A 57,671-nucleotide genomic window follows, 5' to 3' on the forward strand; every position below is an offset into this window, starting at 1 on the left:
ATACAACGGCGGCCGGGACCCATGGGGGTGTTGTGTGGGTTATTTGGAGGCGGCTTGGGGCGGGGGCGGGGCGCTCGGCTGGGGGGGGCGGGGGGCCGCCGCTAAGCCACTGCAGCATGGCTTCGCGGAAAACCACGTCTTCTGCCACGGCAATGCGCCAATGACTGCGGTGGGAGTGCTGGCTTCGCGGCTGACGCCGCTCCCACAACACTCCGCTTGCTGCTCAACGCTCCTTGCGCCAGTTCACCGAGCCGCGGTTTTCGACCGTGGACGATTCCACTTCGATGTCGAAACCGCGCCGCAGCAGGTACTTCAAAGTCAGCACCGAGCCGCTGCCAACCAGCGAAACGCCGTAGCCGATGTAGAGCTTGGGCGTGATGTATTTGCCCACGCCGATCACCGAGCCGCCCAGCGCGCGTGATTGGCTTACACCTGCATCATCGAGGCCCAGCTTTGCACCCACCTGTGCGGCAAGCAGGCCGGTACCGGCCGACAGTGCCGCCGAGGCCGCGTTGACCTGCTGCGCCTGATCGCTGCTGGCCATGCTCAGGCTGCGGCCCAACACCAGATAGGCCAGCGATTCGGATTGCGACATCGCCGGATCCGACCACACGTCCACCTTGGGCTGCTGTGCGCGGCCGGTGACGTGGATGCCGGCGGTGACATCACCGATCGCACGTTCGGCCTTGATGTTAATGCGCGGGTCCGAGACCACGCCGTAGTTCCACAACAACTGGCCGTCGGTGATGGTCAAATCCTGGCCGTAGGCCTTGTAACGGCCGCTGACTTCCAGGCCGCCGTTGGCGGTCATCTCGCGGCCCGGACGCGCACGCACCTGCATCTTGCCGGTCAGTGCGCCCTTCAAGCCGAAGCCACTCATCTTGACCTTGTCGCCGAGGCTGACGGTCAGGTCCATGTCCAGCGGCGAGGACGGGCCTTCTTCCGGATCGACCGGGTCCAGCACCACGATGTCTTCCGATGCCGAGGTGCCGCGGTCCAGGCGCTCAAGATCCAGATCGGCCTCGGGCACATGCACGCTGCCGCGCAGTTCCATCGCGGTGCCGGCCAAGGTGAAGTCCAGATCCGGATTGGCCACCACCCGCAGTTCGCTGGTATTGGCCAGCAGCACCTTGTCGCCATGGATATGCAGCTGCAGCGGCTGCGCATCGCCGAACCAGGACAGACCACCGTCCACCTGCAGCGTGCCTTCGCCACCGGTCTTGGTCGATGCGCTGATGCGCGCCGAGCCGTCCGGCTGGGCGATGAAACTGCCCTTGCCTTCGCTCAAGGTCAGGCCCAGCGCCGGGAACTCACCGGTGAAGTTGCTGAGCTTGGCCTCGCCACCCAGGGTCGGCTGCGAGCGCGTGCCACGCAAGCTGACGTGGCCTTCGATCAGACCTTGCGGGCGCACCAGATCGGGCGAGAACAACTCCAGCCAGTACAGCCGCGCGATGTTCATGTACAGCTCGCCGGTGAGCGCCGCGTTGGGCTCCCAACCGGTCTGCACCTTGGCATCGATGAAGCCGTCGCCCTTGAAGCCGACGCCGAGATAGCCCTTGATGCTGTTGGGCAGCATGTCGACGTTGAGCGAGAAGTTGTCGTAGCGCACCAGCTCGCCACGGGCGTTGTCGCCGAGGCGGATGCCGCCTTCGGCCGAGGCTACCTTGAAGGCACCCTCCCAGGCATTGCCACGCGGGCGGATGTTGCCGTCCAGGGTGAGCTCACCGCGCAGGTACATGCGGCGGCCTTCGTTGGGCGGCAGCCATGGCTGCACCAACGCCAGCGGCAAGGCATCACCGCGCAGCTGCAAGCCTTCGCGCGGCCAGTTGGCGGCGATGCACAGGGCGCCGCCGGTATCCGAGCCCAGGCAGGCATCGGACAGGGTGAAGTTGCTGCCCTGCGCACTGAAAGCCGCCGGCTGGCGCAGCTGCCAAGGCGCGCCCTTGACCGGCGCGATCCGCAGCGAGGCAAGCTCGCCGCGCCAGGCCTGGCCCTGCTGACGCACGCTGCCGCTGAGCGCGACCGCACCCAACTCGTTGCGGGTGTCGGCCTCCAGCTGCAGGTTCTGCACGCTGCCACGCGCATTGATGTTGACCTGGTCCAGCAGCATGCCGACTTCGACCGCACTGCCGTGGATCTGCAGCGCGCCGTTGTTGCCCTGCCATGGCAGGCGACCGTTGACGCTGATCTGCTGCGCCTTCCAGTCGTCCCATTGCAAGCCATTGCCGCGCAGGTCGGCAGTGATATCAGGCTGACTCGGCGTGCCGCGCAGCTGCAAGGTACCGGCGAGGCTGCCAGTGCCGCCGGGCAGCAGGTCGGACAAGTGCAAGGGCTCCAGCCGCGCATCCACGTCCAGACGATCACCGACCTTGCCCTTGGCTTCGATCTGGCTGTCGCCCATCACCAACCGCACATTGCCTTCGCCCTGCATACCTTGCAGCGCAAGCTTGGCGCGTGCATCGACACGACGGCCGCGCAGCGTGCCGTTGATCTGCGGCACGTCCAGCGTCGCCTCGAAGCGCATATCGCTGCTACCGGCCACCGCCGGCAGCTGCTTGCCCTTGGAGGCCAGCGAGCCGGACAGATTGCCTTCCCAGCCCGGTGCGAAATAGCCGGGATCAAATTTGGACAGCGTCGCATCCACATCCCAGGCCAGCGTCGGTGCCCATGCTGCCGAGCCCTTCAGCTCCAGCGCGCCACCCGGCGTGGTCGCCTTGAGGTGTTCGATATGCGCCTGCTGGTCGTTGCCACGCAGGTCGAAATCGAGGTTGGCGTCCTGTGCTTCGCGCGCCACTTCGGCTTTGCCAACGGCGGCCCAGTTCTTCAGATTGCCCGCCACACCCAGCCGCGCTTCTTTCAGGTGCAGCGGCACCGGCGTGCTGTCCGGCGAACTCGGGTCCGGCTCAGGCGTGTAGGTCATTTGATTGGCCACCACTGCGAAGCGGAAGCCCGGATTCTGTGCATCGGTGAAATCAGCGGTGCCCTGCAGACGCACACTGCCGCCGAAGGCTTCGGCAACCAGCGGCGCGACCGTCAGCACCTGTTTGTCGATGGCGACATTGGACGGTGCCAGCACCAGTTCGTTCTCGCCCTGGCGTACCCGGCCCTGCAGCCGCGCCTGACCGCCGCGACCACGCGCGGTGAAATCCAGGGCCAGCGGTGCCGGTGCCTCGGCGAGGAACTGCGCCGGTACCACTTGGCCGATATCCAGCTGTTCACTGCGCGCGGCCACATTCCACACCGGATCAGTGCGGCCATCCAGAATGAAACTGACATGCAGTGGCTTGGGCGCGTAGCCGGCTACTGCAACTTCCATATGGGCGAGATTGCCACGCGCGACCAGACCCAGCCGGGCGGCGGGTTGGCCCGGACGTGGTGGCATCAGCGCGCGCACGGTCAGGTCGGTGGCGTAGTCTTCGCGCGGCAGGTAATGGCCATCGATGCGGAAATCGCCGAGGTTGCTGTTGACCTTGATCTGGGTGGCAGTGAATTCGCCATCGGCGGCTTCAAGCCCGCCGCGGACTTTGGTGATGTCGATGATCGGCTGCTGCAGCTGGGTGATGCGCAGGCCATCGATGACGATGGTGTCGGCCTGCAAGGCCAGCGGCAACTCGATGGCCGGCAACACATCCGGCCAGTTCGGCAGCTCGAAAGGCTTGTCTTCCGACGGCCCCAGCTCCAACGAGGCATCGGTGATGCGCAACGCATCCAGGCGCAGCTTGCGGCCGAGCAGCGGGCGGATATCCGGGTCCAGATAGGCCTTGCCGGCAGTGAAGTGCAGTTCGTCGTAGCGGAAATCCAGGTCGTACAGGATCAGCGGGCCGGCCAGCGGACCTTCGGCCTTGCTCCAGGTCAGCGATGAACCGGCAGGCAGACGTGCCACCACCTGCGCCAGCAGCACCTCGCGGCCAGCCACGGTCTGCAGCAGCCAATACAGCGCGAACAGGCCCAGCAGTACCAGCACGGTGATGGCAATGCCGCTGCGTACCGCCAGCGTGCGCAGGCGCGCCTTGCGCTTGGCGCGCAGCTCGGCGATGCGCGCTTCGCGTTCTTCCGGGCTCACCTCGTCGGGCCGGCGGCTCATAGATCAGCTCCGATGTTGAGGTAGAGCTGGAACTGCGAATCGGGGCTGTTCAACCCGTGTGCGATATCAATGCGCACCGGGCCAACCGGCGATTTCCAGCGCACGCCAAAGCCGACGCCGGTATGCAGGTCTATGTTGTTGTCGAAGGCGCTGCCGGTATCCACGAACACCGCACCGCCCCAAGGGCCGCCACCAAAGTAATGCTCGTACTCGACCGAACCAACTGCCAGATTCTTCGCGCCCAGCGCGAACTTGTCCGGTGCCGGCGTGCGCGGGCCGACTTCACGGAAGGCATAGCCGCGGATGGAGCGGTCACCACCGGCGAAGTAGCGCAGGCTCGGTGGCATCGATACCAGATCGCTGGTCCAGGTGGTGCCAGCCTGCCCGCGCAGGATCAATCGGTCCGCATCACCCACCGGGATGTACCAACGCACGGTGGCATCGGCCTGGACGAAACTGGTATCCGAACCGGCGCCTTCGATGCCGCCACGCATGGTGGCGTTGCCGCTGATGCCGCGACGCGGGAAGCTTTTGTCGTCAACGTTGACGTAGTCGGCGGTGAGCTGTGGGTAGACCAGCGTCGAATAGTTGTAGACAGCCGCATTGAACTGGTTGCCGGAGCTGTAGCCCCAGCGCTCGCGCAGTGCATTCATCGAGACGATGGCGGTCAGGTTCTCATTGATTTCACCGCTGCGGCTGGCGATCAGCTTGACGTTGCGCAGGTCGATGTAATCGGTCTGCTCGTCATAGGCGCTGACCGCGAAGCTGTACCAGCCGTCCAGCCAGCGGAAGCCGGGCACGCGGTAGCTGGTGATGAAGCTCTTGCGCCGCTGCGCGTAGTCCAACTGGGTGCTGAGCTTGTGCCCGCGGCGATTGACGTAGCGGCGATCGACGCCACCGCGCACACCAGGACCACTTTCGCTACCGTAACTCAGACCGGCGGTATAGATGGTGCGCTTGGCGCGGGTCAGCTTGACGTTGACCGGCACCTCGCCGTTGTCATCGGCCTGCTCCGGGTGCGGCTGGATGTCGATGACACTGAAGTAATCCAGCTTGGTCAGCGACTCGCGCAGGCGATCAAGCTTGCCTTCATGCCAGTAGCTGCCTTGTTCCCAATAAACCAGCGGCTCGAACAGACCCGGACGGAAGTAATCCTGCTCGAAGGTGATCTGCCCCATGTTGTAGCGGCGGCCGCTGTCCCAGGTGAGGAAGATGTCGGCGGCGTTCTCGGCACGGGTCACTTCCACCTTGCGCTGGGTGAAGTCTGCATCGAAGTAACCACGCTCGGCCAGGCGCCGGGTGATGGTGATCTTGCTGGCCTCATAGCTGACCGAATCGAAGACCTCGCCGGTCTTGGGGTGGAAGGCTTCGATGTCTTCCTGCAGGTACTTGTCACGCGAAGCCGGGCCGGTGATGTCCAGCTCCTGGGTGCGAACCTTGACCTGCTCCCCCTTGTCGACCTGGATCAGCACCTGCAGGGTATCGCCGGTGCGTGGTGCCTCCACGGTGATCTTGGGGTTGTAGAAGCCGAATGGCTCCAGCGCCGTACGGGTCTGCCGCTCGGCCTGCGACAGCAGGTAATCCAGCCGCGACTCGCCCTGCACCTTGCCGATGGCGTCGTAAACCGACAGCGACACCTCGATGTTTTCAATGATCTCGGCGTCGTCACCCTTGTCCAGACCTTTGATCTGGACTTTTTCGATGGTGCCGCGGGCATGGGCAAGGGGAGCTGCTGCCAGCGATGCCAGTAACAGAAGGAGCGGGGTGATTCGAGATAGCTGCATGCGCGTCAGCATACCGGTCTGAACATGACCGGCAAAATCACAGCATCATCATGCCGCCACCGGCGGTAGTGTCGAGCCATGCTCGGCAGGGGCTCCACCAGCAATGCCTCTGTAGTGCCGAGCCATGCTCGGCAGGGGCTCCACCAGCAATGCCTCTGTAGTGCCGAGCCATGCTCGGGAGGGGCTCCACCAGCAATGCCTCTATAGTGCCGAGCCATGCTCGGCAGGGGCTCCACCGGTAATGCCTCTGCCGAGCATGGCTCGGCACTACTTTGGTTTTGTCCGGAGCACGGCAAAGCAATCTACATCGTGCCATCGGGCGCGGCCCCGACTCCTCGACGGCCAACCGCAACGCCGCGCCGCCCACTGCCGCGCCGCCCACTGCCGCGCCACGACAGCGTCCGCCATGCTGACCGGATCATCACGCCAATTTGACGGGCACAGTTAAATTATCGTAAAGCACCCAGCCGCTCCGGTTCCTAGAACACGTGGTGATGCTGTCCCGGATTTTGCGCTCCATGAAGGAGCAGCCGGTTGACTGGGCCCAGGCACTTCCATAAGCCCAGGTACCCACGATGAAACGACAACTCCTGACCACGGCAGTGTGCACCGTCATTGCCGCGTACTCTTCCTTTGCTTTCGCCCAGACACAAAGCGCTGCAGATAAGAAAGACGTTGAAACCCTCGACAAGATCACCGTCACCGGCTCGCTGATCCCGCAGGTGCAGGTCGAGACAGCTACCCCCATCACCTCGATCACCGCCCAGGACATCCAGAAGCAGGGCTTCAAGGATGTCTATGAGGTCCTGCGTTCGCAGCCCCTGGCGACCGGCGCGGTACAGGACAGCCAGTTCTCCGGCGGCTTCACCTCGGCGGCCAAACCCATCAGCCTGCTCGGCCTGGACCCGGGCTTCACCCTGGTGCTGATCGACGGCAGGCCGATGGCCGACTACCCGCTGCTCTACAACGGCCAGAGCAACTTCGTCGACCTGGCCAGTGTTCCCACCGCCATGGTCGAACGCATTGACATCGCGCCGGGCAACCAGTCCTCGATTTACGGCTCCAGCGCGATCGCCGGTGTGGTCAACATCATCCTCAAGAAGCGGCTGGACGGCACCGAGATGAGCTTCCGCATGGGCAGCTACGACGGCGGTGGTGGCGGTAACCAGCGCTTCCAGCTGACCAGTGGTCACAGCTGGGACAAGCTCGACCTGACTGCCGGCCTGCAGCTGAGCAACCAGGACCCGATCTACGGCTTCAACCGCAAGGATTTCGACTCCACCAACGACAACCCCGACGTCGCCGCGCGCTATGGCAGCCGCACCTTCGTGCACAACAGCAGCAGCGGCGCCTACATCGACCCGGGCGCAGCAGCCTGCGCACCGCTGGCCGGCCTGTTCGGGGGTACCACCTTCTACGACACCCGCCCGGGCCGCGGCAACTATTGCGGCAGCCGCTACGAGCCAGGCTATTCGACCATCCTCAACAAGGAGCGCAGCGCCTCCGGCTACGCCAACCTCAATTACGCGCTCAACGACAGCACCGACATCTATGCCACGTTGCTGATGAACCGCACCAAGAACGAGAGCAACTCCGGCTCCCGCTTCTGGCAGCCATCGTTGGATACCAGCGGCTACATTTTCAACAACCTCACCGGCGACCTGGAAAGCTACCAGCGCATCTTCTCGCCGGAGGAAACCGGTGACCTGGACTTCAACAACGAACGCCAGACCGCCGACTCCTACAACGTCGCCATCGGCATCAAGGGCGCGGTGGGACAATCCAACTGGGACTACAACGCCTACTACGCCCGCTCCGAGTACCACATCGACAGCCGCCAGTGGTGGCCGTTGAAGGACAAGATGGAGGACTTCTTCCGCGAACATTTCCTCGGGCCGCAGTTGGGTGACTACTACGGCTATCCGATCTACGAGCCGAACGATGCCGGCTTCTACCAGGCGCTGACGCCCGAGCAATACCGCAGCTTCCAGGGCGAGATCCGCACCAAGTCCAAGACCTGGACGCAGAACGTCAACCTGCAGTTCACCAACACCTCGCTGTTCACCCTGCCCGCCGGTGACGTCGGCTTCGCCGGCGTGCTGCAGGCTGGCCAGCAATCGTGGAGCAACCCCACCGATACGCGCGTGGTCACCGACCAGTTCTGGGGGCTGAGCGGCACCCAGGGCAAGGGCAAGCGCGACAACTGGGCAGCGGCGGTGGAACTGCGCGTGCCGATCTTCAGCAAGCTCACCGCCAGCCTGTCCGGGCGCTATGACGACTACAAGAACGATGGTGGTGGCAGTGATTCCCGCGCCACCTGGAAAGCCGCGTTGGAGTTCCGGCCGATCGACTCGCTGCTGTTCCGCGGCAACTACGCCACCGCATTCAAATCGCCGGACATGTCCTATGTGTTTGCCGGTGACAGCGGCTTTTACACCTTCGTGCCGGACTACTACCGCTGCGCCACTGAACAGCCAGGCGTTCCTATTGCCCAGTGCACGCTCAACGACGAGCAGGTCCGCGGCTCCCGCTCCGGCAATGGTGAGCTGAAGTCGATCACCGCCAAGTCCTGGGGCGGCGGCGTGGTCTGGTCGCCCAACAGCAGCTTCACGGTCAGCGCCGACTATTACCGGATCAAGATCGACAACAAGGTCGCCGACCTCGACCTGGACCTGCTGCTGCGCAATGAGTCGGCGTGCCGCCAGGGCCAGCTGGATCCCAATTCGCCGACCTGCGTCGATGCCCTGCAACGCATCGGCCGCGCCGGAGCGAACGCACCGCAGCCCAACCAGCTCAACACCGTCGCGGTCAACCCGATCAACGTCGCCAAGGAGGATGTCAGCGGCATCACCGCCAATCTGGACTACCGCTGGGCCACCGATAGCTGGGGCAGCTTCATGCTGGGCGCGCGCTACAACGTCACCCTCAAACACGAGAGCCAGCAGTACCCGGAGGACCCGGTGATCGACCTGCTGCGCAATCCCTACTACTCCTCGGAGTTCAAGAACATCTTCAGCGGCACACTGGGCTGGCAGATGGGCGACTGGACCACCACGTTGTATGGCATCCGCTACGGCCGTACGCCCAACTTCGCCGCCCAGGACACCACTGACGGCTATGCGGCCGACGACGCCGGCAAGGTCAAGGCCTGGACCACCTTCAACCTGACCGTGGACTACGCGGTAACCGATGATGTCTCGCTGAGCGTCACCGCCAACAACCTCACCGGCGAGCGGCCGCCGCGTGACCGCACCTACACCAGCTACCCGTACTACAACGTCTTCAATTACAACGGCTACGGCCGCTCGTACATGCTGGAGATGAACTGGCGCTTCGGCCGCAGCCAGTAACAGGCACCGCGCAAAGGCAATGAACAGGAGCGGCCACGGCCGCTCCTGCTTTATCTGCGGCCCTGCAAGCGTTCGCGCAGCGGCGCGAGCTCGGTTGCATAGCGTTGCCATTCGTCGACGTTGCGTGCGTGCACCGGCTCACGGACCTGCACGCTGCTCAGGGTGGCGGTAGCGGCCGCATTGCGGGTCAGGTCACTGCCGCCGCTTTCCGGTACCAGCCCGCAGCGCTGCAGTACCTGCGCCAGTGCCGCATCGGGGTCGCGCACCATCGCTTCGTAGTCGATCTCCAGCACACGCCCGGGCAGATGCTGCTGCCAGGCCTGCATCAGCTGCGTATGTGCTGCGTGGTGCGCAGCCAGGGCGTCAAGCTCATAGCTGTAGCCATAGGAGTCGCCGAACATGGCGCGGTAGTTGGAGAAGCACACCGCCATGGGGTCGCGCCTGACATGGACGATCACCGCTTTCGGCAACGCTCGCGCGATCGGACCTGCCAGCAGGTAATTTGGCGGCAGTTTGTCGATGAAGCGGCGTTGTCCATCCAGGCGCCAACGTGTCTGCCGCAGATAGCCTGTGCCAACGGCAGCGTAATCCAGCGTTGGCAGCGTCTGCAGCAATGCTGGGTCGAGCAGCGCGCGACCGGCCTGGTCGGCAGCCCAGCGCAGTTGCTGTGCGAAGTCGCCGAGTTCGCCGGCAGAGGCGATCTGCGAATGATTGCCGAGCATACGCTCAAGCACGGTGGTGCCAGAACGCGGCATGCCGATGATGAAGATCGGCTGTGCGCCGCCGTCTTCTTCGACCCCAGCCGATCCGAACGTGTCCGCTGCCGCCAGCTGCGCCATCGCCGCGTGCTGCGCCTGGTCGGCCATGCGATCGTGGCGCAGGCGCCGCCACATCGATGCATTGCCTTGCCGCAGTGCATCCCACGCCGCGGGGAAATCGCCCAGGTCTTCCAGTTCCTTGTACAGCGCGAACCACAGCGCGGCGGTGTCCTCGCTGCCCGTTGCCGTGGTTTGCAGCTGCCTGCGCAAGCCGTCGACATGACTGTCATCCGCTTGCCAGCGGCGCAGACGCGCCCGTGTCAGTGCTGCACGGCCATGACCGGGATGCAGTTGCAGACAGCGTGTCAGCGCCTGCTCGGCGGCCTCCAGTTCACCGTTGAACTGCAGTTGCACGCCAAGGAAATAGTGGAAATCGGGACTTTCGAAACCCACCGCCGCCGCGCGTTGCATCAACTGCAGGGCATCGACATGCAGCCCAAGTGATTGCAGCACGTGGGCCAAGGCCGCTAGCGTCGGACTGTCATTGCAGCGGGCCACGCAGGCATTGCGCATCAACCGCGCAACGCCCTCGCTGTCACCTACCCGCAGCAAGGCCTGGGCAACACGCAACAGTAGAGCCGGGTCGCGATAATCCAGACTGGCGGCCTGCTGCAGTTGCTGTACGGCCTCGCGCAGCTGACCCTGCGCCAATACGGTGCCGGCCAGCATCACCCGCGCATAGGCATGGGCAGGTTGCTCGGCAACCACGGCACGCAGCTTCCGTTGCGCCTCCGGGATGTCACGCCGGGCCAGAGCGGCCTGTGCGGACTGCCAGGAGGCGCCGGTATCCATGCTTCAGCTGGACAGGTGTTCGATCGCGGCGACGCTGCCAAGGCGGTCACCCAGCGTGCGCAGCAGCGCCAGCCGGTTGCCACGCAGGGCCAGGTCGTCGGCATTGACCATCACCGCATCGAAGAACGCGTCCACCTGCGGGCGCAGGCGGGCCAGGCGGCCGAGTACGGCCACATAGTCCTTGTGCGACAGCGCGGTGCCGGTGTCGTCGATGGCGGCGGTGACGGCTTCGGCCAGTTCGCTCTCGGCCGGCTCACGCAGCAGCGCCGGGTCGATCATGCCCGGGATCTCGCCATCGGCCTTGCGCAGGATGTTGCGGATGCGCTTGTTGGCAGCGGCCAATGCCTCGGCTTCGGGCAGCTGGGCAAAGGTGCCGATGGCATCGATGCGACGGTCGAAGTCGTATAGCGAAGCCACGCGCAGCTCGGCGACGGCGTTGAAGTGGGTGGCCGGCACGCCCTTGTCGGCGTAATAGCCCTTCAGGCGGTCGATGATGAAGTCGTAGAGCTCGTTTGCATCGGCCTGCACCTTGCGCTCGGCCAGACCCGCATTGGCAGATACCAGCAACGCCTGCAGGTCCAGATCAAAGCCCGACTCGATGATGCTGCGGGCCAGACCCAGCGCATTACGACGCAGCGCGAACGGGTCCTTGTTGCCGGTCGGCTTCAGGCCAGCGGCAAAGCCACCGGCCAGCGTGTCCAGGCGCTCGGCAATGGCCAGCACCTTGCCCAGCGGCGACAACGCGATGTCATCGGCGGCGAAGCGCGGCTGGTAGCTCTCGTCGATGGCCAGCGCCACCGATGGCGATTCGCCACCGACAATCGCGTAATGACGGCCAGCAATGCCCTGCAGTTCCGGGAATTCGTTGACCATTCGCGATTGCAGGTCGTTCTTGGCCAGCTCGGCGGCACGCTTGGCGTGCACCGGGTCGGCACCCACCTGCGGCGCGATGATCTGTGCCAGTGCACTGACCCGCTGCACCTTGTCGGCGACGCTGCCCAGCTTGGCCTGGTAGGTGACGGTCTTCAGGCCATCGCCCATGCCGACCAGACCCTGTTTGAGGTCTTCGTCGAAGAAGAACTTGGCATCGGAGAAGCGTGGACGGATGACGCGCTCGTAGCCCTTGGAAACCTCGGCCACGTCCTTGGATTCGATATTGGCAATACCGATGAACTTCTCGGTCAACTTGCCGCCGCCATCGAGCACCGGGAAGAACTTCTGGTTGATCTCCATCGTTTCGATCAGCGCTTCCTGCGGCACGGCCAGGAATTCGCGCTCGAAGCTGCACAGCACCGCCGCCGGCCATTCAACCAGGTTGACCACCTGCTCCAGGTTGTCGTCGGTGATGCGGGCCACGCCCCCGGCCTGGGCGGCTGCGGCGTTGACCTCGGCGACGATGCGCTCGCGGCGCGCGTCGGCGTCGACCAGCACGTTGGCGGCCTTCAGCGATTCAACGTAGTCGGCCGGGTTGCTCAGCCACACCTGCTTGTCGGCCATGAAGCGGTGGCCACGGCTGAAGCGGTCCGAGCTCAGGCCCAGCAACTCCGCCGGCACGATGTCGTTGCCGTGCAGCACCACCAGCCAATGCACAGGGCGGGCGAAGGCGTATTCGTGGTTGCCCCAGCGCATCGGCTTGGGGATCGGCATGGCGGCGATAGCCTCGCGCAGGATTTCCGGCAGCAGGCTGGCAGTCTGCGCGCCCGGAGTTACCGAACGCAGCACGAAACGCTCACCCTTGGCGTCGGTGGTGCGCTCCAGCGCAGTCCAGTCGATGCCCGCCTTGGCGGCGAAACCCTGCAGCGCCTTGGTCGGCTCGCCATTGGCGTCCAGCGCGATGTTCAGGTACGGGCCGAACACTTCCGAGTGCTGCTCGGGCTGTTCGGTTTCCACGCCCGGCAACAGCACGGCGAGGCGACGCGGGGTCGACAGCGGCTTGGCATCGCCACGCTCAAAGGCCACGCCACGCTTGGCCAGGCCATCGATCACGCCATCAAAGAAGGCCTGCGCCAGGCCCGGCAGCGCCTTGACCGGCAGCTCTTCCACGCCCAGTTCGATCAGCAGCGGTTTCATCTCACTCATATGACGTCCTTGCGCACCGACAACAGGTCGCTGCGCCCAGTTTGGGGGAATATGGAAACTTCAGATGCAGGTGCTGGGCGGCGTTGCAGGAACACCATCACCAGTCCGGCAACCGGGGCGAGCAGCCAGCCAAAGATCAGCCACAGAACCGCGCTGCGGCCGGTGCCACGCGCCCATGCGGCGAGCCCGATACCGGCCAGGAAGTTCACATAGCCAACACTGGCAAGGCCCTCGATCCCGGCAAGGCTCATGCCACGGCGTCCTTCGCCGCGACTGCGTCCAGACGCTTGGCCTCGTACAGCTTGGCCACTGCCTGGGCCAGCGCGCGCACGCGCAGGATGTAACGCTGGCGCTCGGTCACCGAGATGGCGCGGCGCGCATCGAGCAGGTTGAACGAATGCGAGGCCTTGCAGACCTGTTCATAGGCCGGGAGCGGCAGGCCGGCTTCCACCAGCTTCTGCGCTTCCTTCTCGCAGGCGTCGAAGCGATGGAACATTTCTTCCACGTCGGCGTACTCGAAATTGTAGGTGCTCTGCTCTACCTCGTTCTGCAGGTAGACATCGCCGTAGGTGACCGGGGTGCCGTCCGGACCGTAGGTCCAGATCAGGTCGTAGACGTTGTCGCAGTTCTGCAGGTACATGCAGAGCCGCTCCAGGCCATAGGTGATTTCGCCCAGCACCGGCTTGCACTCCAGGCCGCCGGCCTGCTGGAAGTAGGTGAACTGGGTGACCTCCATACCGTTGAGCCAGATTTCCCAGCCCAGGCCCCAGGCGCCCAGGGTCGGCGACTCCCAGTTGTCCTCGACGAAGCGCAGGTCATGCACCAGCGGGTCGATGCCCAGCGCCTTGAGCGAATCCAGGTACAGCTGCTGGATGTTGTCCGGGCTCGGCTTCATCGCCACCTGGTACTGGTAGTAGCGCTGCAGGCGGTTGGGGTTTTCGCCGTAGCGGCCATCGGTGGGACGACGCGAGGGCTGTACGTAGGCGGCATTCCAGCTTTCCGGGCCGATCGAGCGCAGGAAGGTGGCCGGATGGAAGGTGCCGGCACCGACCTCCAGGTCCAGCGGCTGGATCAAGACACAGCCCTGTTTCGCCCAGAAATCATTGAGGGTCTGGATCAGGCCCTGGAAGGTAATCGAAACGGGGGGAGTCGCGGACATGCTGCCTGAGCCGTACGTAAGGGGTGCGTTAGTATAGCGACCGACCGCGCGATGGCCGCGCCAGCAAGGGGTTTGGGGTGGAAAACGCGGCTGTGGAAGGGACTCAGGCACCGTCACCGCAGGTGGCTATCGCCCCGGGAAGGCTGCAGTTTTCCAATGTGGCCAGCGCCCTGCTGGCCGATGGGCTGGTGGCTGCGCACGACCAGGAGCGGATCCGTTTCTCCGCCCAGGGCGCGCGCAACGCCAGCGAAGTGCACCCGCTGGTGCTGCTGGCCAACCTGAAACTGGCCTCGGCCGCAGGGGCTGGCGAGCTTGGCCTGGAGCGCCTGACCGAATGGCTGGCCGCACGCACCCAGACCCGCTACCTGCGCATCGACCCGACCCGCGTGGACGTGGCCGGTGCCACCGCCGTGGTCTCGCATGCCTATGCCCGCCGCCACCGCATCCTGCCGCTGGGCGTGGACAGCGAGCGCGTGCTGGTTGCCACCAGCGAGCCGCTGGCACGCGACTGGGTACCGGACCTGCAGCACTTGACCCGCCGCCGCATCGACATGGTGCTGGTCAACCCGCTGGACCTGCACCGTTATTCGATGGAGTTCTTCGGCGTCACCCGCTCGGTGCGCGGCGCGCGCGGCGACGCCCGTGATGCCGGCAACGGCGTCACGCCACCCAGCTTCGAGCAGCTGGTGGAGCTGGGCAGCGCCGGCGACGTCAACGCCGACGACCACCATGTGGTCAGCATCGTCGATTGGCTGCTGCAGTACGCCTACGAGCAACGCGCCAGCGACATCCACATGGAACCGCGCCGCGACAAGGGCCGCGTACGCTTCCGCATCGACGGCGTGCTGCACAAGGTATTCGAACTGCCGCCGTCGGTGATGACCGCGGTGATCAGCCGGGTCAAGGTGCTGGGCCGCATGGATCTGGCCGAACGCCGACGCCCGCAGGACGGCCGCATCAAGACCCGCTCGCCGGGCGGCCGCGAGGTGGAAATGCGCCTGTCGACCATGCCCACCGCATTCGGCGAGAAGTGCGTGATGCGTATCTTCGACCCGGACTCGGCCTTCAAGAGCATCGAGCAGCTGGGTTTCAGCCCGGAAGAGGCCGCCGGTTGGAACGAGCTGGTGGCGCGCCCGCACGGCATCGTGCTGGTCACCGGCCCGACCGGCTCGGGCAAGACCACCACCCTGTACTCCACGCTCAAGCGCCTGGCCACGCCAGACGTGAACGTGTGCACGGTGGAAGACCCGATCGAAATGATCGCGCCCGAATTCAACCAGATGCAGGTGCAGACCAATATCGATCTGGACTTCGCTTCCGGCGTGCGCACCCTGCTGCGACAGGACCCGGACATCATCATGATCGGCGAAATCCGCGATCTGGAAACCGCACAGATGGCGGTGCAGGCGTCGTTGACCGGTCACTTGGTGCTGTCCACCCTGCATACCAACGACGCGCCCTCGGCGATCACCCGCCTGCTTGATCTTGGCGTGCCGCATTACCTGATCGCCTCCACCGTCAACGGCGTGCTGGCGCAGCGGCTGGTGCGTACCCTGTGCCCGCATTGCAAGACGCCGGACACCCTGAGTGACAGCGATTGGGCGCCATTACGTAATGCCCATGAAGCATTACCAGATGTGGTGACGGCATATGCCCCGGTCGGTTGCCTGGAATGCCGGCGCACCGGTTACATGGGCCGGATCGGCCTGTATGAGTTGCTACCACTGGGTTCGCGGCTGCGCGCCCTGATCACCCGCGACATGGATCTGGCCGGATTCAGCAAGGCCGCGGCGGCCGACGGACTGCGTACGCTGCGCCGCACCGGGCTTGAAAAGGTGGCCGCAGGGCTGACTACAATCGAGGAAGTCCTGTCAGTACTGCCGCCGCCGGAATGAAGTCCCAGCCGTTCTTGATCGTTGAAACCGGGCAACCGTTCCCGACCCTGCGCCGTTACGGCCGCTTTCCGCACTGGATCCGCGTGGCCGCCGGCTTGGAAGAGGCCGACACCGTAGTGGTCAACGTCGAACACGGTGAGCAACTGCCCGAGCGCGGTGATTTTGCCGCCACGATAGTCACCGGTTCGGCTGCCTTCGTCACCGACCGCGCCGACTGGAGCGAACGCAGCGCCGACTGGCTGCGTGACGCTGCCCACGCCGGCATGCCGTTGCTCGGCATCTGCTACGGCCACCAGCTGCTTGCGCATGCGCTGGGCGGGCAGGTCGACTACAACCCGGCCGGGCGCGAGTCCGGCACGATCCAGTTGGAACTGGAAGCCCCGGCCTCGGCCGATCCCCTGTTCGCCGGCCTGCCGGCGAGCTTCCCGGCCCACGCCACCCACCTGCAGACGGTATTGCGCGCGCCCGAAGGCGCCACCGTGCTGGCCCGCTCGGTGCAGGACAACTGCCACGCCTTCCGTTGGGGCGAACAGGCCTGGGGCCTGCAGTTCCACCCAGAATTCGCCACCCACCATATGCGCGGCTACGTCCGCGCCCGCGCCGACTGCATCGCCCGCCACGGCGGCTGCGCCCGCAGCGTGGCCCGCGAGGTCACCGCCGCGCCGCTGGCCCGGCAGCTGCTGCGCCGCTTCGTGCGGCATGTGCGCCGCGAGACGCATTGAGCCCCTGTGCTGTTTTGTGGGAGCGGCGTCAGCCGCGAAGCTGGCAACGCATCCGACCTGTAGTGCCGAGCCATGCTCGGCAGAGGCTTTCCCGGTAACGCTCCTGCCGAGCATGGCTCGGCACTACCGCCAGAAACAAAGCCCCCACCCCACCGTTACTTTGTCCTCATAAACCCGACCCGGGTTTCAGGCGATAATCCGCTCAGCGTCGGCGTGTTGCCCGCGCACTCCCCCGTTTCGGAATTGCAATGAGCGAGATTCGCAAGGTACCGGCCTCCGCCGGTGCGGAATGGCTGCTGACCGGTTTTGGCCTGCTCAAGCGCGCGCCACTGGCGCTGGGTTCGCTGGGCATCCTGTGGGGCGTCGGCACCTCGCTGGTGCTGTCGCTGTCGATGCTGGTACCGGCGCTGGGCACCGTGGTGCAGCTGCTGCTGCTGTTGGCCGGCCCGTTGTTCATGGGCGGCATGTTGTGGGCGATCCGCGAGGTCGACCAGGGCCGAGCTGCCAAGCCTGCGCACCTGCTGCAAGGCGTACAGGAAGGCCGCGCGCCACATCTGCTGGTCGCCCTGCTGCCGCAGCTGTTTGCTGCCCTGCTGCTGGGCACGCTGCTGCTGGTGCTGGTCGGCACCGACGGCCTGCAACAGCTGTCGGTGGTGATGGTCAAGCTCAATGAGCTCAGCCAATCCGGTGCACAACCTGATCCGGCGCAGATCGAGGCACTGGTGGCGACGCTGCCGGCCGGGCGCATCCTGCTGTGGCTGCTGTTGCTGATCGCCAGCTTCGTCGCCGTGACGCTTGCGCTGTTCGTGATGCCGCCGCAGGTGATGTTTGAAGGCTCCGGCGGCATGCACGCGCTGCGCGAAAGCCTGCGCGCCAGCATCCACAACCTGCCGGCGATGCTGGTGTTCTTCGTGTTGGCGTTCATCGCCATCTTCGCGATCTATTTCGCGGTGATCATCGTGGCGCTGTTCATCGGCCTGATCGCCGGCCAGGTCGCTGCCATGGCCATCGCCCAGTTGTTGCTGATGGCGATACTGATGCCGGTCTTTGCCGGTGCCGTGTATGCGGCATGGAAGCAGATACTGGCACCAGCCGATGCGACTGGCCCGACCCCGCCGCCGGTAAGCAACGGTCACGTGTTCGAAGCCTGATCCAGGCCGTCACGTTGCTTGCAGCAAGGCCGCGCAGAGATGCGCGGCCTTATTGTTTCAGACCGTGTCGCGGCTGCGCTTGATCAGGTACATGGCCTGGTCGGCAGCATGCAGCAAGGCATCAACTTCGGCACCGTCCGCTGGGTAGGCGGCCACGCCAATGCTGGCGGCGATCGCCAGGGTGAGTTCTTCGCCATCACGCAGGTTGTGCATCGGTGCCTGCAGCGACTGCGTCACCCGCTCCATCAGACGGTGGGCGTCGTTGATGTCATCAAGCTCTTCCAACACCAGGGCGAACTCATCGCCACCCAAACGGGCCACGGTGTCGTTCTCGCGCAGCGCACCGCGCAGGCGTGCAGACAGCTCGATCAGCACCGCATCACCAGCGCCGTGACCCCAGGTGTCGTTGACCTCCTTGAACCGGTCCACGTCCACATAGACCAGCGCGAACATGCCGCCGTGGCGCTGTGCGCGGTGGTGTGCGCTCTCCAGCCGGTCCATGAACAAGGCGCGGTTGGGCAGCCCGGTGAGCATGTCGTGCATCGCCAGATGGCGCATTTCCTGCTCCATCTGCTTGCGCTGCTCGACTTCGATCTCCAGTTGGCGGTTGCGCTCGGACAGCTCGCTCAGCGCATCACGCAGCGCCACCCGGTGCCGGTACAGTTCCAGGAACACCTGCACCTTGGACAGCAGGATGGTGGCCTCCAGCGGCTTGGCCATGTAGTCCACCGCACCGAAGCCATAGCCCTTGAGCCGGTGCACGTCGTCGGCGTACGTGGCGGTGACGAAGATGATCGGGGTCTGTCGGGTGGTTTCTTCCTGCGACAGGATCTCCGCCACTTCAAAGCCGTTGATGTCCGGCATGTAGACGTCCAGCAGCACCAGCGCGAACTCATCGTCCAGCGTGGCCTTCAGTGCATCGTTGCCGCAGGCCGCCTCGACCACTTCCACGTCGAGCTTGGCCAGCACCCGGCGGATCACCAGCAGGTTGGCGGGGTTGTCATCTACGGCCAGGATTTTGGGGCGTTGCACTGCCGCCGGCTTGGTCACGAGCATAATGCTTCCAGCAAAAAGGGAATTTCGGGGAGAGGCAGGCAATGATCGGCGCCCGCACGCTCCAGTGCAGCGGCCGGCATGATAGCCACTTGTGCCGTTTCCGGGTCCTGAACGATCAGTGTGCCACCGGAGCGTCGTATCCGTGCGCACCCTTCGGCGCCGTCGGAATTTGCCCCGGTCATCAGTACAGCCAACAGCTGTCCGCGCCAGACCTCGGCCGCAGATTCAAACAGAACATCGATGGAAGGGCGTGAAAATGCCACCCGCGGGTCGATGCTCAGGGCAAAACGGCCATTGCGCTCGATCAGCAGGTGGTAGCCGGACGGGGCCACATAGACCCGTCCCGGCTCGGGCCGTTGGCGCTCTTCGGCCTCCTGCACCGGCAAGCCACTGCGGCTGGCAAGCAGCTCGCAGAACACCCGCATGTCCTCCGAACCGCTGTGGCAGACCACCACCATCGGCACCGGCAGCGGCCCGGACAGGCCGCCCAGCAATTGATGCAGGGCGGCAAGCCCGCCCGCCGAGCACCCCACCACAACGGCTTGTGGAGGCTGCCCGGACGCGGTTTTCACAGTAAACCACCGGCGTTGCGGTACAGCCGCAATTCGGCATCCAGCGGCACGAAATCGCGCGCACTGGGGGCGAAGCGGATCGACTCCCGGTTGCCCAGGCACAGGAAACCGCCGCGGCTGAGGCTGCTACGGAACAGGCCCAGCACCCGGTCCTGCAACGTGTCCGAGAAATAGATCAGCACATTGCGGCACAGGATCAGCTGCGCCTCGGTGAACACGCCATCACAGACCAGGTTGTGGTTGGCGAAGGTGACCCGCTCCTTGAGTCGCTCATCCAGTTTCATGAAGTCGTAGCGGGCATGGTAGTAATCGGACAGCGTATGGCGGCCACCGGCGGCCAGGTAGTTCTCCGAATACAGCCGCGCATCGCGGATCGGGAAGATGCCTTCCTGCGCCTTGGCCAAGGCTTCATCGCTGAAGTCGGTGGCGTAGATCTGGCAGCGGTCGTATAGCCCGGCTTCCTTCAGCAGGATGGCCAGCGAATAGACCTCCTGCCCGTGCGCGCAGCCGGCCTGCCAGATATTGATCTGCGGGTAGGAGGCCAGCACCGGGAACACTTCGTCGCGCAGCTTGCGGAACACCGCCGGGTTGCGAAACATCTCCGACACCGGCACCGATAGCTTGGCGATTACCTGCGGCACCATCTCGTCTTCGCGCAGCACGCGCGCGGTCAGCTCGCTGACACTGGGCAGGTTCAGCCCATGCGCCAGCGCCAGTACGCGCCGCTTCAACGAGGACGGCGCGTAACCGGTGAAGTCATAGCCATGCCGCCGCGACATCGCGGTGATGAAAGCATCGACTTCGATGTCGTCGATGTCATCGCGCAACGGCTGCGGAGCGATGGGACCTACTTTTGCAGCCATACACGCATCATCGACAACAGCTTGTCCAGATCCACCGGTTTGGTGAGGTAGTCATTGGCACCTGCATCCAGGCACTTGTCGCGGTCGCCATGCATCGCCTTGGCGGTGACGGCGATGATCGGCAGGTTGCTCCATTGCGGCAGCTTGCGGATCTCGCGGGTGGTTTCGTAGCCGTCCATGCCCGGCATCATGATGTCCATCAGCACCAGCTCGATGGACGGATTCTCCTCCAACTGCTGCAGCGCCTTGTAGCCATCCTGCGCCATCGACACATTCACCCCGCGCGAACGCAGCGACTTGGACAGCGCAAACAGGTTGCGCATGTCGTCATCGACCAGCAGCACCTGGCGGCCGCCCAGATTATTGTCATCGGACGGTGTGGCGTTGGCCCCACGCGAGCCGATGCTGTGCAGGAACAGGCTCACTTCATCGAGCAGGCGCTCAGGCGAACGCTGGCCCTTGATCACGATGCTGTCGGTGTACTGGCGCAGCTTGAGGCTATCTTCGCGGCTCAGGTCCTGGCCGGAATAGATCACCACCGGTGGCACTGCAACCAGGGTTGCCGCCTTCTCCAGGAACTCGATGCCGGAGATGCCGCCCAGGTTGAGATCCAGCACGATGCAGTCGTAGCTATGGGTGGCGATGCGCTCCAGCGCTTCTTCGCCGGAGGCAACCTGGTCAATCTCCACATTGTCTGCCTGCAGCAGGCGGGTCAGCGCCAAGCGCGAATCCGGATCGTCATCGACCAGCAACAGCTTGCGCACGATCTTGCCGGCCACATCCAGCAGATGGTCGAAGGCGGCAACCAGCGCCTTGCGATCCACCGGCTTGGTCAGGTAGCCGACCGCGCCCAGCGCAACACCGCGCGCGGCTTCATCAACGGCGGAAATGAAGTGCACCGGGATCGCCGCAGTAACCGGATCATGCTTGAGGTGCTGCAATACCGACCAACCGTCCATGCCCGGCAACATCACATCCAGCAGGATGCCGGTGGGACGATAGCGCCGCGCCAGCTCCAGGCCGCTTTCGCCATCGGCAGCAGCAAGTGCACGGTGGCCCTTGCGGCGGATCAGGTCGACCAGGATGCGGGCGAAGGCCGGATCATCTTCCACCGTCAGGATCACGGTTTCGCCCGCCGCAATGGCGTGGCGATCATCAGGGATCCAATCAATCAGCTGCGCGGTAGCGACGCGCGCCGGGCCCGGCGTGGGCGCAGGCCGCTGCTCGCTGCTGGCCTGACTCGCAGCCACGGCGCTGTTGATGCCGGCCGACAACAGCGGCAGCACCAGGCTGAAACTGCTGCCCTTGTCCTGCTCGCTGTCGACGACCAGCTGCCCGCCCAGCAACTGTGCCAGACGCCGCGCGATCGCCAACCCCAAACCGCTGCCGCCGTAATGACGGCTGGTGCTGGAATCGACCTGTTCGAAGGCCTCGAAGATCGAGTCCAGGCGATCTTCGGGAATACCAATGCCGGTATCACGCACCGTCAGCGCCACATGCTGGTCGTCGGCGGCCGCGCCAATGCGGGTCAGCATGACGCTGCTGGCCAGCGCCATATGCAGGGTCACCGAGCCTTCGCGGGTGAACTTGAAGGCATTGCCGAGCAGGTTGTTGAGCACCTGCTGCAGCTTGGAGCGATCTGTGACCAAGGCGTCTGGCATCGATGGGTCAACGTCGATGGCGAATTCCAGGCGGTTTTCCATCGCCATGTGGCGGAAGTGGCGCGTCACCTCGCGGGTGATGGCATCGATCTTCACTTCCTCGCGATGCACGTCCATCTTGCCGGCCTCGATCTTGGACAGATCGAGGATGTCGTTGATCAGCCGCAGCAGGTTGGAGCCGGAGTCGTGGATGACCGCAGCAGCCTCCACCTCCTCCACGTCCAGATGCCCGCTCTCGTTCTCGGCCAGCTCCTTGGACAGGATCAGCAGGCTGTTGAGCGGCGTGCGCAGCTCATGCGACATGTTTGCCAGGAAGTCGGTCTTGTACTGGCTGGCACGTGCCAGCTCCTGCGCCTTGAATTCGGTTTCGCGCTGCAATACCTGCAGCACGTCCTTCTGTTCGTTGAGCACTTCGGTCTTCTGCCGCAGTTCCTCGTTGGAGGCCTGCAGCTCCTCGGCCTGCACGCGCAGCTCCTCTTCGGAAGCGGACAGGCGCTGGGCCTGCTCTTCCAGCTCCACGGTCTTGCCCTGCAACTCTTCGTTGGTGGCGCGCAGCTCTTCTTCCTGCGCCTGCAGGGCCAGCTGCGACACCTGCAGCTCTTCGGCCTGGGCGCGGGTGTGGTCCAGCAGCAGCTGGGTCTCGTCGGCGCGGCAGATATTGTCCAGGCCCAGCGCCACGGTAGGCAGCACCGAGTCGATGAAGGCTTCCTGGGTGGCGTTGAAGTGGCCGAACGTGCCGAACTCGAACACGCCCAGCAGGCGGTCCTTCAACAGCAGTGGCACCGCTACCAGATGACGCGGCTGCGCCTCGCCCAGCGCCGAATGCACGCCGAAGAAATCGTCAGGCACCTGCTGCACGCTGATACGCTTGCGCTCCAATGCCGCCTGCCCGATCAGGCCATCGCCAAGCCCGTATTGCAGGCCGAGGTGTTTACGCCGCTGGAAACCGTAGCTGCCCTGCAGGCGCAGCTGCTTTTCTGCTTCATTCCAGGCAAAGAACACACCGATCGGCGCATCGATACGCGGTGCGATCTGCGACACCAATGCCTGCGCGTAGTCATCCGGGGTCTGTGCGGTCTGCAGCTCGGCGCCAACTTCGCCGACGCTGAGCTTGACCCAGTTGGCATCACGCGACTCCAGCGAATTGCGCCGGAACACCTCCAGCGCGCGCGCGATCTCGCCGATCTCGTCGCCGCGATTCAGGCCATTGATCTCCACGTCCAGATCACCGTTGGACAGGCGTGTCATCTTGTCGGTCAGGCGGTTGATCGGATTCACCACCAGCCGCGAAATCATCCACAACGCCAGGATGATGATGACGAAGCCGAGCACCAGCAACACCAGCGAAATCGTGTGCGCGCGGGCGATCCACTGGCTCATCTGGCCACGGTCGCTGAGCAGCTGGGTCATCTCCGCGTCGTAGATCTCATCCAGCGCATCGGCCAGTGCATTGCCCTGCCCGCCGGCACTGAGTGCGTCCAGCTGCTGCACCTCGGTAAGCTGCGCGGCACCGGCGGCCGGACGCAGCACAGCCATCAGTTCGTTGTCCCAGATGCGGGCCTGGGCCTGCGCACGGCGCAGGCGTTCGGCCACTGGCTCGGTGCCGGCGGCGGTGAGCGCGGCGGTCAAGGCGTTATCACGGCGCTCGCGCTGTTTGGCCAGCACGTCCATATGCCGCTCGCCATCGCCGAGCAGGTAGTTGCGGACGGCGATCTGCTGCAGGCGCACGGCCTGGATCGCATCCTCGACCTGACGGATCACCTCGATCTGCACGCCTTCATGGCGACGCGCGTCGTCGTCCCGCCCGGAGGTGCGGTAACTGACCACGCTGGTGGCCAGGAAACACAGGAAAACCAAGCCAAATGCTGCCAGCATCTTGCTCAGCAGTGGCACGTTGTTGATCCAGCTACTCTTCTTTTGCGTCACGCAGGTGTCCCCCGGGGTGCCACCACGCTTGCCAATCCGCGCGGCCTCTTTTCAGTGAAAATAGCGCAGATTGCTGACGACCGCCTGCTGCGGTTGAATCAGGGCTTGGCGGTCTTGCCCTGGTCGCGCGGCTGCAGCCAGCGCGAGGCATGTATGCCCAGTTCGTAAAGGAAACACATGGGGATCGCCAGCATCAGCTGCGACACCACATCCGGCGGGGTCAGCACCGCCGCCAGCACAAAGATACCGACAATCGCGTAACCGCGGCCTTCACGCAGCTGCTGCGGGCTCACCCAGCCCAGCAGGACCAGGATCACCATCGCCACCGGCAGCTCAAAGCTGGCACCGAAGGCAAAGAAGATCGCCAGTACGAAATCCAGGTAGGCATTGGCATCCGGTGTGATGGCGATCACATCCGGGCGGAAGGTGGTCAGGAAATGGAATACCGCCGGCAGCACCAGGAAGTAGGCGAAGGCACAGCCGATATAGAACAGCGCAACCGCTGAGCCCAGCAATGGCAGCGCAAGGCGCTTTTCACGGGCATACAGGGCCGGCGCAACAAATGCCCAGGCCTGGTACAGCAGCCACGGCACCGCCACGAACAGGGCAGCGAAGAAGGTCAACTTCAGCGGCGCGAAGAATGCACCGGCTGGATTGGTGGCAATCATCGATTGCCCGGCCGGCAGCTGCGAGATCAGCGGCATGGCCAGATGGGTATACAAGGTGCGCGAAAAAGGCATCAGCGCCAGCAACACCACGCCCAGACCCAGCAACCCGCGCACCACCCGCGAGCGCAGCTCGACCAGGTGTTCGATCAGGGTGTTTTCGTTGAGATCCGCCGCACTCATGGCGTCCGCTCCTGGCTTGGCGGGGCCTGCTCGGCGCCTGACGGCGCATCACCCAAGGGGATGCTGCGGTTGAACTCGGGGTCGATGGCCGCGTCACTGACTGGCGCCGCGGCCGCTTCCTGCGGGGCTGGCTCAGCAGCTGCGGGCGGCTGTCCATCGCTCGTGGCGGCAGGCGCCACCGGGCGCGGCTCAATGGTACGCGGCTCGATTACCCGTTCGGCAGCCGATTCCGGCAATTCCACTTCGCGTTTGAAGGCGTCGGTCTCGCTGCGCACCTGCTCGGCCTGGTCGCGCAGCCCGGTCTCGGCCTGCTGCATCGACTGGCGTACATCCTGCAGATTGCGCTTGAGCTCTTCGGCGTGCAGCTCGCGCTCAAGCTCCTGCTTGACCGAATCCCACTGGTTGCGCGCACGGCGTACCCACAGCCCGGCAAAACGCGCTGCCTTGGGCAGACGTTCCGGGCCGAGGACCACCAAGGCCACCACTGCGATCAGCAGCAGTTCGCTGAAGCCGATATCAAACACGTCGGGCGCTCAGGATCAGCGCGCGTCGCGGTCGTGCTCGGCCTGCTTTTCGCCGCTCTTGTCGGCATCACGCGATTCGTCGCTCAGCTGTGCAGCCGGCTTGTCTTCGTCACGCATGCCCTTCTTGAACTCTTTGACCGCACTGCCCAGATCCTTGGCACCGCTCGTCAAGCGCTTGGTGCCAAACACCAGCAGCACGATGACCAGCACGACCAACCAGTGCCAGATGCTGAAACTGCCCATGATCTGCTCGCGTTATCTGTGTGGAGGTTGTCGAGCATAGCGCACAAGGTCTTAACTGATCGCTATGCCAAAGGTCAGTTGCCGCCATCCAGGCTTTCGGTGCGGATCTCGCCTTCGGAGACCGGCTGGAAGCCCTGCTGCGGTGCCGGTTCAGCAGTGGCGTGCTGCAACGGCGCGGTGGTCGCGGTATCGACGCCAGCGGTATTGGCCCCATCGGCATTGGTTGCCGGTGCCTGCACGCTGACCGCATTGCTGCGCGGCGCACTTGCAGCCACCGGTGCAACGCTGCCCTGGGTGCCACGCTTTTCACGCGCGGCATAGGTGGACTCTTCCAGACGGTCACGGAAGGACACGACGTCGGAAGACGGAGCCGTATTCAGGCGGCCTTCCAGGATCATGCGCGGGGTGGTGTTCTGGCCATAGGCATCGAGATTTGCGGCATCGTCGATCTGCAGCACCGCACCATCCAGTGCGACACCTGCAAACAGGCCGCGCGCGCGCGACCACGACCAGATTTCAGCCTTGAGCTGGCCATCGGTGGCGGCCGCGGCATTGCGGCCAACCGGGCCGGCGGCAACGCCAGCATCGGCGCCGAGGGTGAACTTGCCGTTGACGATGTTGTCCAGGCTGCGGTCATTGCGGAACACCAGGATCACATCCGAAGACTGCACACCGGCCTGGAAGCCGATGCTGCCGCCAGTAAGCTTGATGAATACCGGATTGGACCAGCTGCCATCGGCCATTTTCACCGACATCAGACCGTGGCCGCGGCGTCCGCCCAGCACCAGACCGGCCTTGATGGTGTCCGGCAGGACGATGATGGCGCGGCCTTCATCCAGCAGCTTGTCCGGGATGGACTGCTCGGGGATGTTCTGGATTTCACCGAGCACCCGCACCGCATTGCGGGCACGTTGATCTTCCTGCGGACCGGCGACGGCAGTGGCGGACAACAGGCTCGCGGACAACAGCAGAACAAGGCACGGCAGGCGGCGCATGGGTAACTCCGTAGGTCGATGCATAGAAAGATAGCGCAAGTGCCTGAAATTAGTAGCGTGGCTCTGAATAGCTGGTGAGCGGGCGTGAGGCATGAGCACCTGTAGTGCCGAGCCATGCTCGGCAGGGGGCCTTACTAGTAAAGCTTCTGCCGAGCATGGTTCGGCACTACATTGGGCATCATCGGTAAAGCCCCTGCCGAGCATGGCTCGGCACTACACCAAACCTGCAGCGCTCCCTTCTCTGCGCATACCTGCGAAAATGGCCGGATGTCCAACGCCCCCACTACCGCGTTGCTCGCGGTCAATCTAGGCACGCCCGAGACACCCACCGCTCCTGCGGTGCGGCGCTATCTGGCGGAATTCCTCAGCGACCCCCGCGTGGTCTCGATCCCGGCTTTGCTGTGGAAGCCGCTGCTGTACGGGCTGATCCTGCCGTTGCGCAGTGGCCGCTCGGCACAGAAGTACGCGCAGGTCTGGTTGCCCGAAGGCTCACCGCTGGCGGTCCATACCCGGCGCCTGGCCGAAGCCATGCAGCAGCTGCTGCCGCAATGGCGGGTGCGCGAAGCCATGCGCTATGGCCAACCGGCGATGCTGTCGGCACTGGACACATTGGCTGCAGAAGGCGTGCAGCGGATCGTGGTGCTGCCGCTGTATCCGCAGTACTCGACCACCACCACCGCCTCGATCGAAGACCGCGTGCAGCAATGGCAGGCACGCAACCCGAAGGTGAAGGTACAGACCATCCGCGACTACGCCGACGACCCGGCCTGGGTTGCCGCAGTCGCCGCCTCCATTGCCGCCTACTGGGCCGAGCATGGCCGTGGCGGCAAGCTGGTGTTCTCTTTCCACGGCATCCCGCAACGCCTGGCCGATGCCGGCGACCCCTACCCGCAGCGCTGCGAGGCCAGTGCCAAGGCCATTGCCGCAGCGCTTGGCCTGGCCAACGACGAATGGGAACTTGCCTATCAATCGCGATTCGGCCGCGAACGCTGGCTGCAGCCCTACGCCGAGCCGCGGCTATGGGAACTGGCCGAAAGCGGCATCAAGACCCTGGACGTGGTCTGCCCGGGTTTTGCCACCGATTGCCTGGAAACCCTGGAAGAAGTGCAGATGGGCTTTACCGAAACCCTGGCCGAACGTGGCGCGCGCATGCGCTACATCCCCTGCCTCAACGACAGCGCTGCCCACGCCAGCGCGCTGGCAGCATTGGCGGCGGCGCAACCGGCATGAACGCAACGCCCTTCGAACTGCAGCTCGATGGCATTCGCGTGGCCGGCCTGCGCGCCGGCAACCCGGATGGCCTGAAGGTCCTCGCCCTGCATGGCTGGCTCGACAATGCGGCCAGCTTCCTGCCGCTGGCCACACAGCTGCCGACCCTGGACCTGGTGATGGTCGACCTGCCCGGCCATGGTTATAGCGACCACCTGCCACTGACCACGCCGTACACCACCCCGCACGCCATCGTGCAGACCCTGGCCATTGCCGATGCGCTGGGCTGGGACCGTTTTGTACTGCTCGGTCACTCGATGGGTGCGGCGATCGCCAGCCTGGTCGCCGCCGTGGCCGGTGAACGGGTGCAGGCACTGGTATCGATCGAAGCCCTGGGTGGGCTCACCGCACCGGCCGGCGAAACCGTGCAGCGCCTGCGTACCTATGTGGAGGCGATGCTGAAACTGGATGCCAAGCAGTTGCGGGTATTCCCCGACCTGAGCGCCCCCGTACGCGCGCGGATGATGGTCAATCAGCTCAGCGAAGCCTCGGCACGCCTGCTGATCGAACGCGGGGTCAAACCGGTCGACGGTGGCTGGAGCTGGCGCAGCGACCCGCGACTGATGCTGCCCACCGCGGTGCGCATGACCGAAGAACAGGTCTGCGATGTGGTCAGCGCCATCCTCTGTCCGGTGCAGGTGATCTACGCCACCCCGGCTCAGGCCTACTTCCCGGAACCGGAACGCAGCCAGCGCGCGGCGCTGCTGCCGGATGGCCGCCTGCATACCCTGCCCGGCCATCACCATGTGCACATGGATGACCCCGAGGCAGTCGCGGCGATCATCCGCGACTTCATTGCGGCGTTGCCCGACGCCAGCTGAATATGGAGCCCGATGCCAATGGCATCGGCTTCAGTAGTAAGCACGGCAGCCGATAACCCCGGCATTGCCGTAATCGAGAAGATGTCCCGCAGCCCCGCAACGGGTGCTGCGCGCCCCACCATCGCATGCCCCCCCGCCCCGCCCTCCGGCCCGGTGTCTTCACCGGCCTCATCCTGCTCGCCTGTTGGCTGGGCTGGACCACCACCAGCGTCGCTGCGCTAGGCCACCGCCCCGCCGGTGACGAAGCTGCGGTGACGGCGCTGGTGGATGGACTGCGTGCGCAGGGGCTGTTGCCTGCAACCGGCGTCCCATTGGCTATCCGACTGAACACGCCCGGCTGCGCCTGCGAGCAAAGCGAGCAGGGCTGGCAACAACTCAGCGCCGCGCTGCAGTCACAAGGCGCGCACGCCATCGCACTGAACACAGCTGCGGCCCACGAGTTGCTGGTACTGCCCGCCGATGGCCGCCCGCTCTATGCCGGCCCCTTGCAGCCTTCCGCGCTGGCCTGTGGCCGCAGCGATGCAGCCCTGACCAGCTGGCTGCCTGCGCTGCTGGCCGAACACAGCCCACCCCTGATCCTTCCTCCCCGCTGTTCCTGCTGAACCGGAGTTCCCGATGTCCGCTCGCCCCCACGCCACGACGCCACCTCCCGACGCCTATTACACGCAGCTGGCCTGCGCGGCGGATCGCATGTTCCTGTACTTCGGCCTGATCCTCGGCCTGGCGTCGTTGGCGCTGGCCCTGTGGTCGGGACAATGGCTGCCGTTCTACGCCGTCAGCCTGCCCTCGCTGGCGCTGATGGCGGTGCAGATCAAACTGGCGCCGGGCAGCCTGCTCAGCCGGGTAACCGTGGCATTGGTGCTGATGGCGCTGGTCGCCGCCACCATCCAGCAGGCCAACGGCCTGGTGGAAATGCACTTCGGCGCCTTCGTGGTGATCGCGCTGCTGCTGTACTACCGCGACTGGATCCCGGTGGTGGTAGCTGCGGCGGCGATCAGTGTGCATCACCTGGCCTTCTACTGGATGCAGGCGCGCGGCCTGCCGGTAACTGCGTTCGCCCCGGGCAGTGGCCTGGATATGGCTCTGCTTCACGCACTGTATGTGCTGGTTGAAACCGCCTTCATCAGCGCAATGGCCGTGCAGCTGCGTCGTCAGGTACTGACCTTGGGCGCAGCGCCCGCGCGCCTGCGCGCGATGGTGGACGCAATCGCCAACGGTGAAAGCAACGCCGCCATCGGCGACGATCGCCGCTACGCACCGGGCACCTTGGCCGATGGGGTACTGCGGATGCGTACCCAGCTCGAGCAAAGGCACCAGCAGGAAGCCGCACTGCACCACGAGAACACCCAGATCCGTGCGTCGCTGGATGCCTCGCGCACCGGCATGATGATTGCCGACAACGAGCACATCATCCGCTACGTCAATCGCTCGGTGGTAGCTCTGCTGCGCAACCAGCAGGACACCCTGCGCAAGGCCTTCCCCGACTTCAACGTCGATACCCTGGTTGGCAGCAGCATCCACCGCTTCCACGCCAACCCGGCGCGCATCCGCGGCATGCTTGATCAGCTCAAGAAGGTGCACAACGGCCAGATCACGATCGGCCCGGTGCATTTCAGCCAGGTGGTGACGCCGGTATTCAACGCCGACGGTAGCCGCAGCGGCTTTGCGGTTGAGTGGCATGACCGCACCCAGGAACTGCTGCTGGAGAACAGCGTGGCGGATATCGTCGCCGCCGCCTCGGCCGGCGCACTCGACCAGCGCCTGCAGACGGTAAGCGAGGCCGGTTTCATCCAGACGCTTACCACCGGCATCAACCAACTGCTGGAGGTTGTTGCCACCACCACCGGCGAGCTGCGCACGATGTTGTCGGCGCTGGCTGCCGGTGATCTGGATCACCGTGTGCGCGGCGACTATGCCGGTGACTTCGAGGCGATGAAGATCGACGCCAACCTCACCGCCGAACGCCTGACCGGCATCGTTGGCCAGATCAAGCAGTGTTCGCTGGCAATCAACACCGCTGCACACGAACTGGCAGCAGGCAATGACGATCTGTCACGTCGAACAGAGCAACAGGCCGCAAATCTGGAAGAAACCGCCGCATCGATGGAGGAGTTGACATCGACCGTGCGCGAGAACGCAGCCTCGGCCCGTCAGGCCAATCAGCTGGCGGTGGACGCGGCCGATGTCGCCGCACGTGGCGGCGATGTGGTTGGGCAGGTGGTATCGACGATGCGTGCGATCGAGCTGTCGTCCAAGCGCATTGCCGAGATCATCGGTGTGATCGACGGCATCGCCTTCCAGACCAATATCCTGGCATTGAACGCTGCGGTGGAAGCCGCGCGTGCCGGTGAGCAGGGGCGCGGTTTCGCGGTGGTGGCATCGGAAGTGCGCAGCCTCGCACAGCGCTCGGCCACCGCCGCACGCGAGATCAAGGAACTGATCGGCGACTCGATGGGCAAGGTGGATGATGGTGCCGCACTGGTCGCACAGGCTGGCAGCACCATGAGCGAGATTGTCGGCTCGGTACAGCAGGTCAGCGACATCGTTGCGCGGATTGCGCTGGCCTCGCAGGAACAGTCGGTCGGCATCGAGCAGGTCAATCACACCGTCGTGCAGATGGATGAAACCACCCAGCAGAATGCGGCCTTGGTGGAAGAAGCCAGTGCAGCTGCGCGTTCGATGGAAGAGCAGGCGAGTGCATTGGCGGAGGCGGTTTCGGTGTTCCGGTATTCGGCTGGTGGTGGAGCTGAGGTGATTCGCCGGGCTGGTTGATGTTGCTGTTGTTGCTACAACAGCTGAGGAACGTCAGCCGCGGACGCGAGAGCAGAAGCAAGAGCAAAGGCACCCCTCCCTAAACCCTCCCCTTGCCTTCGGCAAAGGGAGGGGATGGATCCTGCACTTGGCGGCTGTTTCGAAGCCTGCAGCGCCCGCTCTTCCCCTCCCTTTGCCGAAGGCAAGGGGAGGGTGCTTTTGGCTTTTGGCTTTTGGCTTTTGGCTTTTGGCTTTTGGCTTTTGGCTTTTGCTACTGCTTTAGCCCTTCTCCCGCTTGCGGGAGAAGGGTTGGGATGAGGGGAGGCTTTTGATCTTGCCGGTAAGGCCCTGCCGAGCATGGCTCGGCACTACAGTGGCCTGCTTTGGCTTTAGTCAGTCTCCCGCTCGTGGAGCGAGGGGGACGCTTTTGGCCTTGGCTTTTGGCCTTGGCTTTTGGCCTTGGCTTTTGGCCTTGGCTTTTGGCCTTGGCTTTTGGCCTTGGCTTTTAGCCTCAGCCCTGCGCCCGCAGCAATTGATGCAAGGTGCTCTTCAACCTGCGGCCTTCCTCACGCAGATAGTCACGCTCATCGCGCCACTCAGGAAAACGCGCTTCCACCTCCGCCCAGAACGCCGGTGAGTGGTTGGCCTGCAGCAGATGACACAGCTCATGTACCAGCACGTACTCAAACGCCGACGGCCGCGCCAACACCAAGGCCAGATCCAGCGCCATGGAACCATCCGGCGCCAGCGAGCCCCATTGCGAGGACATCACCTTGGGCCGCAGCCGTGACGGTGCACGCGCCAAACCCGGCAGATAACGTGGCAGCCACTGGCCGACATCGGCACGCACCTGCACTTCATAGAATTCACGTAGCGCGCGCCGCAACGCCGGCTCCCCGGCACGCGCAGGCAGCTGGATAGTCACTACTCCAGCATCCGCCTCGATGCGGGTAAACCGCCCTTCCTGCCATTGCACCGGCAACAATTCACCGCGCAAGGGCAGCACACCGGGCTCGCGCAGGCGCAGTGCCGGTGCCAGCAAACCATCACCACCCAGCCGCGCCAACTGCTGCTGCAACCATTGCCGGTTGGCCTGCAGGAAACGCTCGCCGGAAACCAGGCTTGCCCGCAGCGGCATGGTCAGCCGCGCACCGCGTTCGTCCACACTGAGCTTGAGCCGACGTGCGCGCGGATCACGCACGCGCAGCACTTCGATCTCCGCATCGTCCAGACGCAGGCGCACCGTGTCGCGCTGGATCACCGGCGCGGCGGGTGTAACAAGGCGGCGGAACAGACTAACCATGGCTCCAGCATAGTCCCTACCCGGTTACGAAACCGGGTAGGTCAGCAACGGGTTCAGCTATCAGCCTTGCTCAGCTTGAATGCCTGCTCCAACAACAGGAACAGTCGGCGGATTTCACCGCTCTGCAGGGCGAAGCGGGCATCCAGTTCGGCGCGGCGACCTTCTTCGTCGATGTGCTCGAGCTGATCCAGCGCGCCATCGAGGAATTTCAGCTTGCGCACGATCAGGTCGTCGCCAAGCACGAAGGAAAGGTTGTCCTCGAAGATCAGCGCCAGCTTGGTGACCTGCTTGCCGGCATCCAGATGCTTGTCGATCTCGTCGCAACGAAGTTCCTGGTGCTGGCACTTGACCACCGCACCGCCTTCGGCCGGGTCCTTCATCTCGCATTCTTCGCCCAGGCTCAGGCCTTCCGGCAGCGGCTCGCCAGCGATCCACGCAGTCAGGATGGCGCGCGGTGCGACTTCGGCGTTCAGCGGCATCGCCGGGAAGCTGCCGAGCATGCCGCGGATGTCGCTCATCACGTTCTCGCCGGTCTTGCGGCTGGAACTGTCGACGGCGACATAACCGTGCTGCAGATCGAGGAACGCATCGGTACGCGAGCTCTTCACGAAGGCGCGCGGCAGCAGTTCGTGCAGCAGGTCGTCCTTCAGGCGCTTGCGCTCACGGCCGCCGGGCTTGCGGCCTTCCTTCTCTTCGATCTCTTCCAGCTTGCGCTGCAGCAGATCGTTGACCACCACGCTGGGCAGGATCTTGTCTTCGCCACCGACGGTCAGCCACAGCGCATCACCGATGCGGTGCGAGAACTGGGTCTTTTCTTCACGACCAAACGGCGAGATGAAGCCGCGCGAGGTCATTTCCAGCGCGCCGACCGGCTTGAGCACCACCTGCGGCAGCAGCGTGTCGACTTCGGAAAAATCAATGGAGGTAGGGAAACGGAACAGCGTGAGGTTCTTGAAAAACATGGATGTCCTATTTCGTATTCATGGTTCAGGGGCTTGCTTCTCCACGCTGGAGAAGCTGCTCCGAAGAGCTTGCCGCCATCGAGGCGGGCGGATGAGGGAGATGCGCAGTGCTTGGTTTCAAACCACCGTAGCACTGCCTACCCTCATCCCAAGCCTTCTCCCGGAGGGAGAAGGGCTTCTTGATCTTGTTGTTTGTCGCCACCTGCGAGCCAAGCCTGTGGATCGGACGCCGGCGCCTGTTCGTTGCGACCCAACGCCATGAAATCGAACAGCTTGGGATCGGCGAGCTGCGAGGGACGGATATCGCCCAGCGCGCGCGAGATCTGCTCGATGCGACCGGGCGTGTCCTTTTCCCACTGCTTCATCATCAGGCCAACCTGCTTGCGCTGCAGGTTTTCCTGGCTGCCGCACAGGTTGCACGGAATGATCGGGAACTGGCGGGTAGTGGCGTACTCGATGATGTCCGCTTCGCGCACATAGGCCAGCGGGCGGATCACCACATGCTTGCCGTCGTCGCTGCGCAGCTTGGGCGGCATGCCGGAAATCTTGGAGTGGTGGAACAGGTTCATGAAGAACGTGGCCACCATGTCATCGCGGTGGTGGCCCAGCGCGATCTTGGTGAAGCCATTGGCTTCGGCATAGGTGTACAGCGAGCCACGGCGCATGCGCGAGCACAGCGAACACATGGTCTTGCCTTCCGGGATCACCCGGCTCACCACCGAGTAGGTGTCCTGTTCGATGATGTGGTACGGCACGCCGACCGAGGCCAGGTATTCCGGCAGCACATGCTCGGGGAAGCCGGGCTGCTTCTGGTCCAGGTTGACCGCCACCAGCTCGAACGGCACCGGCGCCTTCTTCTGCAGCTGCAGCAGGATATCCAGCAAGGTATAGCTGTCCTTGCCGCCGGACAGGCAGACCATCACCTTGTCGCCGGCCTCGATCATGCCGAAGTCGGCAATGGCCTGGCCTACCTGGTGACGCAGGCGTTTGCCGAGTTTCTGGTGTTCACGTTCGGCCACGTGCGGATCACGGGCCCGCGGAGTGGGATCGGGCAGGGAAATGACAGCGCTCATCCCCGGCATTCTACCGGCTGGGGCGCGCCTCCACAGCGTCGACTGTGCCTGCGTTGCATAAAAGCGTCATGCCGGCGTCACCCCGCGATGACAGCATTTCTGACTCCCCGTTCAGTTGTTGATTACATCGTGCTCCCTACCCGTCTTGCTTCTGCTGTCTGTCACGCGCTCCTGTTCTCCGCTCTGGCTCCGGCCGCCGCACTGGCCCAGGATGCCGCCACACCCGCGCCCGCCGTGGCCAAGGACCTGGATACCGTCATCGTTACCGGCCGCAGCGGCACCGGTGTGCGTACCAAGGTGGAAACCAGCTATTCGGTGACCAATATCGAGGAAGAACAGCTGCGCATGCAGGCGCCGACCAGCGTCACCGAGGCGCTGAAGTCGGTGCCCGGCTTCTGGGTGGAAGCCTCCGGCGGCGAAGCCAGCGGCAATATCCGCGCGCGCGGCATCCCGGTCGATGGTTTCGGCTCGGTGACCCTGCTGGAAGACGGCATTCCGGTGGTACATGACCCCGCGCTGGGCTATCTCAACGGTGACCAGGCCTTCCGCCTGGATGAAACCATTGAGCGTATCGAAGTGGTGCGTGGTGGCCCGGCATCGGTGATGTATTCCAATGCCCCGGCCGGCGCGATCAACTTCATCCCGCGCCAGGTCGGCGACGAAGCCAGTGGCGTGTTCAAGTACACCGTCGGCGACAGCGGCCTGAACCGCATGGACTTCGCCTACGGCAGCCCGCTGGCCAATGGCTGGAAACTGCTGCTCGGCGGCTTTTACCGAGTCGAGGATGGCGTCCGTGATCCCGGCTTCAACGGCAACGAAGGCGGCCAGTTCCGGCTGAATCTGGCCAAGGAATTCGAAGGCGGCCGCTTCAGCATCGACGCCAAGCACATGGACGACCGCGTCGCCCTGTACCTGGGCATCCCCATGTATACCAACGGCAACGGCGACATCCGCGCGGTGCCTGGCTTCGATGGCAATCACGGCACCCTGGCGGGTCCGGAGACGCGCCACCTATCGATGAAGACCGCCGATGGCCGTGGCTGGGACTTCGACAACAGCGAAGGCACCCACGTCAAACGTGACCAGCTCACGCTGAAGCTGGAAACCGAGCTGGGCGCCGGCTGGGAGCTGGCGCAGTCGGCACGCTTCAGCAAGACCGACACCATCCGCAACGGCGTATTCCCGAATTCGCTGACCCCGGCCGCCACCTTCCTCGATGGGCAGAAGAGCCTGCTGGCCGGTGTGCCCGGCGCCACCTCGCTGGGCCTGCGCTACGTCAACGGCAGCGGCGACTTCAACACCGCCAACCAGAACGGCAACGGCTTGCTGGTCATCGGCGGCCTGCGCGGGCTGGACATCCCGGTGCGTGAATTCGTCAGCGACACCCGCCTGATGCGCAGCTTCGACCTCGGCGGCCAGCAGCACAACCTGACCCTGGGCTATTACATGGCCTCGACCAAGGAAGACTACAGCCGCTATTCGTCCTCGGTGCTGATGGACGCCAGCAACAACGCCAGCCTGCTCGGCCTGGTGGCGCTGGATGCCAACGGCCAGGTACTGAAGACCTTCACCGACAACGGTGTGTGGCGCTACGGCTACGAATGGAACAACGCTTCCGGTGAACAGAAGACGCATGCCTTCTACGTCAGCGACGAGTGGCAGGTGAATGAGCAGCTGCGCATCGACAGCGGCCTGCGCTGGGAAAAGGCCAGCAGCAGCGGCTGGAACGAGGTCCGCCGCAGCGTCAATGGCGGCACCCTGGCTACCTCGCAGATGCTGACCGGTTCGGGCATGTACGTGAACCACGACCTGAGCTCGGATGATCTGGGCTGGTCGATCGGCGCCAACTGGCAGTTCAACGACAGCATGGGCGTGTTCGGCCGCTGGACCTCGGCCTTCCGCCTGCCCAGCCTGGGCAACTACATCACCCGCAACGACAACTGCGACGCAAGCTCGGCCGAAACCGTGGCTGCCTGCGCTGCCGCCAACGGCAAGGTTGCCGATACCCAGACGATGGACCTGGCCGAGATCGGCTTCAAGTTCGCCAACCCACTGTTCAGCGCCTACGCGACGGCCTTCTACACCAAGTACGACAACGTCGGCTTCAGCAACTACAACTTCAACCCGAACACCGGCGTGTCCAGCCGCGAAGCCGGCTATGCCAGCACCCGCACCTTCGGCGTGGAGCTGGAAACGGCGTGGTACCCCACCGACTGGCTCGACCTGCGCCTGACCGCCACCTGGCAGGACGCGCAGTACCGCGACCTGCGCTACAGCGAACTGGTCAACGGCGCGCCGGTGCTGCGCGACTTCGTCGGCAACCAGCTGATCCGCGTGCCGGAGCTGGGCGGGCGCGTGGTCGCCGGCATCAACCTGCTCGACCAGCGCCTGCGCCTGCAGGCCGCCGCCGAGCACCAGGGCGAGCGTTATGTGGACACCGCCAACTCGGTGCGGCTGCCGTCCTACGAAGTACTCAACCTCAGCGCGCGCTACGAACTGACTGATCGCTTCTCAATCTACGGTTACGTCGACAACGTCACCAACTCGCTGGGCCTGACCGAAGGCAATCCGCGCGCCGGTGAGCTGTCCAGCAGCGATGCCGGCGCCAGCGCCTTCATCGCGCGACCGTTGCTGGGCCGCAACTACCGCATGGCCGTGATGTACCGCTTCTGATGCGTAGCTTGCTCCCCGTACTGCTGGCGGCGCTTGCCGCCAGCACCAGCGCGCAGGCCGCCGACGTACTGCACTTGCAGGGCACGTTGGAAGGCAAGGACCACCAGCGCTATCTGGCGTTGCCGTTCGAGGTGCCGGCCGGCACCGGTCGGGTCGCCGTCACCTTGCAACACGAAGGCGGACAGGACCGCACCGTCATCGACCTCGGCCTGCTCGATGCCAATGGCTTCCGTGGCTGGAGCGGCGGCTCGCGTTCATCGATCACGGTTTCCCGCTACGACGCCAGTGGTGGCTACCTGCCGGGTGCGATGCCGGCAGGCCAATGGCAGGTGCTGCTCGGCATTCCCAACATCCGCCCCAAGGTGCAGACGCCTTACAAGGTTGAAGTGACCTTGTGGAGCGAGGCCGAGGTAGACGCCGGCAGCGACCGCAGCGACCTGGTACTGCGTGACAGCGCCGGCTGGTACCGCGGCGACCTGCACATGCACAGCACCCACAGCGATGGCAGCTGCAGCAGCCAGCAGGGCCGCAAGGTGCCCTGCCCCTTGTTCCTGAGCCTGCAGGCGGCGGTGCGTCAGGGCCTGGATTTCGTTGCACTCACCGAGCACAACACGGTCTCGCATCTCGAAGAGGTGGCCCGGCACCAACCGTGGTTCGACCAGTTGCTGCTGATCCCCGGCATGGAGGTCACCACCTTCCAGGGCCATGCCAATGTTTTCGGCGTCAACGGCCCACTGCCATTCCGGCTGGGTGAGCAGTTGCCGGACTGGAACAGCCTGCTGGGCCAGCTAAAGCGCAGCGATGCAGTGTTTTCGATCAACCATCCAGCGCTGCCCTCGGGTGAGGACTGCATGGGCTGCGGCTGGACCCCGGCCACGTCGGTGGACATGGCTGCGGTGCAGGCGGTGGAAGTGGTCAACGGCAACCAGGCCGACGGCCCACGCGCCGGTGTCGGCTTCTGGGAGAAGCAACTGCAGCAAGGTCGACGCATGACCGCCATCGGTGGCAGTGACAGCCACAACCCGGGTGCCGCCAACGGCGCTTCGCCTATCGGCCTGCCAGCCACGCTGGTGCACGCATCGGCGCTGTCGCGCGACGCCATTCTCGCTGCGCTCAAACAAGGTCGGGTGGTGGTGGACGTGCGCAATGTCGCCGGCAGTCGCCTGGACCTGTGGCTGCAGAGCGATGCGGGGCAGCGCGCGGAGATGGGCCAGCAGTTGGTGCTGCCCGCCGGGCAATGGGCCACCCTGCATGCCGAAGTGGACTACCCACGACCCGTGCGGATCGAGCTGATCGTCGATGGCCAGCGCCATCCCACTACCGTGGAGGCCACGGCCAGCGGCGCTCAGCAGGCTAGTCTGCGCTGGCGCTCGGACGGCAAGCGGCATTGGCTGCGGGTGGATGCGCGCGATGCCGATGGCAGCCTGTTGCTACTGGGCAATCCGGTATACGTGAACTGGCCGCGCTGACCGGCTAAGCTGGCGGCATGTCCGAGCTGCCGCCAATCCACGAGCTGAACCAGCGCATCGCCGAGCTGCGGGCCGAACACCGCAGCCTGGACGAACGTATCGCCAAGCTGGCGGCCAACCCCGACGACGATCTGGACGCCAAGCGCCTGAAGAAGCGCAAGCTGCAGCTCAAGGATTGCATCATCAAGCTGGAAAGCATGCTGATCCCGGACGAGCCAGCCTGAGCGCGGCTCGACGCAGAATCCGCCAACAAACGGTAGTGCCGAGCCATGCTCGGCAGGGGCTTTCCAATACAACCCATCAACCCCGCACGACCTGTAGGAGCGGTGTAAGCCGCGAAGCGGGCAGCGTTCCGGACGAGCCGGCCAGATGACATCCACTCGGTCTCACCGCCTCAGGTACAGGCAGGCGTCTTTCCACCCTTGGTAGTTCCCTCAGCCACGACGACGCATCGGGCGGTTTCAAGCGTCTTGCGCGCGCCAATGGTGTAGTGGCTGTTTTCACCAAATTGGCGCAGATACGCCGAATGGGCGTGCTGCAACAGCGGCACAGCCTCGGCATGGCGGCCACTTCGCAGGAAAAGTTCGGCCATTCCCACCTCCACTTCGAGCGTATGCGGATTCTCGGGTCCCATCGCCGCCAACGAGCCGCGATACACCGTATCCAGCACCGTTGCAGCTTGCTCATAGCGCGCCAACGCCACCAGATTCATTCCATGCAGATAGGACGCGCGCAGCCAGGTTGGGCTGGAATCGTCGCCCAGCAAGGAAAAATCGGCTGCAATCTGCGAGAACTGCGTTTCGGCCTTGTTGAAGCGACCGGCTCGACTGTGCAGCACGGCCAAATTGGTACGCCCCTTTATCAGCTCGTTGCGGTCATTCGCATCTACCCGCAACTGGCTTGCAATCACACCTTCGCAGGCATGCAGGCCCGCGTCGTATTGCTCACGCCATATATGCCAGTAACAGCTTGCCCTGTGCGAGAGCAGGGTGGTTTCCTGGTCAGCCAAGCCAAACTGCTGGCGTGCCGCATCGGTGTCATCGATGAGCCGCTTGGCCTCATCAAAACGGGAATCGTCGGTCAGGTCGGCAGCCAGACGGTAGCGCGCCCGCTGGGTGCGGCTGTCTTCAAGGCCAAGGTGTTTCTCGAACAGGGCCACAGCGATGCGTTCCTGCTCTATTGCCTTGGCGATGTTCATGGCCTCCCCATGCACCTGGCCAATGGTCATGCGTACCGTGGCCTCGACCACGGGCTGGTCGCGCAGCCGGGTGCCGATACGGGCCGCCGCATGCTCGATGGCCTCATGGATCGTCAGCTCCCGCTTGCCGTTCAGTGCATAGGGTGATGCCGCGCCAAGCACGTCCTGATTGAAGAAACGGTTGACCGCATCGGCAATGGCCGCGTTTTCCTCCGCCAACCGGTTGGCCACCTTCAACGCATCGCTGGCCTGCTGCACCCGCCATTGCTGCCAGAGCGACACCAACAGGAGCACTCCCATCGCCGCGATACTCGCCAGCATCCACCGGCGCCGGCGCTGTGACTCCTGCAACAACCGGCCCTGCCGTTCCACGGCCTCGGCACGCAGGCGCTCCCGCTCCACCTCGATCGGATCAGGGGGTACTGGCCTTTCCTGCACGGGCTCGATGGCCATTGTCGGCGTGAACCGGGCCGGACCATTGAGCCGGTAGCCATACCCGTGAATGACGCGCAGGGCCTCGCTGGAAGACCCCAAAGCCATGCGTAGGCGACTGATTGCCTTGGCCAACGAGTTCTCCGCAACTACCCGCCCCGGCCAACCCGCTGCCAACAACTCCTCCTTGCTGACAATCTCCCCGGCGTGCTTGAGCAGATAGCGCAGGATGGCGTGGCTGCTGCGTTCCAGATGCCGGGACTGCCCATCCGCAACCAGCCGGCCATCGGTTTCATGCAGTTCGACACCAGCAAACCGCCATATCCCCGGCTGCGGGCGCTTCGAGACATCCTGCTCACTGTGATGATCCATCGTCCCTGTCCCCTGCAGCGACCGCTCTCCCCGGAGGGAGCAAGCCATTGATTTTCATGAGCCCTCTGGAGAGGCTCCAGTAGTCCCGTCATAAGCTTTCAGAAACTTTCCAGCTTCGGCAAAGACGGACAACTCATCTTCGTGCACCGTCCCACAGCCCGGCCCGAGATATGCCGCGAGCATACAGGGGGAACCGCATATGAGCCTTATCAAGGCCCGCGAATGGCCGGCGTGGCTTGCCCGACGCCGCGGCGGCCATCCCACCAGGGGTGACCAAGCACGCAAGGCCCGCTCATACCTGGCAGCGCTGTCAGGCGTGGCTTTGGGCACGGCAGTGGCCCTGCCCCTGGCCGCAAGCCCCAACGGCGACGCCGACACCATTCACGCCTACTGCGTGGCCACGGACATCGACCAGGGGCGGACATTCTATTCGGACGTATTCCCGGTGCAGCGTCGCCGTTACTACGACAACGACACTACCTTCGCCATCGCCTTCGCACGCCATGTGGATGCGCGCTGGGATGCCAGCACCGGCTACAAACGCTGCTGGCATGACGAGCTGGCGCTGGACGTGCGCATGGAGCGCGACCGCCACGCCGCCGAACAACAACGCGCCATCCGTGCCTTCGAGCCGGTATTTGTTCATTGGCGGCCTTAAAACCCATCCACCTCGTTCTTCCACCCCCACCATCGCCCAAAAAGAGAATCACCCATGAAGAGAAAAAACTTCCTGCTTGCCTTGCTGGCCCTGTTGGGAGCTTCCGCCGCATCTTCCGCTCAAGGCTGGATGAACAAACCTCCCGCCACGCTGATGACGGAAATAAAGCTATCAGCCACCACCTGCCCCGGCGGCGGAAACAAAGCCTTTGTCATCGGTCGCCGCCCGGACATGAAAGATTGCATCGATATAGATTACAGCGCCAACTGCCCAACCCGCCACGGGCGCTCCTACCCCGTCAGCGGAACCATAAAGAATTTTGTCGGCGGCGCCAGTTGCTATGGCGATTCGCATGAAGTCAAAACTCAATCCGCCCTAGATTGCGAGCCGGAAGAAATGAACGTATGGGTAACCGAAGTTCGTTATTGCGAATGAACGATGGTGCGAAAAATGGGCAGGCGGCATGCAAGCCAACCTGACAGAAGAAACCCAACACCATGCAGCATCACAAATGACGGCATCCAACACCGCCCGCCAGCCCGCCAGCCCGCCAACATTCACCACTAATCAAAGGGAACGCCAATGAGGCACTCGCTTGCATTACTTACCCTGGCTTTCACAGCACCGCTTTTACCCGCCACCCTCGAAGCGCAATCTGCCATAACCACCAATGTGATCTTCACTCCCGCAACAATAACCTGTGAAATAAAAAACAACCTTTCCACCCCCATAGCCATCTCCGAAATAAAATACGCGATGAATGGCCATCAAGGCCCAGCCAGCTTCACGGTGAATTGTGTCACCGCGTGCGGACTGTCACCCGGAGCGTTCAATATATTCAGCGGGCCGCCGAATCATCCTCACATAACCACGGCATCTTGCTCTGCGATCTACAGCCACCTTTAACAAGCGCCATGCAACAACAAAATATCGGCGCCGCGCCTCTTCCTGTTCTGCCGCGAATCCCCGTACCGGGCAAGCCCGGCACTTACGCATCAAGCCAGCAAAATCACTTATCAACCAACAGAAATGCACCATGAAGAAAATTTACTCCCTGCTTGCACTCCTGCCGCTATCTACCATGGCATTGCCAGCATTCGCCCAATCGACCTGGCTGGGAAAGTGGAGAAACATTACGGAAGGACTTTACCGAGGAGAAATCATCGAATTCACCGAATTTGATGGAATTTAATGATGACGGGAATGATTATGATGAGAAAAGACTCAGCTACTTGGCTTTACTACCGCTCGGATGACAATCACGACCTTGTCTTTTCCAAAGACGGACAGAAATTTAAGCTCAAATACCGAAATAATGGCAGTTCCGCCATCTGCGAAAGACAAACCCCAACAATGCTCCGTTGCACAGCATCGGACGCCTCAGGTGAAACAATATTCGAGAAGATATGAATCAGCCAAGCGCCGACCACTGGCCAACACGCCTCCACCTGAAAGTCATGAGACAAGCCCAACCCGTAGGAGCGCACTTCAGTGCGCGATGGAGATTTACCGACAAAGCTTCATCACGCACTGAAGTGCGCTCCTGCAACGGCATGAACGCCAACCCGGCGGGGGCGTGGTGGCCCCGAATGTACGAGGCCGGTGCGGAACTGGGCGTTCTCAACGCACGGCGATTACATCGAAACCCGCCAATTGCCGTCAAGCGGTATCGGCGGTCACGGCTTTCGCGTTGTGCAGCACACAGGTTGGGTTGAGCGCAGCGAAGCCCAACTCCATGAAGCAACGAACATGGCGACGTTGGGCTTCCTTCGCCAGCCCAGCCTACTTGCTTGTCGAACAGCAGAGGCCACAGACATGAAAACGAAGGTTATTGCTCTATTCCTACTTTTCCCAACTGCGCTGACGTCGTCACCATTGCATGCACAGGATGACTCTGTGGTTTTGCATTGCAAAATCTCAGGGGAAGATAAATCGCTAGTCGTTCAGATCAATAAAATCAACGGAAAATGGGAGGAATGGAGTGACATTCATCAAGATTTTGTCGGAATATGCCCATTTGAAGGCGAGGAAGGAAAATCAACTTGCATAAGAACAAATGGGCAGTTTGGATATATATCCACCACACTCCATGAAAACGGCGCCAAAACAGAGTGGAGAGGAACCATTTCACGAGAAGATGGCACATATGAGCGCACGGTTACATCAACGCTCACCATCGAAGATTTGAACAAACGTGGAATCCGCACTAGGCGAATAGCAGGCACATGTGATCCCGGGGAAGCCCCCAGACCGAAGGCAACGAGATTCTAGAAAATGAAAATTGCGTTGACCTGTTGCCTGCTTCTGACCTGCGTCCCCGCCGCCAACGCGCAGGTGGTGGTGCTGGTGCACCCGGCCAGTGGCGATTTCGTGGTGGTGCCAAATGCGCCTTCGCCGCATACCGAGGCCATGCAGCGGGCCAACGCCAAGGGGCGCGACGGTGGCTGGAAGGTGTTACTGGGCAGCACCACGCCCGGTTACGGGGCCATGTTCTGCTTCCGCCCCAAGGACGGGGAGACGCTCTATTACATCGCCGAAGGCAAGGCCACCGGCAAGGAAGCCATTGTCGAGGCGCGGGCGCAGGCCAATGCTGCCGCGAGGGGTACAGGGGCATTCACCGCCATTTGCGGCAACTGGAACAACCGCAACCTGCATCCACTGGAAGCGCAGCCCGGCTCACCCGCCGTGTCGCGACAACCCGGCACAAACACCGGCCTTGCGCCCGGCAATGCCCGCCCACGCAAACAGGACGAAGGCGGCGTGATTGAAACCCTCAAGCAGGAAGTACGCGAACAAGTGACCTGTGACCCGAATCAGAAACTCTGCCTCCCGCCGAGAAAACCCTCATCGGCGGGGGTGCGGGGCTGATAAAAGCTCGCGCGCCCCATCTCCCAAATGGTAGGAATCCACAACATGAAAATAGGTTATTGGTCTTTTGCAATACTCACCACTGCCCTTACCTCATCGCCAGCGATGATTAATGCAAAAGAGGATGGCTCGGCAGCAAACAGAGCCATCATCCTTGACTGTCGGGTCAAATCAGAAAGTACGATTTCGTCCGGAAAAGGCGCAGAAATTTACAAAATTGTCCCCAATGAAGGATTTTACATCTGGACTGACAGCCATCGCCTGTACAGCGGCGAAGGAAGAACATGGGAAAAATTGAATAAATCCGGTTACTGCAACCTTAACAACGATAACTTGTCATTCAAAGACTCTTATGGGAGTGAAAAATATCGTTCCGAGTGTGAAAGCGGATATCCCGACTTCCGAAGGAAAGCTATTTTTTCATTCGACAGAATCGACGGAACTCTCCATACAAGCTATACCGGACTGGGAGGTACTGATTACATATTCAACAGACACTTGGGCTGCGAAACCATCGCTGACCCAGCAACAAAGCCAGCACCCGCCACAAAATTCTAGAATCCTAAATAGCGACTTCGAACAATGATTCCAGAGACACCTCCAGCCAAAGCCCGATGCCAATCCCATTCGCCAATGTCCCCAGCCTCTTACTTTTTCTCGTGATGCCACATACCACCGCCCAAACCCTGCGCTGCGAGACGGAAGACCACGGCACCGACTGGCTACAGATTTCCTCCAGCGCGGGCTGGCGGGAATGGGACGGCAGCGCATGGGGGTCGTCGCTGTGTGGGCGGGAGGTGCAGAGCTCGCATCAGGTGGAGCGCTGGCAATGCCGCTTTGACCGGCAGCTCCATGTATTGACCTATACCCTCACCGACCGGCATAGCGGCGGGGTCTATCGGCGGGAGGAAACGCTGGAGCCTGGCAGCGGTGCCTACCGCCTGCGCATCGACGACGGCACGCATGTGCCCGATGGCGGCAAGCGCTTGAAGCTGGAATTAAACGGACGCTGCGTGGCGGTGGATGCGGTGCAATGAGTCGCCGTGACACTGTGGATGTCCGCTGCCCCCGCTGCGCCGGGCGAGCCGTGTTCCGCGAACCTTTCGTGTTCCTCACGGAACCACCTGCCGACAGGCCCACGCTCCGCTGGGGCGGGTGGTATGTGGCGGAAAGATACCCTCAGCTTTTGCCGTGGCAGGCGCCGAAAGGCAGTTCAAGCCAGTACCTGACCACCGCCATTGATGATGTGCAGGGGTATGCGTTGTTGCACCGTGGCGTGGTGGAGTGCGCGGCGGGTTGCCCGCATTTCGTGCACGTTCTGGAATGGCCGGAGGATGCGTGGTGGCAGTGGTCGATACGCGGCGAGATGCTGTGGGCGTGGGACCGTGAACATGCCCGGCAAATACTCGACTACGTGCGTGCAAGCGACCGACCGCCGCGCTCCACCTCCGGCGCGCTTGGCAGCCTGCCGTCGTTTTTTTTGTCGGCAAAGATACGGGATGCCGTGGTCAAGGTGATGGCGCGCAAGTTGGCCGCAGCTTGAGTACCGGGAACGGCCCCTGCCTGTTTTTTTCATTTCACGGGGATGATGGCCATGTCTTTGCGTTTTTCCTTCAGTTGCCTGTTGCTCGGATTGGCGTTATCGATGGCCGGCGCTGCGCAGGCCGACTCATGGGCGCCGCCTTCGTTGAAGGTGGTCGCCAGTAGCAATGGCCAGGCGCTGGTGCGGGTGACACCTGGCAGCTTGCGTGGCGGCAAGCAGCCCGACGTGGAGCTGTATGCGTATGACGCAAAGAGCGCGCAATACGCGCTGAAAACCCGCTTCCCGTTGCGTAACCGCATTGCCCCGGTAGAGGTGTTGCTGACCAGGCAGGGCGAGCTGATCGCGCTGGACGAGTGGGCGCAGATGGGGCAAGGCACGGTGGTGGCCGTGTATGCGGCAGATGGCAGGCCACGGCTGCAGTTCACGCTGGACGAACTACTGGGCGCGGAAGCGTCGGCCAAGGCACCGGCGTCGGTTTCATCGACATGGTGGCGCTGCCGCAAGCCCAGATTGAGCCAAGACGACAGCGCGTTGCTGATCAACACTTACGACAACGGGGAGTTGCGCGTGGAATTGTCCACCTGCAAGGTGCTGTACGAAGCCGGCAATGGGGGCTGCGCATGAAGTGGATGGCCTTGAAGACAACGCTGGCGGCAGCGGCACTTGTCGCGCCGGCTGCACATGCCGCGCTGGCACCGGAGTATTACCAGCAGGCACGCGAGCAAGCACCGCACCACCTGCAGTTGCGGGTGGCACAGGTGACGCTGCTGCGTGGGCAAGCACGGGGAAACTGCGAGGTGGAAGCAACCGTACTGCGGGATTTCCGTGGCACCCTCGCAAAGGGCACGCCGCTGCGCTTTACGTTGAATTGCACCGCACCGGGCGTACGACCAATGCCCGGCCCGAACGCGTGGCACGACTACCAGGAACTGAAGGCCGGCCGCTTCATGGAGGGGTTCTTTCGCGGTGCGGGCGCAGGCATTGTGCCGGTTTACGGGCAACTAGCGCAGGTTGCCACCGAGCGCGAGTGGCCGTGGTGCGAGGCCGAGAGCGGCCGTTGCGACCTGCCTCCGCCGGAGCCAACACTGGTAATGGAGTGCAGCACGCCAGGGCTGGGAGGCACCGGCAAGCAGGTCCATAGCGGCTGGGTCATCAAGATCGCCAACCACCGTATGTGGTTCTGGAACGACATCAAGCAGCTGCATGCGGGCGCAGGCCGACATTGGCAACCACACCTGTGGGAGCCACAACGCACGCCATCGCCGTTGCTGGTGGAGAGTGACCGCTACACGCAGGTTTCGCACCTGTACTCCGATGGCGGCGAAATGCTGCTGATGACGCGCACCTTCATCTACGATCGCTCGGCCGGGGAATTCGAGGAGCGCCATGTGGACCACGAAAATGGTGGCCAAGGCTTGATCCGTGGCACCTGCCGGCAGATCGCCGACCCGGAAACGCAGCCTGCCCCGGCCGGTGGCCGGCAGGCTGCTTCCTAGTCGAAGGAATACGTCACGCCCCACATGCATTGCCGCTGCCGACATTCGCGCAACTGCTCGAACGTGATGCCTTCTGGCCGCTCACTCCATGCAAGGAAGTCCTCAACCAGCTGGCGCTGCTGCGTTGGCGTTCGGACGGCGAGCGGCATTGGCTGCGGGTGGATGCACGCGATGCCGATGGCAGGCTGCTGGGCAACCAGCTGTACGTGAACTGGCCGCGCTGAACGGCTAAGTTGGCGGCATGTCCGAGCTGCCACTAATCCACGAGCGGAACAGCGCATCGCCGACCTGCGGGCCGAACACCACAGGCTGGACGAACGCATCGCCAAACTGGCGGCCAACCTGGGTGCCAAGCGCCTGAAGAAGCGCAAGCTGCAGCCCAAGGACTGCATCACCAAGCTGGAAAGCATGCTGATCCCGGACGAGCCGGCCTGAGCGCAACCCAGTAGTGCCGAGCCATGCTCGGCAAGGGCTTTACCAGCAAAGCATCCAAACGCCGGGCCGGCGCAAGCCGTAAACCAGAACCTACCCCTCCCCAGCCCTCCCCTTGCCTGCGGCAAAGGGAGGGAGCAAAAGCAAATAGTGCCGAGCCATGCTCGGCAGGTGGCCTTACAAGCTATCCATCAGGATTGTAGGAGCAGCGTAAGCCGCGATGCCGGCAGCGTTGAAGTTGCCGGCATGCCTGCTACCTGATCGACCAGAGGCTTCGCGGCTTACGCCGCTCCCACAAGACCAGTCGATAGGGTAGTGCAGAGCCATGCTCGGCAGAGGCTGTGCCGGTCGAGCCCCAGCGGAGCATGGCTCCGCTCTACGGGGCTCCCCATCACGCTGCTGGCGGCACGTCCGGCTTCACCGCTTCCGGGCTCACACGCTCGATGGTGTGCCGCAGTTCGCGGCCGAGGATGAACTTGGCGTCCTTGGCCCAGGCGTCCAGGCGCTCGTCGAACAGCAGCTTGCTGTTCTGGTCCGGCCAGACCAGGCGCAATTCGCGCATCTTCTGGATGAAGCCGCGGAACAGGGTCTTGTCGAAGAACTCCGGTGCGGCCGGTGCGTACAGCAGGCTCAGGCGCTGCGCGGCCTGTTGGCACAGGCTTTCCAGCTCACCAGCGCCGAGCGTGCCCGGGCCGTTCTTCACCAGCACCGAGATGGCGATGTAATAGCGCTCGAACGCCTGTTGCAGCGAGTGGCCAATCGCACGCAGACGGAACACTTCGTCGGTCTGCCCGGTGCTGCGTGCGAGCATGCCACCGTCGTCTTCGCCCACATGCTGGAGCAGGCCTTCGCGTACGAAGACGTCGATGGTCTGGTCGATGCGCGCGGCGAATTCGTTCTCGGTCCACGGCAGGAACAACTCCGCCTGCAGGAACGGGTACAGGCCGCGACCCAGACGCAGCAGGCCGCCACGGCTCATGCGGCGGTTGTTCTGGAAGCAGCAAGCCACCCACGAGGACGCAGTGAACAGATGCAGCACGTTGTTGCGGAAGTAGCTCAGCAGCACCGCGGTATCGCCACTGACGCTGAGCACATCGCCCAGCGGGTGCTTGATGCGGCTGAGGACGTTGATTTCCTCGGCGTGGGCAATGATGCGCTCGGGCGAATGCGGGGTGACCGTGACCCGGTCGGAGTACGGCATTTCCACCAGCAGCTTCTTGCACAACTCGATCTGCGCGATCAGGTCGGCCTCGCCCATCGCGTGCTTGGGCGTGGACAGCAGCGCCAGCGCCAGCAGGTTGATCGGGTTGACGTCGGCAGCGGCGTTGACGTGCACGTTGATGGTCTGGGCAAGCGTATCGACCGTCTTCATCAACCACGCCGGCTTCTCGTCTTCCGATATCGGTTGACCATCCCAGTCCGGCGCGTTCACAGCCAACACGTCGGTCAGGGCAATAGGCTCACCAAAGTTCACCACGACCTGGCCGAAGTTCTGCTTGAGCACCTTGGGAATGCCCCACAGCAATGCCCAGATTGATTCTTTTTCTTTTGGCCGGCCAGTCAATTCATCGAGGTAGCTGTTGCCTTCCATCAGCTTTTCGTAGCCGATGTAAATAGGCTGAAACAGCACCGGCTTGCGCGGCTGGCGCAGGTAGGCGCGCAGGGTCATGGAGATGACGCCACCCTTGGGCTGCAGCAAGCGGCCGGTGCGCGAGCGCCCGCCTTCGACGAAGTACTCAATCGAGTAACCGCCCGAAACCAGCTGCGCCATGTATTCGGAGAACACTGCCGAGTACAGCGGGTTGCCACGGAAGCTACGACGCGCGAAGAACGCACCACCCTTGCGCAGCAGGGTGCCCACCACCGGCAGGTTGAGGTTGATGCCGGCGAAGATATGCGGCGGCACGATGCCGCGGTCGTACAGCAGGTAGCTCAGCAGCAGGTAGTCCATGTGGCTGCGGTGGCTGGGCACGTAGATGATTTCGTGGCCAGGCGCGGCTTCCTTGAACTTGTCCAGGTGATGCACCAGCACGCCGGCATAGATACGGTTCCAGACGTGGCTGAGCATGAAGCTGGCCGAACGCACCACCGGGGTGGAGTAGTCGGCAGCAATTTCCCAGGCATAGCCCTGCGCCTTCTTCCAGGCGTCGGTGGTCTTGGAGTTGTCGCGCTTGGCCTGCACGGCGATGGCTTCGCGCACCGAATCGGCTTCCAGCACCTTGTCCACCAACAGGCGGCGGGTGGAAAGATCCGGGCCGATGATCGATTCGCGGATACGGCGGAAGTGGGTGCGCAGCACGCGCTGCAGCTTGCGTACGGTGCGCTCGGGCTCCAGGCCTTCGTCGACGGTCCCGCGCAGCGAGACCGGCGGGGCGAAGCGGACGATGGTGTCGCGGCCGTTGAGCAGGATCGCCAGCAAGCGGCGGAAGCGCCCGACCAGCGCCCAGTTTTCGGAGAACAGCACCGCGAACCAGCCGCTCTGCTTGTCCGGGGCGCGGCCGACGAAGATCGATACCGGCACCAGGTGCACGTCCAGGCCCGGGTTGGCGCGGTGCGCCTGCAGCAGCTTGGCCAGCGAATCGGAATGGGTCTTGGCGCCACGCTGTTCGGGCAGCAGCATGTTGTTGCTGGAGCGGCGTGACAGCGCCACGTAGGCGCGCTTGCGCCCGGTCGGGTCACCGGCCAACGGCACCAGCGGCGAAGGCAGGCCAGCATCGCGGCAGGCCTTGTCCAGGATCAGCGCGTTGGACAGACCGTAGTCCTCCAGAACGTACACCACCGGGCGGCCGTCGTTGTAGTCGCCGGGTTGCTCGGGCTCGATCTTCAGGCCCAACCAGGGCTCGATCAGCTTGCCCAGCAGGCGCGACCACAGCGGGCGACGCGCAGCACGGGCCGCAGGCGACGGGCGCGCGGAAGCGCCCGGCACGATGGCAGCAGGAGTGGCGGGCGTCGCGTTGGCGTCGTCCGGCGGCAGCAGTTCACCCTGATCGGGCTGGGATTTCTGTTTCGACATCGGCGCCATTATGGCTTAGCCGCCGCTGCCGCGTTGTCTGCTGTTTCCGGGTCTGGGACTTCGGTCGCCTGCAGGGCATCGGCCTTGGCCTGTTCGGCAGTGCGCGCAGCCACCAGCACCGCGTCCACATCACTGAGCGTACGAGCCAGATACCAGCGTTTGTCATGGCGCACCAAGGCCACTTCAAGATCCAGTTCCTTGCCAGCCAACGGGTACTGCACGCGTACGGTGGCGCGGTCGCCGTTCTGTGAGACCAGGCCGGTACGCATCTGCTCCACGCTTTCATCCAGCTTCAGGCCATAGGACGCCAGCACCTGTTTGCTGGCCGCGGCGAACGGGCCGAGTTTCTGCAAAGTGCCGGTCATGCCGGCCTGCTGGAAGTCCTGATCACTGGCCAGGCCGGTGGCACGGGCAGCAGTAGTGAGGGCGGCAATCGAAGTCTGCGCCAACTTCGGGTCCGGCAGCGGCGCGGCCTGGGCCCAGTCGCTGAGCGCGGTGACCAGTTGCACGTAGTGCGCACGTTCGGCCGCGTTGTAGTCACCTTGATGGCTGATGTACTGCACGCCGAACAGGCCCAGCGAATGCGCGGCCTGCCGCACGGCGGCGGTCTGGCCCTCCAGCTGCGCCTTGAAGGCGCGCTGCAGTTTGCGCTCGGCATCCGGCTCCGACAGCGCGGCCAGGAGCTCGGGCAGTTTTTCGTCCAAGGGCAGCTCGGTCAGCGGCCAACGGCTATGGCCCTGCGCCCAGGCGGTTTCCAGTTCGGCGTACTGGGCCGGCGGCACCGCCGCGCGGGCATAGCCGACCAGGTCGTTGTTGCGCAGGTACTGGCTCAGCTGGCGCACCGCCGCAGCCGGCTCGGTGGCGGCACCGGGCAAGGGCTCGGCATTGCGCTTGCAGGCCGCCAACAGCGCTACCAGGCAAACCGAAGCCAAGATGATGGTGTGGCAACTGCGTAGTGAACGGCGTTGCATGGCGGCGGCGATCCTCCCGTAGGCCAAGCATCTTGATGCCTGCCCGGTGACAGCAGCAAGCACGGCCGTCACGGCGCCGAAGGGCCGCAGGGATGTGGGCAATTGCCCCCACCAGCGCCTTTCTCGGTTTTCCGATCCCGGAATAAAAAAAGAGGCCGCCCCGTTGCCGGTGACAGACCCCTCAAACCGACGTGAAGCCGGTAGACATGTTTGACGCATCGCCGGCAGAGCCGGACGAGACGTAGCCTACGCGCCGGCTTCAGTTAATGCAATACTTCATGAACAATATGATAAGTCATTGATTTCATTTGAATGAATCGGCAATTTCAAGTTGCATTGCCAATGCTGCAGCACGCGGGTCGGCAGCCAGACGGATGGGCCGGCCGACGACAATCGCGTCGGCGCCGTCGGCAAAGGCCTGGGCCACGCCCACGGTGCGCTGCTGGTCATCGCCCACCGGACCGCCGGGGCGGATGCCGGGGCAGACGATGGAGAAACCCTGACCAGTCGCTGCGCGGATCGGCGCAGCTTCCTGACCGGAGGCGATCACGCCGTCGATGCCGGCGCGCTGTGCGGCCAGGGCGCGCTCGACCACCACGTCCACCGGCTCACGGTCGATACCCATCTGCGCCAGATCCGGCCGCCCCATCGAAGTCAGCACGGTTACCGCCAGCAGGCGCATCTCCGAGCTGTTGGCAGCAGCGGCGGCTTCCATCATGCCGGGGTGCCAGCCGTGGATGGTGCAGTAGCTCACCGGCCACTGCGACAGGCGCTTGATCACGCCGGCAATGGTGGCCGGAATGTCGAAGAATTTCAGGTCGACGAACACGCGCTTGTCGCGCTTGGCCAGTTCGTCGAGCACGTCGAAGTACTCGCCCGAGGCCAGCAGCTCCATGCCGATCTTGTAGAACGACACGGCATCGCCGAGCTTGTCCACCCACTCGATGGCTTCGGCCTTGCCGGGCACATCCAGGGCGAAGATCAGGCGCTCGTCATTGCGCAGCGGCAGCGGTGCGCGGCTCATCGGGCCACCTCCAGCGCTTCACGCTTTGCCCCGTTGCGCAGGTCCGCCGGCAGCGACCAGGCATTGTTGATGGCCGCACCTTCCCAACCGCCGTAGGTGGGGTTGGACAGGATCCACCAGCGCGAGCCGATCCAGCCCTGGTACTTGTCCAGCAGCACGTCGCGCGCGGCCAGGCTGTTGTCCTCGACCTGCAGGAAATCGGTGAACTGGTCGCCCACCTGCATCAGCACGCGGTAGTTCTGCGCCACCAGCTGGCGGCGGCAGGCCTTTTCGCTGCCGTGTTCAGTACAGCCCGGCACCGGCGTGCCCAGGCCCAGATAGACGCTGTCATCGGCGACAGGGAAGCCAACCTGGCGCAGGTTGGCGATGGTGGCGTCCTTCATCGCCGCAGTGCGGTTGCTGATGTAGATCATGGTCACGCCCTTGGCTGCAGCGGCCTGTGCGAACTGCACCGCGCCGGGCACCGGCTGCGCCTTGCGCTCATCCACCCAGGCTTCCCAGGTCGCGTCGTTGTAGCTGCTGCCGTCACGCACCAGCCGCGCCTGGTAGGGCGAGTTGTCGAGCACGGTCTCGTCCACATCCACCACCACCGCCGGCTTCAGCTTGGCCGATTGGTGCTTGCCGCCCTCTTCCGGCAACAGCGCGGTCCAGCTGCCATCGGCAAGCGCCGCGTCGAGCTGGGCGCCGGCCAGCTTCCAGGTCTGCAGTGCGCTGGCCCGGTATTCCTGCGAACGCTGTACCCACAGCACGGCATTGAGGTTGTCGTTGGGGGCATTGGTCGGGGCGACGACGGCATCGGCCGGGGCCGGCGAAACGCGGCTAAGCGGCGCGGTCGAGCTGCAGGCAGCCAGCGACAGCACGGTGCCGGCCAGCAGGGTAAGGGCGGGGAATCGGGACATGAGCAACTACCGGGAATCTTTGAAAACCGCGCAAGTTTACCGGCTCCCTGCTTTGCCCGCCTTGCCGGGCTGAAGCAGGAGCTAAAACCGGGGTCAGAGTGGGTTTCGCTCCGAAACCCCACCCTGACCCCGGTTTTAGCCGCAATTTCCGCTCTCAGCTATGCTTGCGCCCCCTAGCACCACCAGAGCCTCAATCGTGACCGACGCCAGCCAGACCCCCGATTTTCCCATCCTCGACGCCGCCCAGGCGCGCGTGCTGGGCTGCCTGATCGAGAAGGAGGCCACAACCCCGGACACCTACCCGCTCACGGTCAATGCCGCCCAGGTGGCCGCCAACCAGAAAACCGCGCGCGAGCCGGTGATGAATCTGGACCCCGGCAAAGTGCAGCACGCACTGCGCCAGTTGGAGACGCTGGGCCTGGTGCGCCAGCACTTCGCCTCGCGCGCCGACCGTTACGAACACCTGACCGGCCCCAAGCTCGACCTGCCGCGCCAGCAGGTTGCCCTGCTCGGCTTGTTGCTGCTGCGTGGCCCGCAAACCGCCGGTGAGCTGACCACCCGCAGCGAGCGCATGGCCAAGTTCGCCGATGCCGCCGACCTGCGCCACCAGCTGGAACGCATGCAGCAACGCGGCCTGGTTGTGCAGCTGCCGCGCGGCTCCGGCCAGCGCGAAGACCGCTTCATGCACCTGCTGTGTGGTGCGGTGGATGTGGATGCCTTGGCGGCGCAGTACCGCGCGCCGTCGGGTTCTGCCGCCACGGTCGACAACAGCGCCTTGGAAGAGCGCGTGCAGCAGCTGGAAACCACCGTCGCTGCCCTGCAGGAACAGCTGGCCGCGTTGCAGGAGCAGCTGGGCGGCTGAGCCGGCTCAGTCTTTTGGCGTGTTGACGAACAGCAGCAGCTGTTCGTCCTCGCCCGGCAGCACCACCATGCCGCCATCAGCGAAGCCAAGCTTCTCCAGCAAGGCTACCGAGCGCGCATTGCCCTGCGACACGATCGCACGCAGTTCGCCCAGGCCCAGCGTGCTGCGCGCGTAATCGAGCACGCCCTGCACCGCTTCGCGCGCATAGCCTTGTCCCGTATACGGCGACAGCAAGGCATAACCAACATCGGCACTTGGCAGGCCCGGTCGCCGCACCAAACCGGCATTGCCCAGCCAGGCCCCATCGCTGCGGCGTTCAATCGCATACATGCCGAAGCCATGCGCGGCATAGCTGCCGAAGGTGTGCTTGCGCACGTATTCGCGGGCTTCCTCCACGGTGCGAACGCCGCGATCACCGATGAACTCGTGGAAGCCCGGCTCGTTGAGCAGCTGCAACATTGCGGCGGCATCGCCGTCGTCATCACGCAGCAGGCGCAGTTGCAGGCGTTCGGTCTGGATCAGGGACATGGTGGGCTCGGTTTTCGCCCCCTCCCTTTTGCGTAGCAAAGGGGAGGGTTGGGGAGGGGTGCTTTTGGTTTTTGCCGGTAAAGCCCCTTGCCGAGCATGGCTCGGCACTACCGCCGCCCCTTTGACTGAGGGACCGCTGGGGGCTGTTAGCAGTGAGCCCAATCAAAGCGCAAAACCCAGAGCCAAAGCTACCCCCTCCCGGCCCACTCCTTGGCTTCGCCAAAGGAGAGGGGCGAAGCATCAATCAAACAGCGCTTGAATCGCTGCCAATCCGGCCTTCGCCCGCTCCTGCTTGTGCGCTGCATCGGCGACCGGGTCCGCGCCATCGCGCTGGATCTCGCCGGCCGGAATCTCGTCGAAAAACCGGCTGGGCTTGAGCCGGATATGCTCACCAAACTTGCGCGTCAATCGACTGAAGCTCATCCACAGCTGGATCTTGGCGCGGGTGATGCCCACATATAGCAGGCGTCGTTCTTCCTGCAGATTGCCTTCATCCAGGCTGACCTGATGCGGCAGCACGCCGTCCTCGCAGCCAACGATGAACACGTACGGGAACTCCAAGCCCTTGGACGCATGCAGCGTCATCATCCGCACCTGGTTGCCACCGTCGTCCTTGTCGTTGCGCGAGATCAGTGCCAGTTGCGCGGCCATGTCGGCGGCGCTGGCACCACGCGGACCGCTCTCGAACCACGAAGCCAGTTCTTCCAGATTGTTGGCGCGACGCTCGTAGCCGGCAGTGTCCTTGGCCGCATTCCGCAGTTCGGCCAACATCCCCGAATCCTTGGACACGCGGCGCACCAGATCGCCCGAGCTCATGCCACGCATATCCAGCCGCAGCGCGCGCAGGATGTCGGTGAACTTGCTCAGGCTGTTGGCCGCACGCGGAGTGAGCTGTGCAAGCGCGCCCATGCTTTCGGCGGCCTGTGCCATCGGAATGTCCTTCTCCGACGCCAGCTCCGCCAACTTGGCCAGTGTGCTTGCGCCGACATCGCGCTTGGGCGACTGCACTGCACGCATGAAGGCGGTGTCGTCGTCCGGATTCACGATCAGCCGCAGCCAGGCCAGCGTGTCCTTCACTTCCTGCCGTTCCAGGAACACCGTGCCACCGTTGAGGTGATACGGCACGCCGACCAGCTGCATCGCTTTTTCCAAGGGCCGCGACTGGAAATTGCCGCGGAACAGGATGCAGAAATCACTCCACGGAATCTTGCGATTGGTGGCGAGGAAGTGGATCTCAGAGGCGACTTTTTCAGCCTCATGTTCACTGTTACGGCATTCCCAGACGCGGATACGCTCACCGTCGGCCTGATCCGACCACAAGGTCTTCAGATGCTCGTGCGGGTTGTGCGCGATCAAGGCGTTGGCCGCACGCAGCACGCGATTGGAGCAGCGGTAATTCTGTTCCAGCTTGATGATCTGCAGCGCCGGGTAATCCACTCCCATCTGCTGCAGGTTTTCAGGATTGGCACCGCGCCAGGCATAGATCGATTGATCGTCATCGCCGACGCAGGTGAAATTGCCAGCGGGCCCGGCCAGCTGCTTGAGCAACCGGTACTGGGCATCGTTGGTATCCTGGCATTCGTCGACCAGCAGATAGCCGATGCGCTCGCGCCAGGCCAGGGCGATATCCGGGTTTTCTTCCAGCACCTGCACGGGCAGGCGGATCAGGTCATCGAAATCGACCGCATTGAACGAGGTCAAACGGGTCTGGTACAGCTCGTAGACCATCGCCGCGTCTTTCTCGCGGTTGCTGCGCGCCGCCGCCATTGCCTGCGCGGGCGACAGCCCGGAGTTCTTGGCCCGCGAGATCAGGTTCTTCATGTCCTCGATGTCGTCGGGCTTGGCGTTGGTACCGCCCAGCAGATCCTTGATCTGCGCGCCGGCATCGTCGGCATCGAAAATGGAGAAACTGCGCTTCAGCCCCACGTGTTCATGTTCGATCTGCAGGAACTTCAGGCCCAGCGCATGGAAGGTACAGATGGTGACTTCAGCCGCGTCCTCGGCGCGCAGGCGCTTGGCCACACGCTCGCGCATTTCCTTGGCCGACTTGTTGGTAAAGGTGATCGCGGCGATACGGCGGGCCGGGTAGCGGCGAATGCCGATCAGATGGGCGATTTTCTCGACGATCACGCGCGTCTTGCCGCTACCAGCACCAGCCAGCACCAGCAGAGGACCTTCGGCATGTACAGCCGCCGCGCGTTGGGGGGGATTGAGGGAGTCCAGCATGAACGCCGCGAATGACAACCAATGGGAATTCTACCGGCAATTGGAAGTGGTAGCCTGTCGGAACCTAAGGACGCGGGGCTCGACATGAACAGGATGTGGGCTATTGGGCTGGCGATACTTGCAACTGCTCCCGCAATGACTCTCGCTGCCAATCGTGCGACTGCACAGCCGGCGGACCAGCCGGAGAAAATCAACGCGGATTTCGTGGCTTCAGGGTTCCTTTCGTCTCACCCTGACGTTCTCTATCGGCAGTTTGGCCTGGATCTGCTGCATCGCGGACAGCATGAAAGAGGTATCAATGCCCTC

49 protein-coding genes (1 of these 49 running past the window's edge) are annotated in these 57,671 nt (G+C 63.8%); 25 read left to right on the top strand and 24 right to left on the bottom strand.

The window, feature by feature from the left end:
- Nucleotides 1-223 precede the first annotated feature (223 nt).
- Together ACVOLR_RS11830 and ACVOLR_RS11835 are read right to left on the bottom strand one after the other, a co-directional pair.
- Nucleotides 224-4,084, bottom strand: a complete 3,861-nt coding sequence (locus ACVOLR_RS11830) for a translocation/assembly module TamB domain-containing protein (RefSeq protein ID WP_481536591.1) — start codon at nt 4,082-4,084, stop codon at nt 224-226.
- On the bottom strand, nt 4,081-5,880 hold the full coding sequence (locus tag ACVOLR_RS11835) for an autotransporter assembly complex protein TamA (RefSeq protein ID WP_481536592.1): 1,800 nt from the start codon (nt 5,878-5,880) through the stop codon (nt 4,081-4,083). The genes ACVOLR_RS11830 and ACVOLR_RS11835 overlap by 4 nt, the downstream gene beginning before the upstream one ends.
- A 563-nt stretch (nt 5,881-6,443) precedes the next feature.
- On the opposite strand from ACVOLR_RS11835, the gene ACVOLR_RS11840 reads away from it, so the two are divergent.
- The gene (locus ACVOLR_RS11840) at nt 6,444-9,218 is read left to right on the top strand and encodes a TonB-dependent receptor (protein WP_481536593.1); all 2,775 of its coding nucleotides are present in this window, start codon (nt 6,444-6,446) and stop codon (nt 9,216-9,218) included.
- A gap of 50 nt (nt 9,219-9,268) precedes the next feature.
- Here the strand turns inward: ACVOLR_RS11840 and ACVOLR_RS11845 are convergent, their stop codons facing one another.
- From ACVOLR_RS11845 to glyQ, 4 genes are read right to left on the bottom strand one after another with little or no spacing between them, the layout of a single operon-like run.
- Nucleotides 9,269-10,828 carry a tetratricopeptide repeat-containing sulfotransferase family protein gene (locus tag ACVOLR_RS11845; protein ID WP_481536594.1) on the bottom strand — a complete coding sequence of 520 codons (1,560 nt, stop codon included), beginning with the start codon at nt 10,826-10,828 and terminating at the stop codon, nt 9,269-9,271.
- A gap of 3 nt (nt 10,829-10,831) precedes the next feature.
- Nucleotides 10,832-12,907 carry a glycine--tRNA ligase subunit beta gene (gene glyS, locus ACVOLR_RS11850; RefSeq protein WP_481536595.1) on the bottom strand — a complete coding sequence of 692 codons (2,076 nt, stop codon included), beginning with the start codon at nt 12,905-12,907 and terminating at the stop codon, nt 10,832-10,834.
- Nucleotides 12,904-13,158 (bottom strand): hypothetical protein, encoded by a 255-nt coding sequence (locus ACVOLR_RS11855; protein WP_481536596.1) that lies wholly within the window; start codon nt 13,156-13,158, stop codon nt 12,904-12,906. The genes glyS and ACVOLR_RS11855 overlap by 4 nt, the downstream gene beginning before the upstream one ends.
- Nucleotides 13,155-14,066: a glycine--tRNA ligase subunit alpha gene (gene glyQ / locus ACVOLR_RS11860; protein ID WP_481536597.1), complete on the bottom strand. Its 912-nt coding sequence runs from the start codon at nt 14,064-14,066 to the stop codon at nt 13,155-13,157. The genes ACVOLR_RS11855 and glyQ overlap by 4 nt, the downstream gene beginning before the upstream one ends.
- A 92-nt stretch (nt 14,067-14,158) precedes the next feature.
- On the opposite strand from glyQ, the gene ACVOLR_RS11865 reads away from it, so the two are divergent.
- From ACVOLR_RS11865 to ACVOLR_RS11875, 3 genes are all read left to right on the top strand, one after another.
- Nucleotides 14,159-15,961 (top strand): GspE/PulE family protein, encoded by a 1,803-nt coding sequence (locus ACVOLR_RS11865; protein WP_481536598.1) that lies wholly within the window; start codon nt 14,159-14,161, stop codon nt 15,959-15,961.
- Nucleotides 15,958-16,683 (top strand): glutamine amidotransferase, encoded by a 726-nt coding sequence (locus ACVOLR_RS11870; protein WP_481536599.1) that lies wholly within the window; start codon nt 15,958-15,960, stop codon nt 16,681-16,683. Before ACVOLR_RS11865 ends, ACVOLR_RS11870 begins: the two co-directional genes overlap by 4 nt.
- Nucleotides 16,684-16,931: 248 nt before the next feature.
- A complete protein-coding gene (locus ACVOLR_RS11875; RefSeq protein WP_481536600.1) occupies nt 16,932-17,834 on the top strand; it encodes a BPSS1780 family membrane protein in 903 nt (300 codons plus the stop codon).
- A gap of 57 nt (nt 17,835-17,891) precedes the next feature.
- On the opposite strand, the gene ACVOLR_RS11880 is transcribed toward ACVOLR_RS11875, so the two are convergent.
- The 8 genes from ACVOLR_RS11880 to ACVOLR_RS11915 all read right to left on the bottom strand — a co-directional run bounded on the left by ACVOLR_RS11880 (nt 17,892) and on the right by ACVOLR_RS11915 (nt 26,522).
- Nucleotides 17,892-18,890, bottom strand: coding sequence for a diguanylate cyclase domain-containing protein (locus ACVOLR_RS11880; RefSeq protein WP_481536601.1), 999 nt, complete (start codon nt 18,888-18,890; stop codon nt 17,892-17,894).
- Nucleotides 18,881-19,462 carry a chemotaxis protein CheB gene (locus tag ACVOLR_RS11885; RefSeq protein ID WP_481536602.1) on the bottom strand — a complete coding sequence of 194 codons (582 nt, stop codon included), beginning with the start codon at nt 19,460-19,462 and terminating at the stop codon, nt 18,881-18,883. The genes ACVOLR_RS11880 and ACVOLR_RS11885 overlap by 10 nt, the downstream gene beginning before the upstream one ends.
- Nucleotides 19,459-20,325, bottom strand: a complete 867-nt coding sequence (locus tag ACVOLR_RS11890; protein ID WP_481514355.1) for a CheR family methyltransferase — start codon at nt 20,323-20,325, stop codon at nt 19,459-19,461. The genes ACVOLR_RS11885 and ACVOLR_RS11890 overlap by 4 nt, the downstream gene beginning before the upstream one ends.
- Nucleotides 20,310-23,912, bottom strand: a complete 3,603-nt coding sequence (locus ACVOLR_RS11895; protein WP_481536603.1) for a hybrid sensor histidine kinase/response regulator — start codon at nt 23,910-23,912, stop codon at nt 20,310-20,312. The genes ACVOLR_RS11890 and ACVOLR_RS11895 overlap by 16 nt, the downstream gene beginning before the upstream one ends.
- A gap of 98 nt (nt 23,913-24,010) precedes the next feature.
- Entirely contained in the window at nt 24,011-24,760 is a 750-nt protein-coding gene (gene tatC, locus ACVOLR_RS11900; RefSeq protein ID WP_481536604.1) for a twin-arginine translocase subunit TatC, read from the bottom strand.
- Entirely contained in the window at nt 24,757-25,284 is a 528-nt protein-coding gene (gene tatB, locus ACVOLR_RS11905; protein WP_481536605.1) for a Sec-independent protein translocase protein TatB, read from the bottom strand. The genes tatC and tatB overlap by 4 nt, the downstream gene beginning before the upstream one ends.
- Nucleotides 25,285-25,299: 15 nt before the next feature.
- The gene (gene tatA, locus ACVOLR_RS11910; protein WP_481514351.1) at nt 25,300-25,527 is read right to left on the bottom strand and encodes a Sec-independent protein translocase subunit TatA; all 228 of its coding nucleotides are present in this window, start codon (nt 25,525-25,527) and stop codon (nt 25,300-25,302) included.
- 74 nt (nt 25,528-25,601) lie between these two features.
- Nucleotides 25,602-26,522 (bottom strand): lipid-binding SYLF domain-containing protein, encoded by a 921-nt coding sequence (locus tag ACVOLR_RS11915; RefSeq protein WP_481536606.1) that lies wholly within the window; start codon nt 26,520-26,522, stop codon nt 25,602-25,604.
- 267 nt (nt 26,523-26,789) lie between these two features.
- Between ACVOLR_RS11915 and hemH the strand changes: the two genes are divergently transcribed.
- The 4 genes from hemH to ACVOLR_RS11935 all read left to right on the top strand — a co-directional run bounded on the left by hemH (nt 26,790) and on the right by ACVOLR_RS11935 (nt 31,384).
- Entirely contained in the window at nt 26,790-27,752 is a 963-nt protein-coding gene (hemH, locus tag ACVOLR_RS11920; RefSeq protein ID WP_481536607.1) for a ferrochelatase, read from the top strand.
- Nucleotides 27,749-28,612 (top strand): alpha/beta fold hydrolase, encoded by an 864-nt coding sequence (locus ACVOLR_RS11925; protein ID WP_481536608.1) that lies wholly within the window; start codon nt 27,749-27,751, stop codon nt 28,610-28,612. Before hemH ends, ACVOLR_RS11925 begins: the two co-directional genes overlap by 4 nt.
- A gap of 125 nt (nt 28,613-28,737) precedes the next feature.
- The gene (locus ACVOLR_RS11930; RefSeq protein ID WP_481536609.1) at nt 28,738-29,214 is read left to right on the top strand and encodes a hypothetical protein; all 477 of its coding nucleotides are present in this window, start codon (nt 28,738-28,740) and stop codon (nt 29,212-29,214) included.
- Between the two features lie 13 nt (nt 29,215-29,227).
- Nucleotides 29,228-31,384 (top strand): methyl-accepting chemotaxis protein, encoded by a 2,157-nt coding sequence (locus ACVOLR_RS11935; protein WP_481536610.1) that lies wholly within the window; start codon nt 29,228-29,230, stop codon nt 31,382-31,384.
- Nucleotides 31,385-31,874: 490 nt separating this feature from the next.
- Here ACVOLR_RS11935 and ACVOLR_RS11940 read toward each other — a convergent pair whose 3' ends face one another.
- The 3 genes from ACVOLR_RS11940 to ttcA form a co-directional block, all read right to left on the bottom strand.
- A complete protein-coding gene (locus tag ACVOLR_RS11940; RefSeq protein WP_303748205.1) occupies nt 31,875-32,666 on the bottom strand; it encodes a M48 family metallopeptidase in 792 nt (263 codons plus the stop codon).
- Between the two features lie 53 nt (nt 32,667-32,719).
- Nucleotides 32,720-33,628: a recombination-associated protein RdgC gene (locus ACVOLR_RS11945; RefSeq protein ID WP_481509503.1), complete on the bottom strand. Its 909-nt coding sequence runs from the start codon at nt 33,626-33,628 to the stop codon at nt 32,720-32,722.
- A 143-nt stretch (nt 33,629-33,771) separates the two neighbouring features.
- Complete coding sequence (gene ttcA, locus ACVOLR_RS11950) at nt 33,772-34,701, bottom strand: tRNA 2-thiocytidine(32) synthetase TtcA (protein WP_481536611.1); 930 nt, start codon at nt 34,699-34,701, stop codon at nt 33,772-33,774.
- Nucleotides 34,702-34,830: 129 nt separating this feature from the next.
- Between ttcA and ACVOLR_RS11955 the strand changes: the two genes are divergently transcribed.
- From ACVOLR_RS11955 to ACVOLR_RS11965, 3 genes are read left to right on the top strand one after another with little or no spacing between them, the layout of a single operon-like run.
- Nucleotides 34,831-37,374: a TonB-dependent receptor gene (locus ACVOLR_RS11955; RefSeq protein WP_481536612.1), complete on the top strand. Its 2,544-nt coding sequence runs from the start codon at nt 34,831-34,833 to the stop codon at nt 37,372-37,374.
- Nucleotides 37,374-38,843, top strand: a complete 1,470-nt coding sequence (locus ACVOLR_RS11960; RefSeq protein WP_481536613.1) for a CehA/McbA family metallohydrolase — start codon at nt 37,374-37,376, stop codon at nt 38,841-38,843. Before ACVOLR_RS11955 ends, ACVOLR_RS11960 begins: the two co-directional genes overlap by 1 nt.
- 17 nt (nt 38,844-38,860) lie before the next feature.
- Entirely contained in the window at nt 38,861-39,067 is a 207-nt protein-coding gene (locus tag ACVOLR_RS11965) for a YdcH family protein (protein WP_481536614.1), read from the top strand.
- Nucleotides 39,068-39,237: 170 nt separating this feature from the next.
- Here ACVOLR_RS11965 and ACVOLR_RS11970 read toward each other — a convergent pair whose 3' ends face one another.
- Nucleotides 39,238-40,893 carry a winged helix-turn-helix domain-containing protein gene (locus ACVOLR_RS11970; RefSeq protein WP_481536615.1) on the bottom strand — a complete coding sequence of 552 codons (1,656 nt, stop codon included), beginning with the start codon at nt 40,891-40,893 and terminating at the stop codon, nt 39,238-39,240.
- 151 nt (nt 40,894-41,044) lie between these two features.
- Between ACVOLR_RS11970 and ACVOLR_RS11975 the strand changes: the two genes are divergently transcribed.
- The 12 genes from ACVOLR_RS11975 to ACVOLR_RS12030 all read left to right on the top strand — a co-directional run bounded on the left by ACVOLR_RS11975 (nt 41,045) and on the right by ACVOLR_RS12030 (nt 47,845).
- Nucleotides 41,045-41,503: a hypothetical protein gene (locus ACVOLR_RS11975; protein ID WP_481536616.1), complete on the top strand. Its 459-nt coding sequence runs from the start codon at nt 41,045-41,047 to the stop codon at nt 41,501-41,503.
- 54 nt (nt 41,504-41,557) lie between these two features.
- Nucleotides 41,558-41,938 carry a hypothetical protein gene (locus ACVOLR_RS11980; protein ID WP_481536617.1) on the top strand — a complete coding sequence of 127 codons (381 nt, stop codon included), beginning with the start codon at nt 41,558-41,560 and terminating at the stop codon, nt 41,936-41,938.
- 601 nt (nt 41,939-42,539) lie between these two features.
- A complete protein-coding gene (locus ACVOLR_RS11985; protein ID WP_481536618.1) occupies nt 42,540-42,695 on the top strand; it encodes a hypothetical protein in 156 nt (51 codons plus the stop codon).
- A gap of 623 nt (nt 42,696-43,318) precedes the next feature.
- Complete coding sequence (locus ACVOLR_RS11990; protein WP_481536619.1) at nt 43,319-43,774, top strand: hypothetical protein; 456 nt, start codon at nt 43,319-43,321, stop codon at nt 43,772-43,774.
- 3 nt (nt 43,775-43,777) lie between these two features.
- The gene (locus tag ACVOLR_RS11995; protein ID WP_481536620.1) at nt 43,778-44,371 is read left to right on the top strand and encodes a hypothetical protein; all 594 of its coding nucleotides are present in this window, start codon (nt 43,778-43,780) and stop codon (nt 44,369-44,371) included.
- 45 nt (nt 44,372-44,416) lie between these two features.
- On the top strand, nt 44,417-44,929 hold the full coding sequence (locus ACVOLR_RS12000) for a hypothetical protein (RefSeq protein ID WP_481536621.1): 513 nt from the start codon (nt 44,417-44,419) through the stop codon (nt 44,927-44,929).
- 56 nt (nt 44,930-44,985) lie between these two features.
- Complete coding sequence (locus ACVOLR_RS12005; RefSeq protein ID WP_481536622.1) at nt 44,986-45,408, top strand: hypothetical protein; 423 nt, start codon at nt 44,986-44,988, stop codon at nt 45,406-45,408.
- Complete coding sequence (locus ACVOLR_RS12010; protein ID WP_481536623.1) at nt 45,405-45,914, top strand: hypothetical protein; 510 nt, start codon at nt 45,405-45,407, stop codon at nt 45,912-45,914. Before ACVOLR_RS12005 ends, ACVOLR_RS12010 begins: the two co-directional genes overlap by 4 nt.
- 51 nt (nt 45,915-45,965) lie before the next feature.
- Nucleotides 45,966-46,538 carry a hypothetical protein gene (locus ACVOLR_RS12015; RefSeq protein ID WP_481536624.1) on the top strand — a complete coding sequence of 191 codons (573 nt, stop codon included), beginning with the start codon at nt 45,966-45,968 and terminating at the stop codon, nt 46,536-46,538.
- Complete coding sequence (locus ACVOLR_RS12020) at nt 46,535-47,410, top strand: hypothetical protein (protein ID WP_481536625.1); 876 nt, start codon at nt 46,535-46,537, stop codon at nt 47,408-47,410. Before ACVOLR_RS12015 ends, ACVOLR_RS12020 begins: the two co-directional genes overlap by 4 nt.
- Before the next feature lie 29 nt (nt 47,411-47,439).
- Nucleotides 47,440-47,634, top strand: coding sequence for a hypothetical protein (locus ACVOLR_RS12025; RefSeq protein ID WP_481536626.1), 195 nt, complete (start codon nt 47,440-47,442; stop codon nt 47,632-47,634).
- A gap of 55 nt (nt 47,635-47,689) precedes the next feature.
- Complete coding sequence (locus tag ACVOLR_RS12030; protein WP_481536636.1) at nt 47,690-47,845, top strand: YdcH family protein; 156 nt, start codon at nt 47,690-47,692, stop codon at nt 47,843-47,845.
- Nucleotides 47,846-48,233: 388 nt separating this feature from the next.
- Here the strand turns inward: ACVOLR_RS12030 and plsB are convergent, their stop codons facing one another.
- From plsB to ACVOLR_RS12050, 4 genes are all read right to left on the bottom strand, one after another.
- Nucleotides 48,234-50,855 carry a glycerol-3-phosphate 1-O-acyltransferase PlsB gene (gene plsB / locus ACVOLR_RS12035; protein WP_481536627.1) on the bottom strand — a complete coding sequence of 874 codons (2,622 nt, stop codon included), beginning with the start codon at nt 50,853-50,855 and terminating at the stop codon, nt 48,234-48,236.
- An 8-nt stretch (nt 50,856-50,863) separates the two neighbouring features.
- Nucleotides 50,864-51,826, bottom strand: coding sequence for a hypothetical protein (locus ACVOLR_RS12040; RefSeq protein ID WP_481536628.1), 963 nt, complete (start codon nt 51,824-51,826; stop codon nt 50,864-50,866).
- A gap of 304 nt (nt 51,827-52,130) precedes the next feature.
- Complete coding sequence (gene pyrF / locus ACVOLR_RS12045; protein WP_481536629.1) at nt 52,131-52,850, bottom strand: orotidine-5'-phosphate decarboxylase; 720 nt, start codon at nt 52,848-52,850, stop codon at nt 52,131-52,133.
- Nucleotides 52,847-53,749 carry a 5'-nucleotidase, lipoprotein e(P4) family gene (locus tag ACVOLR_RS12050; protein ID WP_481536630.1) on the bottom strand — a complete coding sequence of 301 codons (903 nt, stop codon included), beginning with the start codon at nt 53,747-53,749 and terminating at the stop codon, nt 52,847-52,849. Before ACVOLR_RS12050 ends, pyrF begins: the two co-directional genes overlap by 4 nt.
- A gap of 196 nt (nt 53,750-53,945) precedes the next feature.
- Between ACVOLR_RS12050 and ACVOLR_RS12055 the strand changes: the two genes are divergently transcribed.
- Nucleotides 53,946-54,611 (top strand): YceH family protein, encoded by a 666-nt coding sequence (locus tag ACVOLR_RS12055; protein WP_481536631.1) that lies wholly within the window; start codon nt 53,946-53,948, stop codon nt 54,609-54,611.
- Between the two features lie 6 nt (nt 54,612-54,617).
- Here the strand turns inward: ACVOLR_RS12055 and ACVOLR_RS12060 are convergent, their stop codons facing one another.
- On the bottom strand, nt 54,618-55,139 hold the full coding sequence (locus tag ACVOLR_RS12060; RefSeq protein ID WP_481536632.1) for a GNAT family N-acetyltransferase: 522 nt from the start codon (nt 55,137-55,139) through the stop codon (nt 54,618-54,620).
- A 240-nt stretch (nt 55,140-55,379) separates the two neighbouring features.
- Nucleotides 55,380-57,362, bottom strand: coding sequence for a UvrD-helicase domain-containing protein (locus ACVOLR_RS12065; protein WP_481536637.1), 1,983 nt, complete (start codon nt 57,360-57,362; stop codon nt 55,380-55,382).
- An 87-nt stretch (nt 57,363-57,449) separates the two neighbouring features.
- On the opposite strand from ACVOLR_RS12065, the gene ACVOLR_RS12070 reads away from it, so the two are divergent.
- Nucleotides 57,450-57,671: the start of an SEL1-like repeat protein gene (locus ACVOLR_RS12070; RefSeq protein ID WP_481536633.1), read on the top strand. Its footprint extends 549 nt past the window's final position; only the first 222 of its 771 coding nucleotides appear in the window; its start codon is at nt 57,450-57,452; its stop codon lies beyond the right edge, outside the window.

Source organism: Stenotrophomonas sp. STEN030 (genome assembly GCF_056759995.1).

Coding starts and splice junctions, on each gene's coding strand:
- ACVOLR_RS11830 (WP_481536591.1), bottom strand. CDS start 4,084: ATGAGCCGCCGGCCCGACGAGGTGAGCCCGGAAGAACGCGAAGCGCGC.
- ACVOLR_RS11835 (WP_481536592.1), bottom strand. CDS start 5,880: ATGCTGACGCGCATGCAGCTATCTCGAATCACCCCGCTCCTTCTGTTA.
- ACVOLR_RS11840 (WP_481536593.1), top strand. CDS start 6,444: ATGAAACGACAACTCCTGACCACGGCAGTGTGCACCGTCATTGCCGCG.
- ACVOLR_RS11845 (WP_481536594.1), bottom strand. CDS start 10,828: ATGGATACCGGCGCCTCCTGGCAGTCCGCACAGGCCGCTCTGGCCCGG.
- glyS (WP_481536595.1), bottom strand. CDS start 12,907: ATGAGTGAGATGAAACCGCTGCTGATCGAACTGGGCGTGGAAGAGCTG.
- ACVOLR_RS11855 (WP_481536596.1), bottom strand. CDS start 13,158: ATGAGCCTTGCCGGGATCGAGGGCCTTGCCAGTGTTGGCTATGTGAAC.
- glyQ (WP_481536597.1), bottom strand. CDS start 14,066: ATGTCCGCGACTCCCCCCGTTTCGATTACCTTCCAGGGCCTGATCCAG.
- ACVOLR_RS11870 (WP_481536599.1), top strand. CDS start 15,958: ATGAAGTCCCAGCCGTTCTTGATCGTTGAAACCGGGCAACCGTTCCCG.
- ACVOLR_RS11875 (WP_481536600.1), top strand. CDS start 16,932: ATGAGCGAGATTCGCAAGGTACCGGCCTCCGCCGGTGCGGAATGGCTG.
- ACVOLR_RS11880 (WP_481536601.1), bottom strand. CDS start 18,890: ATGCTCGTGACCAAGCCGGCGGCAGTGCAACGCCCCAAAATCCTGGCC.
- ACVOLR_RS11890 (WP_481514355.1), bottom strand. CDS start 20,325: ATGGCTGCAAAAGTAGGTCCCATCGCTCCGCAGCCGTTGCGCGATGAC.
- tatC (WP_481536604.1), bottom strand. CDS start 24,760: ATGAGTGCGGCGGATCTCAACGAAAACACCCTGATCGAACACCTGGTC.
- tatA (WP_481514351.1), bottom strand. CDS start 25,527: ATGGGCAGTTTCAGCATCTGGCACTGGTTGGTCGTGCTGGTCATCGTG.
- ACVOLR_RS11915 (WP_481536606.1), bottom strand. CDS start 26,522: ATGCGCCGCCTGCCGTGCCTTGTTCTGCTGTTGTCCGCGAGCCTGTTG.
- hemH (WP_481536607.1), top strand. CDS start 26,790: ATGTCCAACGCCCCCACTACCGCGTTGCTCGCGGTCAATCTAGGCACG.
- ACVOLR_RS11925 (WP_481536608.1), top strand. CDS start 27,749: ATGAACGCAACGCCCTTCGAACTGCAGCTCGATGGCATTCGCGTGGCC.
- ACVOLR_RS11930 (WP_481536609.1), top strand. CDS start 28,738: ATGCCCCCCCGCCCCGCCCTCCGGCCCGGTGTCTTCACCGGCCTCATC.
- ACVOLR_RS11935 (WP_481536610.1), top strand. CDS start 29,228: ATGTCCGCTCGCCCCCACGCCACGACGCCACCTCCCGACGCCTATTAC.
- ACVOLR_RS11940 (WP_303748205.1), bottom strand. CDS start 32,666: ATGGTTAGTCTGTTCCGCCGCCTTGTTACACCCGCCGCGCCGGTGATC.
- ACVOLR_RS11945 (WP_481509503.1), bottom strand. CDS start 33,628: ATGTTTTTCAAGAACCTCACGCTGTTCCGTTTCCCTACCTCCATTGAT.
- ttcA (WP_481536611.1), bottom strand. CDS start 34,701: ATGAGCGCTGTCATTTCCCTGCCCGATCCCACTCCGCGGGCCCGTGAT.
- ACVOLR_RS11960 (WP_481536613.1), top strand. CDS start 37,374: ATGCGTAGCTTGCTCCCCGTACTGCTGGCGGCGCTTGCCGCCAGCACC.
- ACVOLR_RS11965 (WP_481536614.1), top strand. CDS start 38,861: ATGTCCGAGCTGCCGCCAATCCACGAGCTGAACCAGCGCATCGCCGAG.
- ACVOLR_RS11970 (WP_481536615.1), bottom strand. CDS start 40,893: ATGGCTTGCTCCCTCCGGGGAGAGCGGTCGCTGCAGGGGACAGGGACG.
- ACVOLR_RS11975 (WP_481536616.1), top strand. CDS start 41,045: ATGAGCCTTATCAAGGCCCGCGAATGGCCGGCGTGGCTTGCCCGACGC.
- ACVOLR_RS11980 (WP_481536617.1), top strand. CDS start 41,558: ATGAAGAGAAAAAACTTCCTGCTTGCCTTGCTGGCCCTGTTGGGAGCT.
- ACVOLR_RS11985 (WP_481536618.1), top strand. CDS start 42,540: ATGAAGAAAATTTACTCCCTGCTTGCACTCCTGCCGCTATCTACCATG.
- ACVOLR_RS11990 (WP_481536619.1), top strand. CDS start 43,319: ATGAAAACGAAGGTTATTGCTCTATTCCTACTTTTCCCAACTGCGCTG.
- ACVOLR_RS11995 (WP_481536620.1), top strand. CDS start 43,778: ATGAAAATTGCGTTGACCTGTTGCCTGCTTCTGACCTGCGTCCCCGCC.
- ACVOLR_RS12000 (WP_481536621.1), top strand. CDS start 44,417: ATGAAAATAGGTTATTGGTCTTTTGCAATACTCACCACTGCCCTTACC.
- ACVOLR_RS12005 (WP_481536622.1), top strand. CDS start 44,986: ATGCCAATCCCATTCGCCAATGTCCCCAGCCTCTTACTTTTTCTCGTG.
- ACVOLR_RS12010 (WP_481536623.1), top strand. CDS start 45,405: ATGAGTCGCCGTGACACTGTGGATGTCCGCTGCCCCCGCTGCGCCGGG.
- ACVOLR_RS12015 (WP_481536624.1), top strand. CDS start 45,966: ATGTCTTTGCGTTTTTCCTTCAGTTGCCTGTTGCTCGGATTGGCGTTA.
- ACVOLR_RS12020 (WP_481536625.1), top strand. CDS start 46,535: ATGAAGTGGATGGCCTTGAAGACAACGCTGGCGGCAGCGGCACTTGTC.
- plsB (WP_481536627.1), bottom strand. CDS start 50,855: ATGTCGAAACAGAAATCCCAGCCCGATCAGGGTGAACTGCTGCCGCCG.
- ACVOLR_RS12040 (WP_481536628.1), bottom strand. CDS start 51,826: ATGCAACGCCGTTCACTACGCAGTTGCCACACCATCATCTTGGCTTCG.
- pyrF (WP_481536629.1), bottom strand. CDS start 52,850: ATGAGCCGCGCACCGCTGCCGCTGCGCAATGACGAGCGCCTGATCTTC.
- ACVOLR_RS12050 (WP_481536630.1), bottom strand. CDS start 53,749: ATGTCCCGATTCCCCGCCCTTACCCTGCTGGCCGGCACCGTGCTGTCG.
- ACVOLR_RS12060 (WP_481536632.1), bottom strand. CDS start 55,139: ATGTCCCTGATCCAGACCGAACGCCTGCAACTGCGCCTGCTGCGTGAT.